Genomic DNA, 47,766 nt, shown 5'->3' with positions numbered 1-47,766 from the left:
TGAACGCAGAGCACCTCTTCAAGGCCGGTGTCCCGGTCGTCAAAGACCATGAGATCGCCTCGAACGGCAACAAGAGGACGCTCTGGGTGAACGCGAAGGTCGACGAGAACCCGCAGGTGATGCGTGACGTCAAGGAGAAGTTCCTCCGCTACTACACGGTCACCCTGAACAACTACGAGGTTACCGGGCGCTACCTCCCGAACCCGTACGTGATCGAGGTTGATGCCACAGAGTGAGGCGCGTTGCGACTACCATATGACTTCCATTCCATTCGCCGGAACGGCCGGATAATCTATAGTATAACCTGAGGTCCCCGAGACCACAGGGACATAAGGGTGCCGGCTATCGCCGGCGCCACTGCCTCTCAACACCCTCTTTTCCGGCCCGGCCAGCCGAGGTCATGACGCGGCTGTATGTTTGATCGGGGCGGAGGTGATCGATCTCGGGGCCCCGATCTGCTCTCCACCCGGTGCTCATCCGGCGCTCCGCAGATCAAGATCGAAAAAGGGATATAGGGAATGTTCCGACATAGATGTGTTCGTAATAATACGAACATTGTGAGGAACAACCATGATGCCTACGAAACTTGCCCCCGGCGTCCATTGGGTCGGGGCGATCGACTGGAACCTGAGGGAGTACCACGGCTACACCCTCCCGGGAACGACATACAACGCCTACCTCGTCCAGGGTGAGAAGACAGCGCTGATCGACGGCGCTTACACTGGATTCGAGGGTGAAGTCCTCGGCCGTATCGGATCCGTCTGCGACCCGGGCGCGATCGATTACATCGTCGTGAACCACATCGAGATGGACCATTCCGGCACGCTGCCCGCGTTCGTGCGGCGGATGCCCGGTGTCCCGATCTACTGCACGGAGCGGGCCCGCACCGGGCTTGCCCGCCACTACGACACCACGGGCTGGAACATCCGGGTTGTTAAATCCGGCGACACCCTCGACCTCGGCGGGAAGACGCTCGTCTTCCTCGAGGCGCCGATGCTCCACTGGCCCGACTCGATGTTCACCTACCTCGCCGAAGACGCCATCCTCTTCCCGAACGACGCCTTCGGGCAGCACGTCGCGAGCGCCGCCCGGTTCGACGACGAGATCGGGCACGACGCGGCGATGGCCCATGCGCAGAAGTTCTACGCAAACCTGATCGTGCCACTTGCGCCGAAGGTCTTGAAGAAACTCGACGAGGTCGGAGGTCTCGGGATCGACATCAGGATGATCGCGCCGAGCCACGGTGTCATCTGGCGATCGCACGCCGGCGATGTCCTCAGGGCATACACCGACTGGAGCCGGGGCGTTGCAAAGGATAAGGTCACGATCGTCTACGACACCATGCACGGCTCGACCACGATGCTGGCGAAGGCGGTTGCCGAAGGTGTCATGGCCGAAGGCGCCGACGTCCGGGTCTGCCTGCTCCGGGACGGTCGCTACGAAGGAACGCACAGGAGCGACATTGTCACGGAGGTGCTCGACTCGAAGGCGGTCCTCGTCGGGTCGCCGACGCTCCAGGACGAGGTCCTCCCCACGGTGGCCGGGTTCCTCAGTTACCTCCGCGGGCTTCGACCCGGCCGGTTGGGGGCGAAGAAGATCGGGTGCGCGTTCGGGTCGCACGGCGGCATGGGCGGCGCGGTCGCCCAGGCGGAGGATGCCTTGAAGGCGGCCGGGATTGAGGTGATCGACGGCGGGTTCCAGGTGAACTACCGGCCGGACGGCGACGAGATTGCCCGGGCGTATGAACTCGGGCGGAGGGTGGCGCGGGAGATCCGCGCCCGTTGATGGCGCCATTCTCCCCACTTTTTCCCACACCTCCCCGGCCGCGCCGGGCGGAAGATGTTATCGTGATGAGCGGCATCTACCTGCCGTGATGCCGAACGGGACAGGCGCTCCGTGGGGAGAGGTGCGAGCATGAGGCGCCGCCTCTGGATCGCGCTCTCGCTCCTCCTCAGCGGCGCGGCCCTCGCGGGGCTGCTCGCGGCGACCTTCACCCCGGCAACCCGGGCCTACCTCGGGGAGGTCGGCGTCGCCGCCCTCCTCCTCGCCTTCGCGCTCCGGGCCGGATCGATCCTCTGCCGGGTGGTGCGGATCGGGGTCATCTGCCGCGGCCTCGGTTACACCGTGCCGTTATCGAGCCTTGCGATCACCCAGAGCCTCTCGCTCTTCGCCGGCTCGCTCACCCCCGGCCAGGTGGGCGGCGAACCCGTCCGGATCCACCGTCTCTCGCGTGCCGGGCTCGCCGTCGGGGACGCCGTTGCCGTTGTCGTCGCGGAACGGGTGCTCGACCTCGTGGTCTTCGCCTCCCTCACCTTCGCAGCCCTTTTTGCCGTCCGGCACCTCTGGGGCTACCTCGCCGCGACCGTCTTCTACCCGGTGGCGGCCTTCCTCCTCCTCGTCCTCGCCCTTCTGCTCGCGCTCGTCATCCTGATCCGTCGCCCCTCCCTCGCGAACCGGGTTATCGGCGGCGCTGCCGTCCGGGTGCTCGGCCGGTGCGGCCGGAGCCGCCACTGGCTCCGGTTTTGTCCAGGCTCAGACGGCGCGGAGGGGCTCGCAGAGCGGATTTCCCGCGAGACAGAGACCTTTGCCGCGAGTGCTTCCCGGTTTGTGAGAGCCGATCCCCGGGCTCTCGGCGGCGCTATCCTGGTAAGCGTCCTCGACTGGGCCTTCCTCTTCTCCACGGCGTCGGCGCTGCTTGTCGCTCTCGATCTCCCGCCGTCTTTTCCCGAGTCGTTCCTCTTCCAGGGCATCCTCCAGATGATCGCGGCCGTTCCGCTCATCCCCGGCGCGGCAGGGATCGCGGAGCTCAGCGCCGCCACACTGTACAGCAGGATCGTGCCCACCTACCTTCTCGGCCTCTTCGTCGTTCTCTGGCGGCTGATCCTCTACTTCCTCAATATTCCCCTCGGCCTCCTCGCCGCAGCTCTTGCGGCGAGGGAGGGAGCGGACACCCGGGACACCGAAAACCTATAACCCTTATGAGACCAAAATCTATCCTTTAACGCGGATATGACGAAAAATGCCCTGTTTGTGAAACGATCGGAGGACGTTTCGATCTCCTGCCGGGGAGGGTCATGACCACCGATACCGAAATGTATGCCCTCTCGATCATCACCGAGAATCGGGCCGGCGTGCTGCGCGACGTGGCCACGGTGATGGCGGATTACCTGGCGAACATCCAGATGATCCAGCAGTCGATCATCGCCTCCGGCCCGAACACCGGGAAGGCCTACCTCTACTTTGAGTTTGAGGAGTGCGGGAATCATGGCGAACTCATCGCCGACCTGGCACGGGTACCGTCCGTTGTCGACGTCACCATCTACCCGCCGTTCTCCCGGATATTCGGGTCGAGGGTGATCATCATCGGCGGCGGCGCGCAGGTGGCGCAGGTGGCGATGGGCGCCGTAAACGAGGCGGACCGGCACAACATCCGTGGCGAGCGGATATCGGTGGACACGATCCCGCTCGTCGGGGAGCAGAACCTGGCACTCGCCGTTGACGCGGTGGCGCGGCTCCCCCGGGCATCGATCCTGGTGCTTGCCGGGTCGTTGATGGGCGGCGAGGTCTCGCGGGCGGTGGAACGGGTCAGGGCGGCGAACATCCCGGTGATAGTCCTCAAGATGGCCGGGAGTGTTCCTTCGCACGCCGACCTGATCGTGACCGATCCCATCCAGGCCGGGGTCTTTGCCGTGATGCACGTCAGCGGCAAGGCCGTCTTCGATATCAACCGCGTGCGGGGACGTGAGTTCTGATGGATACAATTGATATGGCTGTCCGGGTGCTTTCGCGCGACGGGCTTGTTGTCTACCCCACCGAGACGGTCTACGGCCTTGGGGCGGACGCCCTCTCGGAGGACGCGGTGATGCGGGTGTACGAGGCCAAGAACCGACCGGTGGGTAAACCGATATCGGTCGCGGTCTCGGATATGGAGATGCTTGCCGCTGTCGCGGTGGTGGACGATGCTGCCCGGGCGTTCATTGAACGGTTCCTGCCCGGCCCGGTGACGGTGCTCCTCCCGGTGAAGTCCTGCCTGCCGGCGGTGCTGACGGGCGGAACCGGTCTGATCGGCATACGGTGGCCCGACCACGAGATCGCTCTTGCCATCATCTCGCGGCTCGATGCGCCGATCACGTCCACCAGCGCAAACATCTCTGACGACATCCCGCCGACCCGTCCCGACGAGGTCTCCGTCCCCCACGACTACCTGGTCGACGGCGGAGAACTCCCGGGGACACCGAGCACGGTGGTGGATCTCCCCGGCCGGCGCATCTTGCGCAAGGGCGCGGAATGGGAGGCGGTTGAAGCGTTCCTGGAGACCCTGTAACCATGAACGCCATACGACTCCGTGACTTCATCGAAGACCGCGAGGGGTGCCTCTACGCGGTCTCGAACTACGACAACGCCGAGCGGATCGGGTGCATCCTCCGCTACGTCCCCGACACGGACGGAGAGCGAACGAACCTCGCCGGCCGCCGGTACCATAAATACGATTTTGCCGAGTCTTTCGACTGGGTTCGGGCGTACAGGCCGGAGTACCTGGACGGTGTTCACCGGGTGCCCTACTGTGACGTGGCCCGGGTCTACAAGCCCGAGGAGGGGATCGCCGGTGTGGCGGCCCGGAATGAGCGGGTGGCAAGGCTCCTCTCCCACCTCTCTCTCCCTGCGGGCTCGTTCGGGTGCACGGGCTCACTCCTCTGTGGCCTCGAGAACGAGGCATCGGATATCGACCTGGTGGTCTACGGCGAGACCTGGTTCCTCGCGCAACGCCGGCTCCGTGACCTCGTGGGGAGGGGGGTAATCCCCGCGATGAGCACCGCGATGTGGCAAAAAGTCTACGACAAACGGGTTCCGGAGATATCGTTCGACGCCTTCGTCCTGCACGAGCAGCGGAAGTGGAACCGGGGCGAGTTCGAGGGGACCTACTTTGACCTCCTCTATACCCGCGCCTACGAGAACCTGGACGCGGTCCCCGCCGGGAAAGGGAGGGTTCTCGGCCGGGCGACGATCGAGGCGACGGTGACCGATGCGTCGCTCTCCTTCGACAGCCCGGCGGTCTACGCGGTGGACCACGACGATATATCGCGGGTCCTCTCCTTCACCCACACCTACTCGGGCCAGGCGCTCGCGGGGGAGGTCATCGAGGCGAAGGGCGTCGTGGAGGAGCACGGCGACGAGCGGTGGCTGATCGTCGGGACGACCCGGGAGGCGAGGGGCGAGTACATCGTCTCTAAGACGCTGCTTGAGACCGTCTAGAAGAGGTCGGAGAGCCGCCGCGGCCCGGCGGTGCACCGCTCATGGTGCGGGCACCCCTCGCAGGGCGCCCTGAGGGGCCGGGGCGGGAGTTCGCCCGCGACCACCCGTTTTGCCGCCCGGATTGCCTTGATCATCTCCCTCCTGTCCCGGGGCTGGGGTTCGACGTAGCGGCAGGCGCCGCTTGCGACGTACTCGACGTAGCCGCCGGCGACGGGGCGCCCCAGGGTCTCGGTGAGGCAGGCGACGTAGCAGGCGATCCGGAGCCGGTCGGTGCCGTAGGCCCCGGCCTTTGGGGCGGTGCTCGACCGGGTGACGGCGAACGTGCCGTCCTCGAAGACCTTATCGACCCTTCCCCGGATGCCGAGGGTGTCGGACTCGACGCCGAGGTCGACCTGGACGGGCCGCTGCCAGGCGGTCTCACTGCATGCGGCGATGCATTCGTCGAAGAGTTCCCGGACGTCTTCCGTTGCTTCGGGGAGGACGCAGAGGACTTCCCGCCAGATCTCCTCCGCCTCGAGGAGTTCGCCGAGGTGCGTCGAGACCTGTTTGCAGACGGTGTAGCGCGGCGACTCCGGGTGCTCCTCCGAGCGCTCGAAGTAGTAGCGGCGGGGGCAGATGTGGCAGGCGACGACGCCGGATACCGGGATATAGTCGGTCATGGATAGCGAGTTCCCGTATGGTGGGAGGTATGTCCTCCCGCTATTTAGCGCAATACGCTCCGCACCGACGCTCGGTCGACCAAGACCAACCCTTATGCCGGAGCGAGTCACAGAAGATGGGTATGGCAAACCGCGAGATATCGGTCAACATCCCCGGCAATCTCGACCCGGTCTACTCCAACCGCATCCAGATCGCCTATAAGGAGGACGAGTTCACGTTCCTCTTCCTGCACGAGATCCCCGGCATGAACCAGGCGCGGGGGAAGGCAATCGTCTCGGTCAGCCCCCGGCACGCGAAGAACCTGGTCGAGGTGCTCGCGAAAAGCGTCGCCGACTACGAGCAGAAGTTCGGCAAGATAACCGCCCCGGAGGCCACAGCGCAGCAGGAGAGCAACGTCACCATCCGGGGGTACTCCTGAACGGGACCGGGTCGGCGGAACCCCGGCAGGTGATACCTTTTTAATTCCGGACGTACAATATTCTAAGGCAGTTGCCGCTGTGGCTTAGTGGTATAGCGGCTGATTCGTAATCAGCAGGCCGAGGGTTCGAATCCCTCCAGCGGCTTGGTTTTTGAGCGGTCATGGTTTCTGACCGAACTCTTTTTTTTTTTGCTGCTTTAGATTCCTATGCAGTCCAAAACGGATAACACAATCCCCCCGATCCAAAACCACGGCCAACGACTTCTGACCCCTCCTCGGCATCGCGTTCGTCCTGCACTTCTCGGCCGCACCCTACTACTTCATCGGCCCGGCGCCGAAGCGCTCCCGTTCCTCTTCGTCGAGTTGTGTGGCCTCCATGGCGTCGACGTTTCCGTCCGCATCCTTGTACACGAACCGGAGGTCGATCAGCCTGATGACACCCGCTTCCATCGCCGACCCGAACGCCTGCCGGATCTGGCCGTGGAAGTCCAGGTTCTCGAATCCGATGACCAGAAGCTGCATCGGCCCGTACATAATTTCAGCCATTTCCTGTTTCCCCCTGATCTGCATGGGTTGCCTGCCCGGACCCCGTGAGTCATGCCCGGGCTGCAATACGAGTACATCGGCAGAGTGCCTCTTTACGGGACCGTTTCTGTCTGATGCGTCTGCAAACCGGAGCCGGGTTCTGGCCCGGTGAGTTGCAAGGTATAAAAGTATAGTTGTCTAATGCCAGACGCCAGAACAAGCACCGATCTCAATGCCCTGCCTCCCCATCAGGCTGCCCGTGCCCGTCCGACACTTCCTTACACGCTGTCTGCGTTGAGGCGTCGATCCCTCCCTCCATAGTGGCCTAATCGTGCGACATCTGGTCGATCGCCGCCGTCACGGCGAGGATGAGCGCGTCGTCGTGTCCCGGCTCCACGTCCACGCCGTAGGTGTCCCGGACCCGGAACCACTTCTTCGAGACCTCGGCAACTCGCTCCCGCCGCCCGGCCTCGATATGATACTCGTGGTCGAGGATGTTGCCCTGCACGTCCCAGTCCTCCCCTCCCGGGATACTCACCGTCCACCGGTCCCGGAGCGGCGTGATCAGGGCCTTCTTGATCGTCGCCGCTGTCCCGCCGCCGCCCCGCTCGATCTCCATGGTATCCTTGATGCGGAGCATCCTCTCCTGGATCCTGTAGAGGTCCTGGCCCTCCCTGCTCTGGATGATCAGGGTGTTCCTGACACGGAGCGCTTTCCCGTCCACCTTGAACGCCCGCTCTCCCGCCGCGTCCTCGATCCAGTAGTCATCCCCGATGGAGACGAGTTTCTCGCGCATCCTGTACCGGTGTGCGCCGCCCGCCTCTTCGCGCCGCCGCAGACCGCCTTCTGCTCTTCTTCCCCTCATCTTCTCCACCTCACAGAAAGGCCCGTTACTCCCGGGCCATCATCGCGGCTGCCTCTTTCTCGAGGTGAGCGTACGGTTCCCCGGTGACGTCCACCATGATCTTATGGAGCGTCCCGGTGAACGCCCACGGCCGCTCGCCGGGATAGTCGTCGGTCACGGCATCTCCCAGGCTCTGTCCGACGGAAAGCCCTTTGCCCGCGAGATCGAAATACGCGGGCTGCGTCTTGATCCGTCCCTCGCCCACTTTCTGGTCGTTGATGTAGAGCGCGACCGTCCCGTGTGCGGTGCCCTCCGGCTCCTCGCTCTCCTTGGTGAACGCAACGGAGAGCGTGGCCCTGCCGGCAGGGACCTCGGCGTCCGGGGCGATCACCTGCTCGGCACCGACGAAGTTGTAGACATACCGGGGCCGGTTATCCTTGATATAGAAGGTATGGCCCCCGAACCTGCTCCCCATGGTGAAGAGGACTCCTTCTGCACCGCCATCCGGTATCTCGACGTCGGCGGCGATGGTATAGGACCGGTTGCGGATATTCACCGCCACGCCTTCGGGGACCGGGGCGGTGTTCGGGTAGTAGACGAAGAAGTTGCGTTGCGGCGCGGGCTGGGGCCGGGGTGAGGTCAGAACTTCCGGTGCAGTGCGGTCTTCGAGCGGCAGCCCCTGGTACTTCCCGGCCTCGTGCCACCAGAGCGCAATCATCTCGAGGAGTTTGCGCGGCTGCTGATCGGCCAGGTTGCGGGTCTCCGAGCGATCTTTCTCGATATGGTAGAGTTCCCAGGTATCCTCGGTGAAGTGGCCCCACCCGGCGATGGTCGGATGGGTGGTGACCGCCTTCCAGCCGTCGTGCCAGATGCCGCGGGAACCGAGCATTGAGTAGAACTGGGTATGCCGCTGTGTGGGAGCATCACCCTTCTCGAACGTATAGCGCATGCTGGTGCCCTCGACGGGCCACTGGGTGTACCCCTTCACGGTATCGGGCATCAGGATGCCGATGCATTCCATGATGGTAGGTGCGACGTCGATGGCATGGTGGTACTGGTGGCGTCTCTCCCCTTTTGCCCGAATGCCCTGCGGCCAGTGGAATATGCAGGCGTCGGCGATGCCGCCGGCGTAGCAGTAGCGCTTCCACATCTTGAACGGCGTGTTGAAGGCCATCGCCCAGCCCGAGCAGTAGTGGTTGTAGGTCTTTTCGCTCCCGAGGTCGTCGATCAGCTGCAGGTTCTCTTCGAGAGAATCCGGGATGCCGTTGAAGAACTTGTTCTCGTTGACCGAGCCGTTCGGCCCGCCCTCGGCGCTGGCGCCGTTGTCGGAGACGAGCACGATCAGGGTGTTGTCGAGTTCGCCGCTCTCCTCCAGGAAGTCGATGACCCGGCCGATCTGGGCGTCGGTGTGGGAGAGGAACCCGGCGTAAACCTCCGCCATCCGGGCAAAAAGTCTCTTCTCCGCATCGGAGAGTGAGTCCCAGGGCCTGACGCTGTCCAGTTCCGGGTACGGCTTCCCGTCGGGACCCGTTCTGGTCTCCGGCGTGCCGATCGGGTTGATCGGCGGCAGTTCCGTATCCTCCGGGACGATCCCCATCTGTTTCTGCCGTGCAAGCACCATCTCGCGGTAGCGCTCGTAGCCCATGTCGAACCTGCCCCGGTACTTCTCGATCCACTCCTTCGGAGCATGGTGCGGAGCGTGGGTGGCGCCGGGGCAGTAGTACATGAAGAAGGGTTTGTGCGGGTTGATCTGCTTCGCGTCCCGGATGAATGCGATCGCCGTATCGGTCAGGTCTTCGGTCAGGTGGTAGCCTTCTTCGGGCATCGCCGGCTGTTTGACCGAGTGATTGTCGTAGACCAGGGCAGGATAATATTGGTTCGTCTCGCCGCCCAGGAATCCGTAATACCTTTCCAATCCCCGGCCGCCCGGCCAGTTTCGCTTGTTCGAGGCCAGGTGCATCTCTTCCTGCGGGCAGAGGTGCCATTTGCCCAGCATGTAGGTGTTGTAGCCCTGCTCGACCAGCACCTCCGCGAGCGTGGCGCACTCGAACGGGATGTGGCCGTTCGAGTTCGGAAACCCGGTGGTCGCCTCGGCGATGCAGGCCATCCCGACGGTGGTATGGTTCCTGCCGGTCAGCAGGCATGCCCGGGTCGGCGAGCAGAGTGCTGTCGTGTGCCACTGGGTATATAAAAGGCCGTTTGCCGCCAGGCGGTCGATGTTCGGTGTTTCTACCAGTCCACCGTAACAGGACATGGCCGAGAACCCGACATCGTCGAGGACGATCATCAGGACATTCGGGGCACTTTCGGGCGCTTTCGGTTCTTCATACGGTGTCCAGTCGGCAACGGAGTCCCGGACATCGACATTGACGACACCCTTCCACTGTTCAGGCATACTTTCTCCCCCCTCATCTGAATCGGTGAGCAGGGTCCAGCAAGACATCTCGTCATTTATATAATTGCCCTTGAATATTTTGGCGGCGACCTGCCGCTATCGTGCATCGTTAACGGCTCATGCGCCCGCAGCATTTCTTATACTTCAAACCGCTCCCGCAGGGGCAGGGATCGTTCCGGCCGATCTTTACCGATCCCTTCTCTCGCGCTCTCGTTGCGGCGGCGAGCATCGGCATCACCTCATCGGCGTTCCGCCCCTGCCAGAGCAGGTCGGCCATCATCCGCATCGGGCGATCGGCGTGGGAGAAGAAGATACGGTAGCCCTCGCAGAGGTAGTTCAGGCCCTCCTCCCCGTCCGGTGTCCTGACGAACCGGTTCTTTGGACACTCCCCGTTGCAGATAGCGAGGAAGTCGCATTCCCGGCAGTACCGGGGAAGCGTATCGCGCTTGGCCATCCCGAACGCCCGCTGTTTTTCGGAGTTTACGAGCTCGATCAGTGGTGCCGCGAGGATGTTGCCAAGGAAATAGTCCGGTTCGACGAAGTGATCGCAGGAATAGAGGTCTCCGTTGTGTTCGAGCGCCACCCCGAGACCGCAGGTGGGCGCGAAGGTGCAGACCGTCCCCGCCATCCCGAGCCAGCCTGCGAGCGCCGCGTCGAAGTTCAGGACAAACATCCGGCCGACATCCCTTCTGATCCATTCATCGAAGATCGCGACCAGGAACCGCCCCCACTGATCCGGCCGGACGGATCGGCCGGTCACCGTATTCCCTTCCTGAAACCCCGTTTCGTTCTCCCGTTCCACGATGGGAATGAACTGGATATACGGCGCACCGAGCTCATCGCGGAAGAACCGGTACACCTCCAGCGGATGGTCGGCGTTCATCCTATTGACCGTGCAGAGGATGTTGAACTCGACGTGGTGCTTCTGGAGCAGGCGGGCGGCGTTGAGGACCCGGTCGAACGTGCCGCGATCCTGCCTGTCTCTCCGGTAGGCGTCATGGAGTTCCCCGGGGCCGTCCATGGAGAGACCGACCAGAAACTTGTTGTCGTGGAAGAACCGGCACCATTCGTCGTCCAGGAGGATGCCGTTTGTCTGAAACGTGTTCTCGATACGGGTTTTGGGGTTCGCATACTTCTCCTGCACCACCACAGAGCGCCGGAAGAAGTCCAGCCCCATCAGGGTCGGCTCCCCTCCCTGCCAGGCAATCGTCACATGGGGCACGCGATGCCCCTCGAGGGTCTGGCGGATGAACTGCTCCATCACCGCATCGGTCATCCGGAAGTTGCTGTCCGGGTACAGGTGCTCCTTCTTTAAGAAGAAGCAGTAGGCACAGTCAAGGTTGCACCGTGCGCCGGTTGGTTTCGCCATGACATGGAAGGCGAGGGGTGCCTCGCCGTCAGGCCAGTTCATCAAGCCACCCCATACTCATACCTCCCGGGCAGAAGGTCGCCCGGAGCCGGGTGCCGGGGAAGGCCATATTTAACTATCGTGCTGCTTAACGCCGGGCAGAAGGGCCGGCGTTCCGGGTCGTCGAGCACAGGCGCTCTCGTACCGCGGAAGCAACGTGCAAAACGCCCTTCTGCATGCGATAGGAGAAGGGGGAGGTAGTCCATCCGCACCCGCCCTTCTCCGCTCACCCCGGCATCCGGAGAGCAAGAACGATCGCCGCGACGCCCCCGACAACAGCAAGCACCGCAAGGAGCATCACGAAGGCCAGCGCCGCGATGAACGGGTGGGCCACCAGGATCAGCCCGAAGATGATGCTCAAGATACCGAGGACCGCCGTCCCCCAGCCCTCGCCGGAAAACCCCTGCATCAGGTAGATTGCCCCGATGACGAGGCCTTCTACCCCGATGATGATGGCGTAGATCGTCGGGACGAGGACGGCGCTGTAGAACGGGTAAATGAGCACGATGACCCCCCCGAGGATGCCGAGGATGCCGATCAGCATCTTCCAGCCCCACCCGGTTTTATCTCTGGAGAGGCTGAAGAGCACGACGACACCGTTCACCAGCCAGTAGATGCCGAGGATGGTGGCGAGGAGCGTCAGCGTCGGGATGGGGTAGACAAAGAAGAGAACGCCGAAGAGAAACGCGATGATCCCGAGGAGCAGCACGAACCAGCGTGCCGAGCCTGCAACAGCGCCCGTCTCCGGGAAGTCGGCGCCGGATTCAATACCGTTGACCATAAAGCACCGTGCGTCGTATCCCCCGGCAGTATATAAGCGTATACGCCTTGCCGGACTTTGCTCCTCCTCTGCGGCAAAGCGCGGTAGTCCGGACCGGTAGCCGGCTCCTCACCTCTTCAGGGCGTAGACCAGGTGCACCGCCCCCTGCTCCATCGGCACGGCTTTCCGGAGTTCGAGCGCCGTCCGCCCCCCGGCCCGGCCGAAGAGTTTTTTTCTCTCCCTCGCCGACGACGATCGAATGAACGATCAGGCTGATCGTATCCGCAATCCCCTCCCGGATCAGGACGTCGTTCAAGTCCGGGCCGGAGTCTGAGACCACCCGCGTGATGCCGAACCGCTCCCCGAGTTCCCGTATGGCGCCTTTAAGATCAACCCGGCTCCCGCCGCTCCTGATGAACGGGTACTCCCGCTCGCGGAGGTAGTCGAGGTAGTCCCCCGGCGTCGCCTCCGAGACGAGGATGACGACGTCTTTCGTGTGCTCCATGGTCCGGTAGAAGTGGAGCAGATCTTTTAGTATCCCCTGCTGTCGACGATGACGCAGAGGGGGCGGCGGTCGTCCGGCCGGACCTCGGGCCGGTGCCGGTCCGCCTCCGCTTCGGGCTCGTTGATGTCCATGAACATCTCGATCCCGGACTTTGCCGTGGCTGAACCCACGAGCACCGCCCCCGGCTCGAAGGCGAGGAGCGCGCCGTAGTGCAGCCCGAGATCGACGTCAAACCCCGTCACCGCGTGGTCCAGGCTCACGCTGTTGTGGATGATGACTTCAGGATACATGCGGGAAGGATACGTGCATCGGGGATATAGCCTGCGCGGGTCCGCGCCCCTCCGGCTGATACAGAAAGCCCTATCCCCTTCCCCGGCCGAGAACTCTCTACCGGAGGGTGACCCGACCGAACCCGGTCCGCCTTCCCGGAGGGCGCCCGATGGAGATCCCGCAGAGTATCTTTGACCGGATGGCCCGGAGCATGGCCGACCGCGAATCGCTCCTCTCGCCGCGGGCGACCAGGAACGACGCCTACCTCAGGCGATCCTGCCGCAAACCCGAGGACCCGGTCATCCGGCCGCCGTTCTTCCGGGACGCCGACCGGATCGTCCACTCGAAGGCCTACGCCCGCTACATCGACAAGACCCAGGTCTTCTACCTCGTTGAGAGCGACCACATCACCCACCGCGTCCTCCACGTCCAGCTGGTCTCGAAGATCGCAAGGACGATCGGGAGAGCCCTCGGCCTGAACGAGGACCTGATCGAGGCGATCGCCCTCGGCCACGACATCGGCCACGTTCCCTATGGTCACCTCGGGGAGAAGTTCCTCGACGAGCTCTGCACCGAACACAGGCTCAGGGGGTTCCGGCACAACGTCCAGAGCGTCCGGTTCCTCGACGTCGTCGAAGACTGCAACCTCACGCTGCAGGTGCTGGACGGGATCCTCTGCCACAACGGCGAAACCAACGACCGTATCCTCACGGTCGAGGGCGAGGCAGACTGGGACTCGTTTGCGGATAAGATGGAGAAGATCGAGAAGGAAGGGGATGCTTTCCCCCTCACGACAGAGGGGTGCGTCGTCCGGTGCGCCGACAGCATCTCCTATCTCGGCCGCGATCTGGCGGACGCCCTCGAGGTCGAGGTCATCGATGAACGGGATCTCGAGGACTTCCCGGAGAACTGCATGGACTTCTTCGGTATCGCCGGACATAAAAAGGAAGCATTCTCCGATATCAACCGAAAGGTGCTCGACGTCCTGATCCGCGACATCATTGCCGGGAGTTACGATGCCGACTGCATTGCCTTCTCCAAAGAGGCAGCCGAGTGCGTGGCGGCCTTCAAAACGTTCAATATGAACCATATCTACGGGAACCAAAAACTCCTGAGAAATGAAGAGAAGATCCGGTTCATGTTCGGATGCCTCTTCGAGCACATCCTTGAGGACATCGAGGAAGAACGCCAGGATACGCCAATCTACGAAGACTTCATCGATGCCCCGTGGGCATCCCGGACGTATATCGATGCTGCAGCGCCGGCGGAGCTCGCGAGGGACTTCATCGCCGGGATGACCGATCGCTACTTCGAGTGGGTCTTCCAACAGAGCATCTTCCCGGAGAGAGTCCGGTCGAGATACCGGGGGTGGTGAACCCCCGTGGCCGGCGGTTAAAGTGGGGTTTTCATCTCCCCATTATCGCTGTATTTGCCCGAAAACTCTGTTTAAAACCATGGATGTAACCCGATGGTTCCTACGTATTCTTATGTCGCCCTGAGCAACGTATACTATGAATAAGCGAATCCTTATCCTCGGTCTGGCTGCAGTGCTCGTCCTGTCAGCCGGTTGTATGGGACTTGGCGGCCCGAGCCCCAAGGTCGTGGAGGACTCCATGGTCACGGATATCAGCCTATCCAAAGGGCTCGGATATACCGTGAACGCGGTGATCCAGAACGACGGGGGCGACGGCGACGTCACCGTGACGATGAAACTGATCGATGAAGAGAAAGGTTTTGTCCGTGACGAGGCCTCGACAGTGGTCTCCATCCCCTCGGGGGAGACAAAGAAGGTCAGCCTCACGCTGGACGGGGACCTCGGCCGGGATTACGATTACAAGATTGAACTGAACTGATCCGACCCATCCGCCACGAGGGGCTCTCCCCTCCCGGCGGAAGTCTCGGAACAAACTCGTGAACAGTACCCTTTTTCGAGTTCGGCACCGCTCGCATGGTGCTGCCGGGTAGGCATCAACGGGCATGCGGCAGAGGAAGGCGCACGGCCCCTCAATACGTGCCTGCCGGCGCCGCCGAAACATACATCGCGGGCGGCGCCAGATCATGAATGAATGAACCACCGGTGCCCGGCCGTCCTGGTCCACGGCTGGCGGAGCCATCCCGGCATCTGGAACCGCCTCGCCCCCGTGCTCTCGGACACCGCGGTGCCCTTCTGGAGGTTCGACCATACGGCGATGCAGGGCGCCGGGACGGAGACGATCGCCCTCGCTCTCCGGGACTACATCCGCGCAAAAAGGGAAGAGACCGGCTACACCGGCCCGGTCGACATCGTCTGCCACTCCATGGGAACCTGCATCGCCCGGTACCTCCTCGAAGTCCTCGACGGCGACGCACGGGAGGAGCAGGTTCGGCAGCTCGTCGGGATCGGCCCCCCAAACAACGGCTCGGCCATGGCTGAACTCTTCAACGACCCCGAGCGGGGTCCCGAGGTGATCCGGCGACTTGTCGGGGTCTTCGTGCCGGAGGACTACGACCCGGGGGATGACACCATCGTCCAGGAGTTCCGCCCCCGGAGCAGGACAATTGCGGCGCTCCGCCGCGCCGGGACCCGCGACGACATCGCCTACCGGATCCTCCTCGGCGCGAACCTCACCGCGACCCCGGCGTTCTTCCCGGTGTTTAGCGGCAAAACCTGGGAGTTCGCCCCGGACGGCGGGTGGCGGACGACGTATGCCGGCGACGGCATCGTCCCCCACTCCGACTCACTCCTCCCGGGTGCACAGGTGGACGTTTTCCCCACGGATCCGGCGAACCTGGCCCGGAACCCGGAACTCTACTGCCACACCATACTGCCGAAAAACCCCGAGCTCGTCGCCCGCGTCAGGGATTACCTCACTCTTTCTGCAAGGCCCGCCGCGCGGACTCCGCCCAGGAGTTGATCGCCCGTTCAAGATCCTCTCCGGCCTTCCGTGCCGCCTGCTGGATATGTTCGTGTCCATCGGGCGTTCCAAGGAGGTGGTGGCCGGCGTTCATTACATCATTGACCGCTTTCCGGACCGAGTGGGATGCCTCCTGCATCCGTTCCTCGACGCTAGGGGCAGCCTGTGTCGGTTCCTCCCCCGGTGCCGGGGCGGGGTCGATGACCCACCGCCCCTTTTCAAAGTGACCTTCAGTCTCGCTCATATGCGGGTGTAGGTCTGCCGGGAATAAAAATCTGGCTTTTTGCATTACTGTACTTCCCGGTGAGGGATGCGCAGGTTCATCTACCCGGAGGACTACAGGGGTGCGGTATGACCAGGGTTGCCGCCGTCGAGGTATGCGGACGGGCTCTCTCACCGGGCACCTGCCGGTTCCGGATTGCACGAGCCGTTGCGTTCGTGCTTCTCTTCCTCCTGGCCATTCCGTTCATCATCGGATCCGCCTTCGGCGTCTCCCCCACGGCGGTTCTTGCCCTTATCGGATCGACCCTCCTCCTCCAGGCGGCCGCGGCCGTCGTCGGCCTCTCGCTCGGGCTGCACCCGGCGGCCGTCCTTCTCTTCCTGACGTCTGTGGCCGCTGCTGCCCTGATTGGCATCCTCGAGATCTGCGACCAATTCGCAGAACGCTCCCGAATGGTTCAGGGATTTTTATCGAAGATCGATGCAAGAACCGGGAGTATCGACTACCTGAAACGCTACGGTGCCCTGATGCTGATCCCGGTCATCTGGACTCCCGGGATCGCGCTCTACGGAACCCCCGTGGTCGCGTGGGTCTTCCAGTATCCGCGGGCGGTCTCCCTCCTCTGCATGCTCGCCGGGTGGATGATCGCGGTCCTCGTGGTCATAGCAGCGGCAACGGGGTTCGTCCGCCTGGCGTTCTGAGCCGGTTCCCGGGCCCGGGGGCAAGGGTTTTTAACGCCGGTATGCCGATGGGAGCGGGGTGCTTCGCCGCACAGGATGACGGGAATGTGAGCGGATGGGACGAATATATCGGGATATAACATGGACGATCGGCAACACTCCGGTCGTCAGGCTGAACCGGATCACGGAGGGCGCTCCGGCCACCGTGGTTGCCAAACTGGAATCGTTCAACCCGATGGGGAGTGTAAAAGACCGGATCGGCGTGGCGATGATCGAGGCCGCAGAGCGGGAAGGCAAAGTCCGGGAAGGGACGGTGATCGTCGAGCCCACCAGCGGGAACACCGGGATCGGCCTTGCGTTCGTCTGCGCCGCCCGGGGGTACTGGCTCAGGCTCGTGATGCCCGAGACGATGAGCGTCGAGCGCCAGAAGGTGCTCCGGGCCCTCGGGGCAGAACTGGTCCTGACACCGGGCACCGAGGGGATGGCCGGGGCGATCCGCCGGGCGGCAGAGATCGCGGCCGAAGAGCCGGACGTCTATTTCGTCCCCCAGCAGTTCGAGAATCCGGCCAACCCGGCCGTACACCGGCGGACGACCGCCGAGGAGATCTGGCGGGACACCGACGGGGAGGTGGACGTCCTGGTCGCGGGCGTCGGTACCGGGGGAACGATCACGGGGATTGCAGAGGCGCTGAAACCCCGGAAACCCGCCTTTAAGGCAATCGCCGTCGAGCCCGCCGAGTCCCCCGTCCTCTCCGGCGGGAATCCCGGCCCGCACCGGATCCAGGGGATCGGGGCCGGGTTCATGCCGCGGATCTACCGGGCGGACCTGGTCGACGAGGTCGTCCGGGTCACATCGGAGGAGGCGTTCGCCATGACACGCAGGCTTGCCCGTGAGGAAGGCATCCTCGCCGGGATATCGTCCGGTGCGGCGACACACGCTGCCTGCGAGGTCGCACGTCGGCCGGAGTTTGAGGGGAAACTGATCGTCGTGATCCTCCCGGATACCGGCGAGCGTTACCTCTCCACCGGCCTCTTCGACTGAACAGAGGTGTAAGGTTGGGGATCAGGGAGGATATCCAGACGGTCTTTGACAAAGACCCGGCGGCCCGGTCGACGATCGAGGTGATCTGCTGCTACCCCGGCATCCACGCGATCTGGGCGCACCGAATAGCGCATGCCTTCTACCGCCGTCGGCTCTACTTCCCGGCCCGTCTGGTCTCCCATATCGCCCGGGCGCTGACCGGGATCGAGATCCACCCCGGCGCGAAGGTCGGCCGCCGCGTCTTTATCGACCACGGATCGGGCGTCGTGATCGGCGAGACGGCGGAGGTCGGCGACGACGTCCTGATCTACATGGGCGTCGTGCTCGGCGGCACCGCGCTCGAGCAGACGAAACGGCACCCGACCATCAAGGACGGCGTCATCATCGGGTCGGGGGCGAGCGTTCTCGGCCCCATCATCGTCGGGCGCGGAGCGAAGATCGGGGCGGGTTCGGTCGTCGTCCACCCCGTCCCCGCCGGTGCGACGGTCGTGGGGGTTCCAGGGAGGCTCGCCGGCCCGAAGTGCCAGAAGGGCCAGGAGAGACTCGACCGCGGCGACCTCCCCGACCCGATGCTCCGAGTGGTCAGCCGCATGCTTGATAGACAGAATCGGATCGAAGACCGGCTCCGGGCGGTGGAACAGTCGGGCCTGGTTGGCGGTAAACGGCAGGAGGAGATCGCGCTCGAGGAGAGCATCCGGGCGGCGCTTAAAGAGGTGATCGACCCGGAAGTCGGGATCGACGTCGTCGACCTCGGCCTGATCAAGGGGATCACCGTTCAGGACTCCTCGGTGCTCGTGGAGATGGTCCTGACCACCGCGGCCTGCCCGCTCGTCGACTACCTTACCGACCGGGTCCGGAGCCAGGTGCTCGACGTGAGCGGCGTCCGGGACGTCGAGATCCGGGTGTTCGACGAGCCATGGGACTGGGATCGGTTCTTCGGTCAGAGGGATGTTCTCAGGTGATCCTGAAGTCCGGATACCCCTGCCGGGGAGGGACAAAATGACGGATCTGTTCGATGGTCTCCGGAGAGATCTCATGCTCCATGATACAGGCATCCCGGGAGGCGGCCACCTCCGGCACCCGGATGAGTGTGAGGAAGGCCCGGAGCGTCTCGTGCCGGTACTTGATGACTTCGGCAATGCTCCACCCTTCGGGTGCCACGACCGTACTGTTTTCAGGGGTGAACCTTTTTCCCGCCGCACGCAAGAGATCCGGTAACCATGAACGACGACCTGAAGGCAGCCGTCCTCGAGCGGTGCCGGCGAATGGAGATCCCGCTCGCCGGGGTCGCGAGCACGGATCGGTGGGAGCACCCGCCGTTCCAGCCCTGGATGCCCGAGGAGTTCTACCCGCAGTCGATCTTCCCCGAGGCGCGGTCGGTGATCGTCATCGGCCTTCCGGTTCACCTCCCGGTGCTCGAGACCTCCCCCTCGATCTACTACCACGAGCTCTATAAGACCGTCAACACCCTGCTCGACCAGTACACCTACCGGCTTGCCTCCTTCCTCAATGACGAGGGCTTCCCCTCGGTCTTCGTTCCCCGGGACGGCTACGGGAGCATCGAGGTGCTCCAGGAAAACCCCGTCGCCTTCTTCTCGCACCGTCACGCCGCGCTCCTCGCGGGGCTCGGGACCTTCGGCGTGAACAACACGCTCCTCACGCCGGAGTACGGCCCCCGGGTCAGGTTCGGCTCGGTCATCACCGCCGCGGACCTCCCGCCCGATCCGCTGCTCGCGGAAGACCTCTGCACCCGGTGCATGCTCTGCGTCCGCGCCTGTCCCGCGGCCGCGCTTGACGAGCGGGACTACCCTGAGGGCCTCACCGATAAGGCGGCCTGCGCCGAAAACAGCGCGGAACTCGCCCGGCGCCACATCTCGCCCTGCGGCATCTGCATAAAGGTCTGCCCGGTGGGGGAGGACCGGCGGCACTACGGCCGGGACGCTCCCGCCGCTGACCGGGATCCACGCTACCGCCGGGCCCGGGAGCATGTGCAGAAGTACGGCGGGTTGTAAGCCCGCCAAAAAAGGATTATTCTTTTCTCACTTTGCCTATCAACTGGTCCATGAGTTCCGGCGCCCGGTCGCGCATGCCGAGCCCGACGATGATGGCGATCGCCGCACCGATGCCGATCCCGACTCCCCATGCGATCGGGACGACGAAGACGTAGATGATGGAGAGGTCGAGCATGAGCTGCTGGAGTGCGAGGATGGCGACGACGAAGTAAAGGAACGCCCGTAGCAGCATCGTGATCAGTCCGAAACCCTGGATGCTCTGCACCTCCCCCATGTTCTGGAGGATGTCCAGCAGCCAGTCGATCAGGATGAATCCGGCGACCAGGATGATGAGGAATGCGACGACGTTCGGGATGTAAGCCACGATGGCCGCAACCGCCGTCGTCAGGGCAGGGATCTGCAGGACGCTGACTGCTGTGAGGATTGCGATGAGGTAGATGAACCAGCGGACGATGACGTCGAAAAGGCGGCTTATGTTCATCGTGGAACGTTCGATCTGCTGGCCGACCGATGTCTTCCGGAGCGCGTCGTCGACGCCGACCCGGTCGAGGACTTCGGAAACGACCCTCCCGAGGATACGCCCGAGGATCCAGCCGATGATGAGGATGACGATTGCTGCAATGAGGTTTGGCAGAAACAGAATAACATTACGAGCCAGTTCTTCAACCGGCTCAAACACCTGAGCCGAGAGATCTCCATTTGTCACGGTATATCACCGGGGGAAGGATATGGCCCGTACTATATAAACCTTGATGCCCCTGCCGCCTCCCGGGTCGTGGGGGTGACGGAGGGGTTTACTCCGGGACCCCGGCCGCCGCTACAGCGCGGGAGCGCCCGGTGTAGCGGTACATCAGCGCAAGAATCGCCGGCATGACGACGATTGCCCCCACGAGCGAGAACCCTACCGATATGACCGTCACAATCCCGAAGTTGCTGATGATGTTGAAGGTCGAGAAGGTAAGCGCCGAGAACCCGAAGACCGTCGTCAGCCCGGAGACCGTGATGGCCGTCCCGATCTTCTGGACGGCGGTCTGGACAGCGTCGAGGAACTCCATGCCCCGGCTGAGTTCCTCCTCGCACCGCTCCATGATCAGGATGGTGTACTCGGACGCGACGCCGATCGTCATCGACCCGAGGACGGCCGTCAGCGGCGTGTATTCGAGGCCGAGGAGGTACATGATCGCGCCGTTCCACCCCACGATGAAGACGATCGGGATGACCGGCGAGACGGCGCCGAACTTCCGGTAGACGAGGATCAGGAACCCGAGGATGAAGGCAAACCCGAGCACGGTCATATACACCCTTGAATCGCTGATGTCGTCCATGACGGCGGCGAACATCTCCATCTGGCCGGTGATCTTCACCGTCACGCCGGCCGGCGGGTTGTTCCACGCAACGTCGTCCTGTATCCTCCCGACGAGGTCACGTGCGGCACTCATCTCCATGTCGACCGTCGAGAACTCGAGCACCGCCTCCAGGTTCCCGTTGAGGTAACGGGAGAGGGTCTCCTCCGGGATCCGGGCAGTAACATTGTTGACCTCCCTCTCGGTCGAGGGGAGCGTCCCGCCGTTGTACTCCCGGATCAGGGTCGCGACACTCGTGACGCCCGTGATCTTGTCGTTATGCTCCTGCTCGTAGACCCCGAACTGATCTATCCAGGCAAGCGTCTCCGGGGAGAGGACGTCGTCCGCGAGCACGACGACCGGGATGGTGCTTGTCGATCCCATGACCCGGGTAAGTTTCTCGAGGGAGAGAAGGGCGGGCATATCGCCGGGGACGAAGGTCTTCTCGTCCGCACTGACGGGAACGCTCTGGTCGAGGTAGAACCCTCCTGCCGCGACCGTCGCAAAGATCAGGATGACCGGGATCGGGTATTTCGCGACGGTGTAGGCCAGCCGCCCGAGGAGACGGTCGTATCGCTCGATGAGAGATTCCCCGCCCGCCGGTTCGGATCCGACGGCTGCGGCCTCCTTCCTCGGCCGGTAGCGGGTGACGATCGCAAAGACCGGGACGATGATGAGCGCCGCGATGTAGCAGGAGACAACCCCGATGGTGCAGACCATCCCGAAGTCGGCCACCATCGGCACCGGCGCAAAGAACATCGCGATGAACCCGAGCGCCGTCGCCGACATCGCGATCAGGATCGACGGCCCCATCTGCGTAACGGTGGCCCAGACGGCCTGTGGGATCGTGCCGTGCCGGATCTCCTCGTCGAACCGTGCGTGGAGTTGAATTGCGTAGTCGATCCCGATCCCGATCAGGACCGGGAACGCTCCGACCACCACCATGCTGATGGGAATGCCGAAGAGGCCCATGAACCCGAAGGTCATGATCAGCCCGACGGCCACGATTCCGACCGGGAGAAGGCGGTAGCGGACGTGGGAGAAGAGGAACGTCACCGCGAGGACCATCAGGACCATGGCCACCAGGATCAGCATGCCCGTCTCGGATCCCATTGCCTCGCCCATCTCCTGAGCGAACGCCGGGTTTCCTGAGACGGTGACTGTGAGGCCGGGCGGGGGCTCCGATATGGCAATGACGGACCTGATGTTATTGAGAACCTGCTGCTGGGCGTCCATCGTGACGCCCGCTTCGAGGTTGATGACGCTGATCGTCATCAGATCCGAAGGTAGCATCCTCTCGACCATCTCCGGCGGAGCCTGGCCGATGATCGCGTCGATCTCCGCTGTGGACGACGGCAGGGTGCCGCCGTTGGCCTGTTTCAGGAGATCGACGACGCCGGAGACCTCGTCGACGTAACGCTCGTTCCTGAGGTCTTCCTGGAGATGGTCGATAAACCTGAGAATCTCGGTACTCCTGACGCTATCCGTCTCGTAGATGAGCATGATTGCGTCGGAGCCGTAGGTCTCCATATAGTGGTCGAGCATCGCGCCGCGGGGTGTGCTCTTGTCAAGGTAGGCATCGTCACCGGTCTCCATCGAGACCATCGAGAGCCCGAAGCATGCCAGGATGAATATGGCCGCGGCAACCCCGGCGACGGTCCAGGTGTGGTTGTTGATGGCGGCAGCGAGCCACTCATAGGGATTTTTCATGCGTGCTCCTCCACCGCCGTTTCCCCGTACTCGCCGATGATCGCCATGGTCACCGCGTGAGCAATCTCGCCATCGCTTCTTCCGGCGGGCTCAATCCCGTAGTCCTCTGCTGTGCGCCGGAGTTTTACGGGGTCGAGGATCCGGTAGCCGCTGCCCGTTTCGGCGGATTTAGCCGTCATCGTGAGAACGGACGAGAGCAGGGATGCCGTGCCCTCTTCGTCCATGGCGAGACGGTGGAGCAGGGCCACGGCTCGCCGGTAGTCTGCCGGGGGGAGGAATCCGGCTTCGATCCAGATCTGGCCGGTCTCTTCAAAGAAAAGTTCTTTGTAGAGTGCTTTGCGGTGGGCCGGTCTCCGGCACCGGGTTTCTTCGGAACCCCGGCGAGACCCGATGTTGCAGGTGGTTGCGCAGTTCACGTCTGTCCTCGTTATAAGTGGCTCATCTGATGAGGGTAGTATTTTCAAGGGACAGGATATGAACCTGCTGCAACCCGGGCGGGGACCTATATCGGATTCCGCTTCCCCGGTGTGATTCCCTGCAGCCGGTTCACGTGTGCTTCCCATACAGTACTCTGGAATACCCGGGGATTCAAGGTTCTCCCGTATATGTACGGGGATTATAGGGTGCGGCGTCCCACACGGTGTATGCGCAAGATGACCGTCGAGGTCTGCCTGAAGGATCCGTTGATGGGCATGCCCGCCGACGCAGAGGTTCTCAACCAGGCGGTGCAGCACTTCATGGATAGGGTCGAATCTGTCAGGCTCGTCGAGTTGCTCAAGATGAACTTTGAGCGGGGGGAGGAGACGGTGATTGCCGAGATCACGATGAAAGCGGGATACACCGCGAACGACCTTGAGCTCCCGGAAGTTCTCGGTTCTCTTGAGGTGCTCAAGGGCGACGGCCGGACGTATACCTGCTTTCTGCGATGTGTCATCCAGGACGAGTTCCTGCTGGAGAAGATGCGCGAGTTCGACCTGGATATTATCTGGACGTTGCCCATGTACAAGTCCCGCGACCTGTATGTCTACACCTGCATCGGCGACGCCGAGAACCTGAACAAAATTCTCCTTCTCATGTCCACCTACGGCGAGATCCAGAACGTCATCTTCGAGGAAGCAACCTTTTCCGGGAACAATCCCCTCTCACGGCTCACTCCCCGGCAGAGGGACCTGCTGATCGCGGCAAAACAGTATGGCTACTACGAGTACCCTCGTAAGATCAACAGCCAGCAGCTGGCGGAGAAGGTGGGCATCAGCAAAGCCACCGCGATAGAGCACCTGCGAAAGGCGGAGGTACGGCTCATTGCCACGCTCCTTGCCGGCTACTGACGGCAGGTGCCGCCTGTCCCGGCATACCGTAGAATAGAAGTGTCCCCGGGAGAGGTAGCGGTTCGAGCGGCGGGTCAGCCACACCCCGGGCCAGCCGCCGTCGCCGCCGGATACGTTCCAGGGCATGTTGATGACCTATCTCGGTCTTTTGAGGACATTCCTATCCGGGGTATCTGTTGGTTCAGGTGGTATCGCTCTTGCGTGCTGCTCTAATTCGTCCTCACCAGGACAGCCTTCTTCGATGGTGGGTATTCCCGGCCTGGCGATCCGACCCATTCTGCGTGGGGGTCGGTTCGGGGTGTATGCCTCTGCGGGCGGCTGCTATGGGGACGTTCTTGCGAGGAGACGGGTTCTCTCTCGCTGATCTATCCGTCTCTCCCGCAAACCATAAGTGTGTTGCAACCAAACAGAGGTGCAATGGTTGCCGAAATAGTTCCCGGGCTCCGGGCTCTCGGGATGAACGAATACGAGGCAAGCGTCTACTCCACGCTCGTCGGGCTGCAGAAGGCAACCGCACGAGACATCCACGAAGCAAGCGGGGTTCCCCGGGGACGGATCTACGAGATCTTAAACGACCTGGCCCAGCGGGGCTTCATCGCAGTTGAGGAAGGATCCCCTACCTCCTATTACGTGCTCGAGATCGACGTGGTCTTCGACCGACTCAAAGAAGATTACATCCAGACCCTCGACGAGACCCGCGAGGTGTTAAAGAGCCTCTCAGTCAAACCGCGTCTCCCTCCCGATTCGTTCTTCATCCTCAGGAGCGGCTGGGCGATCGAGAACCATCTCTCCTCGCTCTTCCGCCGGGTAAAGAAGAGCATGGTGATCCTCTGCTACGATCCGGCGTTTCTCCGGAAGCACTATGCGGCCATCAAACCGCTCAAGCGCAAGATCGACCTCTACGTGGTCGTACGGAAGAAGGAAGATTATGTCGACATCCGGCTTCCGATCTATGAGGCCAGGGGTGCCGTGCTCGAACTCCTCGAGACCCCGGCGGTGAACGAGTCCGCAATGGGCTTGAGGAAGGATGAGTGCTCCATACTGGTCGACGGCCGTGACTTCTTCGTCATCGCCACCGCGGGATCCGGGCGGCACGCGGTGATCGGCTCGGATATGCCGCTCATCGGTTACATGCAGAAGACGATCGTCGAGCGGCTTAATGAGGCGTGAGGGGGCGGCCGGTCGCCGCCGCCTCCTTACGCGCTCTCCGGGTTCGCGACCCGTCCTGCAAAGAGGATCGTGCCGGAATCCTCCTCGACGATGAGGAAGACGAACGGATGATCCGCCCGGAAGACGGGTGTCCGGTCTTCCATGGGTGCGCTCGCCAGATTCATGACGACGCCGGTCGCCGCCGCAGCCTCGGTACCCTCCTCGTTCACGTCGACGAAGGCCTTATGGACGACGTCGCTGATGAAGAGATCCTCTGTCCCGTCCATCCCCGAGAAGTCGGCTGCATCGGAAAAAGCCGTCGGCATCCCCATCGCTGCGAGCACCTGCGGGAGGCTGTACGTCGTCTCAAGCGTGAACTTCGGGAAGACGACCCTGACGCGCTGGTCGGCGAGCGTTTTCCGGAGGTCCACGAGCGTCTCCGCATCCAGCGCCTCCTCTGCCGCCGTCAGGTTGTCTTCCCGCGGAAGGAGGACGAGCATCGAGAGTTCCGTTCCGTCGGCGTGCGCATACGGCATCCTGAGCGCCTGGAGGGTCCCGGTCTCCGCGTACCCGTAGATTGCGTCCTCATCTGTCCGGTGCATCATCGGAACCCGCACCGTCTCCCCCGGAGCGACCCGGAACTCCTCCTCGGTCGTCTCGGCGGGGTCGAACTGCTTGACCCAGGTGCCCTTGAAGTAGATCGCGTTCGTGATCACGAGCCGGGTCATGGAGTCGATCGAACCGGCGGGGAGGAGGTCGCGGATCCGATCCTCGGTCTTCTCCTCCACCCAGCGGTTGATCGTCTGCCGCGATGCTTCGGAGTCGTTGACGAAGTCAAGGTTTGTTACGTTCGCCCCGTACCACCGGGCGGCCGTATCGATGTAACCCGGGAGGAACGGGCAGGTCTCCTCTGCCCAGAGAGCGTTTGCGGTTCGGAGGGAGTAATTCTCGTCCCCGCTGTTCAGGACGGCATCAAGCCCGGCAAACCCTGCACGCCGGAGAGTCTCGTTCTGTGGCAGGTGGAGCACCGACCCGATCTCGTCGGCGGTCGTGCCCCGGGCGCCCTCGTAAGTGATCGCGAGGGCCGAGGAGATGCTGTAGGGCGAGAAGAAGATGTTTTTGCCCGCGGATCCCGGGTCGCTTGCGAGGTGCCGGTAGAGGTCGGCCGCGAACCGGTTGTTCCCTGCCGAGACGTTGCCGGCGCCTTCTGCCGCCAGCCCGGGATCCGGGGTTTCCTGCCCGGCGGGAGGAGCCGGCTGCCCGGACGTCGTCGGCATATCGGTGCACCCGGCAGCGATGCAGCCGATCATGATGAAGCCTGCGAGGAGCAGCAGGCCGCTAACCCTTCTGTTCATGATGTGCGGTATGGTGTGCCGGATAATTATACCTGGCGTTAACGACGAAGTTTTTCGAAGTCTTGCCGGGCGGACAGTTCATTTCCTCAATGCAGCACCTCTCCGATGCGTCTCGTCTCGAGTTCCGCACGGTGCTCCGGCGTCCCAATGAGAGAGTGTCCCGGAATCGGTCTTCCTTCGGCGTATGCAAGGTAGAGGGCGCTGTTGACAAGGCCGATATGCGTGAATGCCTGGGGGAAGTTCCCGAGGAACTCTCCTGTCGCCGGATCAAACTGCTCGGGGTAGAGGCCCGCGTGGTTCGCGCGGTTTGCCATCCGCTCAAAAAGCGATCGTGCCTCCTCGATCCGGCCGGAGAGCGCGAGGCAGTCGATGAGCCAGAACGTGCAGAGCCCGAACGCTCCCTCCTCACCCGGGAGACCATCGTCCACCCGGTAACGGTAGACAAGATCGTTCTCCATCAGCCCCTCTATTGTCGCATCAATCGTCCCCTGGATCCGCTCGTCATCGAAGGGGAGGAACTCGAGCAGCGCGATACGGAGGTTGACAGCATCGAGGTCTTTTGACCCGTAGGACTGGACGAAAGCGCCTGCTTCCGCATCGTAACCCTGCTCAAGGATCTGCTGTCTGAGCGCCGCAGCACCCCGCACCCATCGATCCCGGTTCCCCCGGAGGCCGTACCGATCGGCAAGGTGGACCGCCCGGTCGAGCGCCACCCAGAGCATCACCTTCGAGTAGACATAGTGACGCTGCTCGCCCCGGATCTCCCAGATCCCGTGGTCGGGCTCTTTCCAGAGGGTGCATGCCTCATCTGCAACCCTGGAGAGGAACGCCATCTCCTTCTCCGGGAGTTTGTATCCCCGCCGGACGAGCTCGTACGCGGTGTTGAGGAGTTCGCCATAGATCTCGAGCTGGAGCTGGGTGGCGGCTTCGTTCCCGATCCTGACCGGGCGCGAGCCCCGGTATCCCTCGAGATGGGGGAGTTCCTCTTCATCGAGGTCGGTCCACCCGTGGATGCTGTACATGAGACGGAGCCCCGGCCCTTCCCCAGCATGCATCTCCGAGACCCGTTCCATCCAGGCGAGGAGTTCGATCGCCTCTTTTTCGTGCCCGAGAGCGATCAGCGCCTGCGCCGTCATGGCCGAGTCCCGGATCCAGGAGAACCGGTAGTCCCAGTTCCGCACGCCACCGATATCCTCGGGGAGCGATGTCGTCGGTGCGGCGGCGATCGCACCCGTCGCCGTGTTCGTCAGCAGTTTGAGAGCGAGCTCGGATCGGACGAGGAGCGGGAGCAGGCCACCCGCCCACTCCTCTGCGCGGGCGGCCCCGTTCCTGTGCGCCCACGTCCGCCAGACCTCCGTCGTTTCCTCTTCCACCGACTCCGCCCTGTCAGGGACGTAGGTCAGGTCTTCGGTTCCCCACCGGGCTATCAGGACGCACCGGTCGCCTTCCTGCATCGGGATCTCCGCCCGGAGGGTATGCCCTCCCTCTTCTTCCTCGATCTCCCCGGCACCTTCGAGGCCGAAGAGGGTCATGTCGTCTCTCCCGTCGGTCGCGAGCCAGCCGCGTGGGATCCGCGAGACCCCGGTCATCCCCCGGGCGTAGTCGAACCGGGGCGACCACTCGACCGCCGCCTCCACGCTTCCCCGGTTGCACTCGAGGATGCGGTAGAGTTCTGGCGGGGCGAACGAGCCTGCGCGCCCCTCGATATCCCCGGAGAGCGGCATCAGATCGGTCACCACGAGTGTCCCCGCGTCGCCGGAGAACTCCGTCTTGAGGATGTTGGTATTCTCGACATACCATTGCCGCCCGCGTTCTATCCCCGGGACCGAGACCCTGAACCTGCCGCCCCGCCGGGCATCGAGCAGGGCGGCGAAGACACTTGTCCTGTCGAGGTAGGGGAAACAGCACCAGTCGATCGAGCCGTCCGTCCCGACGAGTGCTGCTGTCCGGAGGTTCCCGATGACGGCATAGTCGCTGATAGGTTTGTAGCCGTTCTTCTGCATCGTATCACCTGCCGACCGCGGGGAGAACCTCGCGCCCGAAGTCCTCGATGAACGCGGTCTGGTCGTTCGTCACGTTATGGAGGTAGATCCGGTCTATCCCGAGATCAAGGAACTCCTGCAGCCGCTCGATGTGCCGGTCGAGGTCTGCCGAGATCAGGAACCTCTCCTGGAGGTCTTTGTCCCTGACAAACTCGCCTGCAGCGTCGAACTCCCGCGGCGTCCTGAGCTCGGTGATGAGCCCGCCGCCGACCATCATGTTCCGCCACTGGTCGTGCGCCCCCTGGAGCGCCTCCTCGTCGTCCCGCCCGTAGGCGATATCCAGTTTGAGGTACACTGGTTTTCCTTCTCCCCCGCCCCTGCGGAAGAGGTCGATGATCTCCGCGAGCCGGCAGAGCGGCTTCGCCAGGGTGATGAGGCCGTCCGCCCACCCACCGACCCATTCTGCGGTGCTGCAGGCGTTCGCCGCCGCCAGGAGGAGCGGGGGCTCCGGGGGTCGGGTGTAGAGCCGGGCTCTCTCGACCCTGACAGGGCCGTCGCGGGTCACGCTCTCCCCCGCCCAGAGGTCGCGCATCACGCCGGCGCACTGGAGCAGCCGGTCGTTGCGCTCTCCCCGCCCGGGCCAGCGTTCGCCGATAATCCCCTCGTTGAGCAGTTCGCCGCTCCCGATGCTTACCCAGAACCGGCCCGGGAACATCACGGCGAGCGTTGCGGCCGCATGAGCGACGACTGCCGGGTGGTAACGATAGCCCGGGGCAGTGATGACCCCGAACGGCATCTTCTTCGTGGCGTGCATTGCCGCACCGAGCCACGACCAGGCAAACCCGCTCTCCCCCTGCCTCTCGCTCCAGGGGTGGAAGTGCTCCGAGGAGAGCACCGAGTGGAACCCCGCGGACTCTGCCGCTTTCACGTGCTCGAGCAGCTCCCCCGGTCCGAACTGCTCGTGGGAAGCGTAGTAGCCGATTCTGTTCCTATCCATACCTGAACCTCCGGTTACACTCCTGACGTCCCGCCCGTCATGCAACCGGAAGAGGGGCCGGTCGGGTCAGGGCCGGCAGCACCTCCCTGCCGAAGTCCTCGATGAACGCCTCCTGTTCCCGGTTGACGTTATGGAGGTACAGCCGGGTGAACCCGAGCTCGATGTCGGTCTTCAGCCACTCGATGTGCTCGTCAAGATCCGCCGAGGTGCGCACCTCGGCGGAGACCTCTTCTGCGGTGATAAACTCCGCGGCCGCGTCGAGCTGCTCGGGCGTCCGGAGATTCTCCAGCACCGGCCCGGAGAGGATGTTTGCGCGCCATTGGTCGTGCGCTCCCTCTACGGCCTCTTCATGAGCCCGGGCGTAGGAGAGGTCGACTTTCAGGTAGAGCGGTTTCCCCTCCCCGCCGCCGCGGTGGAACGCCTCCACGACCTTGCGGAGTTGCTTCTCGGGTCTTGCGGTGGTGATGAGGCCGTCCACCCACCCCCCCAACCACTCGGCCGTTTCGGGGGATAAGGCGGCCCCTATCAGCGCTGGCGGTTCGGCAGGACGGGTGTAGAGGTGCGCCTCGACGGTGCGTATCAGGCCTGCGGTCGTCACGGTCTCGCCCGCCCAGAGCCTGCGCATGATCGTCGCGGCCTCGAGCAGCCGCTCGTTGCGCCCCTCTTTTGGGGGCCAGGGATCGCCCGTGATCCCCTCGTTGAGGAGCTGGCCGCTCCCGACGGCGACGAAGAACCTGCCGGGGAACATCTCCGCAAGGGTCGCTGCCGCCTGTGCGGCGATGGCGGGGTGGTAGCGCTGCACGGGCGCACAGACGACGCCTGCGGAGAGCGAGGTCGCCTGCATCGCCGCACCGAGCCACGACCACGAAAACCCGCTCTCCCCCTGGGCGGGGATCCAGGGGTTGAAGTGATCCGACGAGAGCATGCTCTGGAACCCGGCGTTCTCAGCGCGTTGTGCGAGGTGCAGCAACGAGCTAGGGGGAAACTGCTCGTGCGATGCGTGATACCCTATCGTCAGCCCTGGTTCTGCCATAATACCGCCTCGATGCCGGTTCTCCTCCTGTGAACCGCAGCCAGACAGGGTTCCCGGGTATTTAAAATATACCGGTGGGGCTGAGATCCGGCACCACACGCTCCAGATCGGTGACGCTACCGCTAAAGGGACTGTGACACCTGGCGGAGACAGGGGTCCGGGGTGCATGGAGGCACCCTGCTCCAACCGCGGGAGGCGTCGAAGCGGGCAGTTTCCCGGGACGCCTGGAGTCACGTTTTTTTTGCGAAATGGTTGTAGAGCAGCCCGAAGATGCCTGCAGCTGCGAACCCGTCGATGAACCCCCAGAATAGTCCGATGACGCTCCCTTTCGGGCTGACGCGGTATCCAGGGTATATCCGGCCGATGAGTTCTCCATACCGGTTGCCCCTTCCCCGTTTATCCCGCGTGAGAAGCAGCCACCAGGTCAGGAAAACTATGCCTAATCCCCAGAAGAGCCCTCCTGCGAGGGCAAACGCTTTCAGATCGAGCTTCATCCCATCGTCTCCCCCCCTTGCCGGGGCGCACCCCCCTCTTCCCGGGCGTAAAGAAGGTGCCGCACGCCGGGCGGGCATACTCTCCACGGCTCCCGGGAGGCCGGCACTGGTGAACGCCGTCCCCTTCATGCCAGCCCCAGAACCTCGATGTAGATGTAGTAGACCGAGAAGGCTGCAAAGAATACACCCACAGCGAAGGTCAGGATGGTGACAGAAAGGGATGGCCGGAACTCCCGCGGAAGTGTCTGCCTGTTCAGGTAGAGTGTCGCAAACGCGACCACCGGGATGTGGATCGCCTCGACGATCCCCGCCATGCCGAGGAAGGTCACGGGCTCCGGCCTGACGACGATGAGAATGAGCGGCAGGGCTCCCATCAGGCCGAAAAGATAGACGTAGCGGTAGAACCGCATCGAGACCCATCGTCCCGCCGCCTTCATCTGGCGGGCGATGAAGATCGATCCCTGGCCGAGCATCCTGGTCCAGCCGTCCAGATTCGCGACAATGGTGCTCCAGAAGGCAAAGAACGCAGCGAGGATCATCAGCCAGGCTCCCGGCGGCCCCCAGACGTCACCGAGGAGCACCGAGAGGACTGCGGTCACCTCCGGCCCCTGGGGGAGGAGGCCCTGCGGCCGGAGGAGTTCGGCGCCCAGGATGAGGAGCGCGATGAGCAGGATGAGGACGATACTCGAGGCGATGGTCGTGGAAACGGTCATGATCCGGATCCAGTCGCGTATCCGCCCGGTCTCGGTCGGAGAGAGGTGCCCGATATCCGGCAGATCCTCTTCCTCGATGACCGCCTCCTCCCCTCCCCGCCTGTGAACAGTGTAGTAGGCGGAACCGTAACCCCGGGCCGTGAGCCAGTAGGAGTACCAGATGAGGCCGGCGGCCCCCGACATCATGAACCCGATCCAGGGGAGGAGTTCGGCGAAGTCGACGTCGGGGGGGAGGGCCGGCACCAGGCCGGCGGCGAGCGGTTCGGCGCCGGGGAAGACGAAGGCTGCGGTGATCACCAGGGCGACGATGATGACGATGGCCATCACGATGGAGGCGTTCTCGACACCTTTGTACCTCCCGAAGAAGACCAGGACGAGCGAGATCAGCAGGAATATGATTGCCCATACCACAAACCCCCCGGGAAGGGCGAGGATGATCGCCGAACTCGCGGCCCCTGCCATGCCGGTGATAGTCGTGACCGCAACGAAGAATTGCGGGAGTATGATAATCCAGACCCCCCAGTTCTTCGGTCCGGGGAGGTTCTTGATCCCCTGAAGAAGCGATCCTCCCGTCACGACGGCGTATCGCCCGATCTCGCGGGCGAGAAGCGCCTTGAGGAATATCGCAAGGATGATGGTCCAGAGAACAGTGTAACCGTAGAGCGAGGCGATCCGCGGGGTAAAGAGGAGTTCCCCGGTCGCGATGGCCGAGATCATCCAGATGATCGCGGGCCCTATCCATTTGACGACCTCCCCCCCGCGGGGGGCCGGGGGGACAATGGTCTGGTCTTCGTCTGCCATGGGTGTCGCGCCTCCTCAGCCGGGGCGAGGTCGGCTCATGGGCGGGCCGGGTATACATAAGTCTTCGCTTGCTGATGACGGGGGTCCTGGTGGAGATGGCAGGCGCTCGGAATGTCTTTCTTATGGTTGAACCGGGAAAACGAGCGACGTGGCGGAGACGATCGAACGAAACAAAAGGAAGGCCAGGGCCGAGATTCGAACCCGGGTCGAGGGATCCACAGTCCCTTAGGATAACCGACTACCCCACCCTGGCAAGGTACTCATAACAATTGGCAGTCGGATTTGATTAAAGTATCTCTTCACCGAGCTCGCGTTACGTACCTCCGGGGGAATCAGGGGCGCATATCCGGCCGGGCTTGCCGGTGGTCACGCGATTTCTGGGGTGTCCGGCAGCCGTGCTGCCCGGCTCGGCCGCCACCGGCCATGGGGGAGACTCCCTCTCCGGAAGGGGGGATTCGGAGAGACCAAACGTCTTCGAACAACGACGCGTGCCCCACCTGGGGCAGGCGGAGTTTGAGAAAACGCGGAAGGGTTTCGAACAACGACGCGTGCCCCACCTGGGGCAGGCGGAGTTTGAGAAAACGCGGAAGGGTTTCGAACAACGACGCGTGCCCCACCCGGGGCAGGCGGAGTTTGAGAAAACGCGGAAGGGTTTCGAGAGCCCGAGTGTGAGAAGCCGCCAGGCTTCAAACCGTGAGGTGAATTATTAATAGACTCCATGTTCTATAACGTACCAGTGTTCCTGGCGCCGAGCGACGCCCCGGGGGTAGGGGAATCACTCTGGCTCTGGCGTGATTCGGAAAAAAGCGGTCAATATCTCCGGATTTTTCGGGTTTAGTTGTCCATACAGTATATACCGAAGGTGATTACCATGGCAAAGCAATCAACGATCAGGACCCCCATCGTCTGTGTGATGGGTCACGTAGATCACGGCAAGACATCGCTCCTGGACCGAATCCGGGGCTCGTCCGTGGTATCTACCGAAGAAGGCGAGATTACACAGCATATCGGTGCCACGCTTGTTCCCATCGACGCAGTCACCCGGATGGGGGGAGCCCTGAGCAAGGTCACCGTCAACGTCCCGGGCCTCCTCTTCATCGACACCCCCGGGCACCACGCCTTCACCACCCTTCGTGCGCGCGGCGGGGCGCTCGCCGACATGGCGATCGTCGTGGTGGACATCAACGAGGGCTTCCGTCCCCAGACGATCGAGGCGCTCCAGATCCTGCGCAACTACAAGACACCGTTCGTCATCGCGGCAAACAAGGTCGACCGCATCCACGGCTGGCGCGTCCAGGAGAACCAGCCGTTCCTGAAGACGTTTGCGCAGCAGAACGAGCGCGTCCAGGGTATGGTCGAGACGAAGGTGTATGAACTCGTCGGCAAACTCTCCGACCTCGGATTCAACTCCGAACGGTTCGACCGGGTCTCGGACTTCGCGCGGAACATATGCATCGTGCCGACGAGCGCCCTCACCGGGGAGGGGGTTCCCGACATCCTCATGGTGCTGATCGGGCTTGCCCAGCGTTACATGACCGAGAGCCTCAAGGTCAGCGCCGACGGCCCCGGCGCCGGCACCGTGCTCGAGGTGAAGGAGGAGCGGGGGCTCGGGATGACGCTCGACGTGATCCTCTACGACGGGAATCTCAAGGTCGGGGACGAGATCGTGGCCGCCGGAAACGACCAGATCATCGAGACGAAGGTGCGCTCCCTCTTAAAGCCCCGCCCGATGAGCGAGATCCTGACCGAGGAGCGGTTCGAACGGGTAAAATCCGTCACCGCGGCTGCGGGTATCAAGGTAGCCGCCCCGAAACTCGACGGGGTCATCGCGGGCTCCCCCCTCCGCGTCGTCCGCGGCGGCAACAAAGAAGAGGTGGTCGAGCAGGTCCGGCGTGAAGTCCAGGACGTCGAGGTAAACCTCTCTGATGTCGGCGTCATCATCCGGGCGGATACCATCGGTGCTCTCGAAGCCCTCTCGAAAGAACTCGAAGGCCACCAGATCCAGGTGATGCGGGCGACCGTGGGGCCGGTCACCCGCCACGACGTCATCGAGGCGGGGACGATCAAGGACCCCCTCTACAGCGCGATCATCGCCTTCAACACCCCCGTCCTGCCGGACGCGATCGACGCCCTCGCGGACACGTCGATGTCCCACGTCAACATATTCGAGGGCGGGGTCATCTACCAGCTCATTGATGACTACATCGAGTGGCGCGACGAGAAGAAGCAGGAACTCGAGCGGCAAAAGTTCGAGAAGTTGATCATGCCCGCCAAGATCCGGATCCTCCCCAACTGCGTCTTCCGGCAGAGCAACCCGGCGGTGGTCGGCGTCCGGGTCCTCGGGGGAAAACTCCAGAGCGGTGCCAACCTCGCCCTCCCGAGCGGCAAGAAGGTCGGCCGCATCAAGCAGATCCAGGCAAAAAACGAGTCGGTTCAGGAGGCAGAAGCGGGCAAGGAGGTGGCGATCTCGATCGAAGGGCCGACGGTCGGCCGCCAGATCAACGTCGACGACGACCTCTACGTGGATATCCCGGAGCGGCACGTTAAGGTGATTGAGCGGGAGATGATCGATAACTTGAGCCCGAGCCTGCGCGAGATCCTGGAGGAGTTCACCACCCTCAAGCGCCGGGAAGACCCCTTCTGGGGGAAGTGACGCGTTCGGGGGGCGTGCAGGCTTTTCCCGGCCACCGCTCCCTTCTAACCCTGCAGAGGTAGTCTTTTAATACCATATTCTCAAATTGTATAGGTACTTTCGAAGGAGTCGTCAACATGGCAGATTTCAAAATCATTCTATCAGACCCGGAGACCGGGCGTTCATATAAGATCGATGCGACCGGCCCCACCGCCGGAGCATTCATCGGCAAGCGCATCAGCGACGAGATCAACGGGGACGTCCTCGGCTTTGCGGGCTACACGATCAAGATCACCGGCGCCACGGACAAGACCGGCATTCCTGCACGCCGCGACCTGCCCGGCCCGTCAAGGAGGAGGCTTCTCCTCTCCAAGGGCGTCGGGTTCCACCCGGTCATGGACGGAGAGCGCCGCAGGAAATCGGTGCGGGGCAACGAGATCAGCGCCGATATTGTTCAGATCAACGCCGCCGTGAAACAGAGCGGTGCAAAACCCCTGGCAGAATACTTCAGCCAGCCTGAGGCGGCGGCTGAATAAATCAGCCCCAATCTTTTCTGAAGCAGTTTTTCCCGGGTTGATCCGCCCGCATCCTCATCGTTCTACCGACCGCGCCAGGGCTCCCTGAGCGTGGCCGGGCAGCGGTCGCGGAGAGGGCATGCCCCACAGTCGCGGGGATGGGTCGGGCACCCGCACGCCGCTGCGTACGCGGCGGTGAGCGCTGCAGCAGGCTCTCCTTCGTATGCATCGGTGAGCCCTGCCGCCCGGGCGGCGACCTCGTCCGGCACCGCTTCAGGGTAGTAGCCGCTCCAGGCCACGTCCTCGAGCCCGGCCTCACGGCAGACCGCACAGAGGCGCTCCATCTCCTCCCTCGACGGCCCCGGGTGGTAGTAGAGGACGTTGTTCGGTCGAAAGCCGATGAGCCGGTAGGGCACGCCCGGGTCGAGCGAGGCGATGAACGCCGCGATCCTGCCCACCTCATCATCAGTCATGCCGGGGATCACCACCGTCCGAAAGACCCTGATCCGGTCTCTCCCCTCGCGCACGAGGTATTCCGCGTTCCTGAGCACCGGGGCCACCGGCGCTCCCGTGAGGGCGCGGTGAACCGGATCCGACCACGCCTTGATCTCGAGGGTGATCGTCCAGCAGAGGCCGACGATCCGTTCCATCGCCGCCTCCGTCGCAAACCCTCCGGTCGATATCCCGATCCCGAGATCGAGGGCCTGCCGCTTCACCTCGCCCGCCACCTCTTCGATGTAGGGGAGGTGGATGATCGGGTCGCCGCCCGTAAACCCGATCGTCCGAATACGGGCTCCCCTGTAGGCAGCAATCCGGTCCCGGGCGTCGGCAACCAGCGCCGCCGCGGGCACATAACCGGCATACTGCCAGCCGGGGTCGGGGTACTGCGAGATCCGGTAGGCGTTGCAGTGGAGGCAGCGGTAACAGCACCCGAGCAGGGTGACAATATAACTTGCGAGAGAACCCGAACACATCGTCGCCGCCACCTCCGCCCGGCCGACGCGGCACACCCCCCGCTCGCCCCGGAGCCGGTCGACGCCGCACCTCCACTCGCAGAGGCGGCAGGACTCGAGGTCTTCCATACTACTCCCTGGCGCAGGCATGCACGATAGCCTTTGGGACGCCGGTCGATGTCATTTCCGGTACAACTATTCGCGAGGCGAAGCTCCGCAGGAACAGAGCTTGAGCACCGAAGGTGCGAACGGGTGCCAACGTATGGGCATGGACTTGACATCACCCGAACCCGGCGGCATGAGCCTGCGGCCCGTGGGGGTCGTCCGGAGCACCGTACAGGAACCCTTCCTCGTCTCCGGCAGAGACGGCATCTCGATGCGGGAAGGGCCGGAAACGAGCAGGGATCACGTCAGGAGCGTGAAGGAGGCCGCTTCGGAGATCGTCATTGACGAAAACCGTATCGCGCTGCTTGACGGTATCGAAGAATATTCCCATATCACGGTGCTCTACTGGGGGCACAAAGTGCCGGAAGAGAGCCGGTCCGTCGACCGCGTGCACCCGATGGGCAGAACAGATATTCCGAAGACCGGGATCTTCTCGACCTGCAGCCCCGCCCGTCCCAACCCCGTGCTCGCAACCGTTGTCGGGCTGCACGCACGGCGGGGGAACGTTCTCGAGGTTACCGGGCTCGACGCCGTCGACGGCAGTCCCGTCATCGATATCAAACCCTACGTCCCGGCCCAGTACCCGAACGGCGACGTGCGGGTTCCTGCGTGGATGGAAGGACTCATGAACGAAGTGGACAAGCGGTGTGCGTGAATCCTGCACAGGTAGGAAAAAAGAGATATGTTATCGCGACTTCGCGATCGATTTTTCCAGGGCGGGCAGTTTGTCGTCGAACGCCACCCCGTATTTCTTCGCGAGGATGACCACCGCCGCCTCCACCCGGATGTTACCGTCGAAGTTGTCGGTGACGATCCGGTGGAGTTCGGCGACGACCTCCTGGGGCGGCTTCTCCGTCGCGGCGGCGATCCGCCCGATCAGTTCCTCGTAGGGGCTTTCCGCCGTTGCGAGGACGTCGGAAGTGGGCTTGAACCCGAGCGGTATCGAGACATCGGCAACGTCGAAGAGCGGGCGAATGGCTCCCCCGTCCACCTCGATGAGCCCTTCCGACTTCGCCCGCTCCAGGAGCTGGCTTGCCTGCTCCTTGTTCATCCACTTCCGGTCGATGGCGATGTAGAAGACGAACTCGCTCCTCTGCAGCCGCTCTTTACGCATGTGCTTGAACGGCGCGGCAACCGCAATCTTGACGCTCACTCGCAGGCACCCTTGAGCATCGTTCGCAGGTCCATCGCGTCCAGGTCTCCGAGCCGTCCCTCTTTCGCGATGTAGCACTCCGTCACCGCACCTTTGTCGACGATCCGGAGGAAGAAGACGTTCTCCTTGACCGGCAGTTTCTTTTCAGGGGTTAGTAGTGTCCTCTGCAGGTCGATCCTGAAGTCCGCCGCTTCGGCGACATTCTCGGTGAGCGGCGCGAGGTCGTTCAGGTCGAGGAACTGTGTCCGCCCGTCCGCGATCTGGATGAGCATCCGCTCCTTGACGAGCCCGTCGGCACCCCGTGTGGTAGTATGGGTGTCGTGCATCCGTGCGATGCAGGCAAGGACTTCCAGGAACGGCCTGTTGAGTTCGAAGTCGAGGTCGATGGATTGAGGGAAACGATGGTATATCCGGCGCATCACTAGAATTGAGGTCTGCGGAACGTAAAAAGGATGTGATCCCACCGGAGGCGCAAACGTTTTCTGCACGCCTTCCCCTTCCTGCACCCATGACCGACCACCTCACGCTCCTGCAGATGAACGACTCGCACGGGTATCTGGAGCCGCACCAGGAACTCTTCTATACCAGCGGGCCGCCGGTGTACCGGACGGCAGGCGGGTATGCCCGGATTGCCGCGCTCCTCGAAGATGTCCGTGACGAGCGACCGGACCGGGTGCTCGCGTTCGACTGCGGCGACACCATCCACGGAACCTACCCTGCCGTCCGGTCGGAGGGCGAAGCGCTTGTCCCGGTTCTGAACACTCTCGCCTTCGACGCCATGACCGCCCACTGGGAGTTCGCCTACGGCCCAGAGCAGTTCCAGAAGGTTGCCGGGAGGCTTGATTACCCGGTCCTCGCCGACAACTGCTACGACGATGCGACCGGCGACCCGGTCTTTCCCCCATACACGGTCTGCGAGACCGAAGACCTGCAGGTGGGTGTCATCGGCATCGCCGCTACGATCGTCGACAAGGTGATGCCGGACTCATTCTCGAAGGGGATCCATTTCTCTCTCGGCAACGCCGAACTCCCGGGGCACATCGCCCATCTCCGCGACGAGGAGGGGGTGGATCTCGTCGTGGTGATATCCCACCTCGGGTTTCCCCAGGAGGTGAAACTCGCCCGTGAGACGGACGGGATCGACGTCCTCCTCTCGGGGCATACCCACAACCGCCTCTTCGAGCCGACAGTCGTCAACAACACCGTCATCATCCAGTCGGGCTGTCACGCCTCCTTCCTCGGGCGGCTCGACCTTACGGTCGAGAACCGGCGGGTGAAGAAGTTCGACCACGAACTCATCGTCGTCGGTGAGGAGATCCCGCCTCACCCGGAGGTCGAGGAGATGGTCGAGGGGATCGTGGAACCCCACCGCGAGTACCTCTCCCGGGTCGTCGGGGAGACCCAGACAGGTCTTAACCGGAACACGGTTCTCGAAGCCACGATGGACAACCTGCTCCTGCAGGCGCTCATCGACGTCACGGGTGCGGAGATGGCGTTCTCGAACGGCTGGCGGTACGGCGCCCCGGTGCCGCCCGGCCCGGTCACCCAAAACGATCTCTGGGACATCATCCCGGTGAACCCCCCGGTCTCGACGACCGAGATCACCGGCCGGGAACTCAAGGCGATGATGGAGGAGAACCTGGAACGGACCTTTTCGCGCGACCCCTACCAGCAGATGGGCGGCTACGTGAAGCGGTGCATGGGGGTCAACCTCTACTGCAAGATAGAGAATCCGGCCGGCCTGCGGATCCAGGAGTTCTTCGCGGCCGGCAAAAGGCTCGACCCGGACGCCGTCTACCACGCGGCGTTCGTCACCGGGCAGGGCGTGCCGCCGAAGTACGGGAAGAACCGGGAAAACCTCGATCTTCGGGCGATTGAGGCGCTCGAACGCTACCTCTCGAAAGGCCCCGTCAGCGCCGAACTTCGCGGGAGCGTGACGGCGATATGACCCCCTCCCCTCGGGTCGTCATCCACCTGGACGAGCGCGAGAAAGCGGCTCTTGCGCTGCGGAATACAAAGAACCTCGTCGAGGGTCTTGCAGGTGCCGAGGTGGAGGTGGTCGCCCATGCCGACGGGGTGGAAGGACTCCGTTCCGACGGTGCGAATGTCGCCCTCATGGATCCGCTCGCAGGTCGCGGAGTGCTGTTTGTCGTCTGCGAAAACACTCTTCGTTCCCGGAACCTGTCGGAGAAAGACTTCCCCGGTTACGTTGGGACCGTCCCGTCCGGCATCGTGGAACTGGTAATCCGACAGGCCGAAGGGTGGCACTATCTTAGGCCGTGAAAAAAAGGGGAGGGGATCTTATACGAGCAGGACGGCGTTGACGACACCGTCCTGGCTCGGTCTGCTGACGATCCGCGCGCGCCCCATCTCGGTCTTGATGACGGCGCCCTTCGTCAGGAGTTTCCGCCGGACGTAGTTCGGGTTGGCGCTGTTCGCCTCGACCGCCTCGATCTTCGCCTTCTTGGTCTCGCCGGTTGTGGGGTTCGAGACCGTTGCGTAGTCTACCCGGAGTGCCCGAACCTTCTGGTTGCCACCATAGGTACGGATAATTCTCCTGCGCTCTTCACCGACATGTGTCTCTGCCGGAGCTCTTCCGATCTCCGTTCTCTTCTTGCCCTGGGAGGTGTGGTAGCGTCCGCCCGACGGCTTCCGTACTGATCTTCCTTGCCACTGCATGTGACCACCGATATACTCTGCTGAGGACGCAATACCCTTCAGGGGTAGCAATCTCTCGTTAAAGTGCTATAACTATTCGGGACCTGGATATTTAACTCTGCTGATCACGCGAGGATCGCGTCCAGCAACTCGTCCAGCCCTTCCCCGGTCTTCATGTTCGTCCTGAAGATCTTCATCTCCGGGTTGTAGCGGCGCATATCCGCCTCCATCCGGTCGAGGTCGGCGCCGACGAACGGGGCAAGGTCGACCTTGTTGATGACGCCGATGTTGCTGCTCCGAAACATCATCGGGTGCTTGTTCACCACGTCGTCTCCTTCTGTTGAACTGACAACGACGATCCTCTTCTCGGCACCCAACCGGAAGTCGGTCGGGCAGACCATGTTGCCGACGTTCTCGATAAAGAGGACGTCGATCTCATCGAGCGGGAGGTGCTCGATGGCGTGCTCCACCAGGTGAGCGTCGAGGTGGCACTCCTTCCCGGTGTTCGCATTGTAAGCCGGGACCCCGAGGCCGACGATCCGCTTGAAGTCGTCATCGCCGTAGACGTCCCCGGCGATCGCACCGGCACGGAGGCCCCGGTCGCGGATAAGCGGCACGAGGCGCTCGATCGTGGCGGTCTTCCCCGACCCGATGGCGCCGAGAAGGTCGAACGCCCGGATGTCGTGGTCCTTGAGGTGGGCCGCGTTGGCATCTGCCAGGCGGTTGTTGACATCGTAGATGTCCTTCTCCACGTGGACGTCGATATGATGCATGGTATGTACTGTGATCATGATCTGTTTATAGATTAACCACCCAGATCATACAACAATGAGCGCTGAACGCATCCTGTACCCCTGTTACTTCGACACCACGCTCGAGCGGCGGGAGGGACGTCGCGTTGCTAAAAACCTCGGCGTGAAGTCCCCGGAGCTCCCGGCCATCGAGGCCGTCCTGCGCAAGATGAAGGTTCCGCACCGGGTGGAGGAGCACCACCACCCAGCCCGGTGGGCGGAGCACGAAGGCCGGATCGTGGCGGAATGGGAGGGAAGCAAGGAAGACCTGATCCGGAAGGTTGCGAGCGGTCTTGCCGGCCGGAAGTGACCGCGATGTATGACCTGCACACCCATACCATCCTCTCCGACGGCGAACTCCTCCCAACCGAGCTGATCCGCCGAGCCGCCGTGCTCGGCTACGAGACGCTCGCGATCACCGATCACGCGGACGCCTCGAACCTCCGGCACCTGGTGGAGGCAACTGGCAGCGTCCGGGAGTCGGCGCGGTGTTACGGCGTGAACCTGCTCGTCGGGGTGGAACTCACCCACGTCCCGCCGTCCCTGATAGCGGCGTTTGCACGTGATGCGAAAAGGTTCGGTGCCGATATCGTTGTGGTTCACGGCGAGACGGTGGTGGAGCCGGTCGCCCCGGGAACCAACCGCGCCGCCTGTGCGTGCGAGTACGTGGACGTGCTCGGCCATCCCGGGCTCATAACGGTCGAGGATGCGCGCGTAGCCGCGGAACACGGGGTGGCGCTCGAGATAACCTCAAGGGGAGGGCATAACCGCACCAACGGTCACGTTGCGCGGGTGGCGCGGGAGGCCGGGTGCCGGCTCGTGGTCGATTCCGATACGCATGGCCCGTCCGATCTAATGTCAAAGGAGGCACGCCGGGCGGTCGCGCTCGGCGCCGGGCTGACGGAGGCGGAATCCCGGGAGGCTCTCTCACAGGATATAAATCAGCTTCTTCAGAAGTGAGACGTGGTATTTATAATTTAGCAAAATGTTTTTATAACAATACAGTCAATATATATACGTTACTAAATACGCCCGGATATAGTATCCCCTAGAGGTTGCAGTTTGCGGTTAATCGGTCGTTCTATAAGTGTTTGCGGCAATCGCTTGTTAATCTTGCGATGTGATGCTGCACAGTTGCCCCGCCTCTACAGCGAGGCTGTGGATCGCCGGTTAAAACCCGTAGGGAAGGTTGTTGACATATTTGGGAATATATCATCGCCTTATGCCGTAGTCCTCTGCTACAACGGCTGTTCCGTACAGGTTGGCGAGAAAATCTTTGCAAGATAGGTGTATAATCGATGGCTGAAGTAGAAAAATTGAAACAGCTGCAGTTGCAGCGTGAGGCCCTGAAGAAGAGAGGGGAGCAAAAGATCAAGGAGACGGAGAAGAAGCGCACCGAAGAGAGCGTTCAGTCCGTCTGCCCCGAGTGCGGCAGTCGCCAGCTCGTCCACGACTACGAGCGTGCCGAACTCGTATGCCAGAACTGCGGTCTCGTCCTTGACGAGGAGTTCATCGACCGCGGTCCCGAGTGGCGTGCATTCGACCACGACCAGCGCATGAAGCGCTCCCGTGTCGGCGCACCGATGACGTTCACGATCCACGACAAGGGTCTCTCGACGATGATCGACTGGCGGAACCGTGACTCCTACGGACGCGCGATCTCGAGCAAGAACCGCGCCCAGCTCTATCGTCTCCGGAAGTGGCAGCGGCGTATCCGGGTCTCGAACGCGACCGAGCGGAACCTGGCGTTCGCGCTCTCGGAACTGGACCGGATGGCCTCCGCGCTCGGCCTGCCCCGGAACGTGCGCGAGACCGCGGCGGTCGTCTACCGCGACGCGGTGGACAAGAACCTGATCCGCGGCCGGAGTATCGAGGGCGTCGCGGCGGCCGCACTCTATGCGGCATGCCGGCAGTGCAGCGTCCCCCGGACGCTCGACGAGATTGCCGAGGTATCCCGTGTGTCCCGTAAGGAGATCGGCCGCACCTACCGGTTCATCTCCCGCGAGCTCGGGTTAAAGCTCCTGCCGACGTCCCCGATCGATTACGTACCGCGCTTCTGCTCGGGCCTGAACCTGAAGGGTGAGGTCCAGAGCCGGGCAGTCGAGATCCTCAGGCAGGCAGGCGAACGCGAACTTACGAGCGGCAGAGGCCCAACAGGTGTCGCTGCAGCCGCAATTTACATCTCGTCGATCCTCGGCGGAGAGCGGCGCACCCAGCGCGAAGTCGCCGAAGTTGCAGGCGTGACCGAGGTCACGATCAGGAACAGATATAAGGAGCTGGCAGAAAAATTAGATATCGAGATCATACTCTGATCTCATATCATCTCACACCCTTGGGCTCGTAGATCAGGGGTAGATCGCTACGTTCGCAACGTAGAGGCCGCGGGTTCAAATCCCGCCGGGTCCATTCTTCTGTTTTGTGATGTTCCTTTTTGTGAGTATTGCTTAGGTTCCTGGGCGACCGTGGGTCGCCGGGGGTTTCGAAAGGGGCGCAGCCCCTTCGGTTGGGACAGAGAGGCCGCGGGTTCAAATCCCGCCGGGTCCATTCTTCTGTTTTGTGATGTTCCTTTTTGTGAGTATTGCTTAGGTTCTCAGGCGACCGTGGGTCGCCGGGGGTTTCGAAAGGGGCGCAGCCCCTTCGGTTGAGAGACGACGTAGCCCCCTTCGCGGCTTCGCGCTCTTCGCGTGAGACCTTGTCGCTGCCCCCTACACTTCACCTCACGCGAAGCCGCGAAGAACGCGAAGTTTTGTTGGGGGTAACTCTCTTTCGCGGCGCTCCTCGCCTACCCCCAGGTGAAGTTCCTCTCCGGCTCCTCCTGATCCGGCAGCACCACCTCGAACCACGTCGTTCCCCGCAGCGAGACGTCTGCAGACACTTTGTTCGAATACGGGTTGACGTAGGTGTCGAGCGTCGTCCGGTTCCCGACTCCGTCCTCGAGAACCATCTCCAGGTCCCACTGCGAATACTCATCGTCTCTCACCGCCGCGTCGCTGATAAACCAGTTTTCTACCGGGAAACAGCACGACTCGACGTCGTTACGGTAGTAGAGCGTCAGTTCGCCACTGACATCGGCGTCGCCGGCATCGAACTCCCAGCGCCGGTCGATGCCGGGATTCTCGGCCGTCTCGTTCACCGCAACAGTGATCGTGCCCGGCTCCGTCACCTCCGAGATCTCGAAGGTCGCAATCACCCATCCGCCGGGGTCGGTGAAATAAACGGCGCTCTCCTCAGGCTCCGCCGGTATCTCGACGGAGGCGGTATAGGGTTCCCCGGAGCCGGACGAGATCGCTCTCTCGATGAACTGGTACCGGAGCCGTACGAAGTCCAGCATCGTTTCGGTATGGTACGCCAGGTAGCCAAGATCGCCGTGATGGTTCTGTGGGTGCAGCGCGAACACCTCCTCTCCCGGCGTGATGTCCAGCCTGTCTCCGATCGTCTCTGTGTGAAGAACGAGCTGCCCGGCATAGTAGTCTTCGGTGAAGACCTCGTTCATCAGGAACGTCATGCGGGTATTGAGCCGTTCACGGAGCGCGGGAGTATCGAGGAACTTCGTCACCAGGTCGTTGTCCCAGCCGCTTGCTATCGCCGATTCGTACCCGAAATAGTCGTTGACCGTAGCGTCTCTCCGGGTATGCGAACCGAACGTCAGATCCTTGTCCCAGGGAATGACCATCCACCCCGCATCCGGGTCATCGGTGTCCAGGTAGAGCCAGTAGTCATCGCCGAACGAGTCGACGTCACCGATGAGGTAGTGGATTGCCAGCCAGTCGATGAAGTTCTCCTCGTCGAATCGCTCGATGAACCCCTCTTCGAACTCCGGACCGGCAGGAGTCCGGTAGACCCAGGCGACGAGGTCATGGAGCGCTCCCCAGTCCGGTTCGCCCCGGCTGTCCATGGTCTCTGCGAGAAACGCTTCAGGATCGTCCTGCTCGTCGATGGGATACCCGAAGACCGAGAGGCGGTTGACCTCCGGCACGAGATAGTAATGGCCCCGAAAGTCGTCGGCGACCAGTGTCCCCGCAGGGTTCAGGCCGTTGCTTGCGAGCAGATCCGCGTCGACCCGCTCTACGTGAACGTACAGGCCTTCGTAGATGTCGTTGATGTACAGGTCGAAATACCTCGTTCTCGGTGCCGGCTGCCCGAGATCGTGGAAGAGGTCCATGGACAGCCTCTCCCGCATCATCGTCGGATCGGTGTAGGTGGCCTTCAGGTTCATATCGGTGCTGCCGAAGAGGAACTCCTGAGATTCGTTAAACCGAATGTTGAACGACTTCTTCGGCAACTCCCGCGAAGAGGTGCCCCGGAAGCGCACCCCCTCCTGTTCGATATCCTCGCCATCAGGAGAGAGCCGCACGTAACCGTCCAGCCGCTCATCGGATGCATCTCCACGGGTATACAGATCGACGAGATCCTTCCAGTCCATGAAGAGGTACAGGTTCTGCACACCGGAACCCGGATCGCTCACGTTCTCCTGTCCCGCAGCCATAGGTATGGCGAAGGCTGTTAGAGACAACACGATGAGTATGCCGGCCACAGAATCCATCGTCATGGGTCGCAGTCATACCGTCAGACGACATTAAGGTTCCCGGGCAGGGAGAGCGAGCGAAGCAGCACCGGGTACACGATCACCCGTGCCGCCAGTCAGGGCGACGGGGCTGTAACGCTGTTTCTCAATGCCGCTGGTTGCGGGGTGAACGTCTATAAAAAAAAACTGCAGGGATAACGGGAAATTCCCCCGTTCTCCCGGGTCACCGGCGCAGGAGACGGCCCGCGACCGTAACGGCGAGGAGCCCGATGAGCGCACCCGCCCCGGCGGCCTGAGTCGGGGTTGTCGCGGGGGTTGCGTCTTCCCACCTGACTTCCGTCACCGCCGGCACCGGCACATCAGCCGTCCGGAAGATGAAGGCCTGCTCGCCCGCACCCGCCGCAAGGTAGTCACCGTTATCCGAGAGGGCGACGGCCGCAACGGGAGCACCGGCGTCGAACGACCAGCGTGCGTCGCCGTTGCCGTTCCAGAGGCACATGGTTCCACCTGCATTCCCGGCCGCGACAACCTCACCCCTCCGGGAGACATCCACGGCGGGGACATTGCTTCCCGTCCGGTTCGTCCAGAGGAGGGCGTCGTTCGGCCGGTAGCACTCCACATCACCGCTTTCCTTGCCGATGACCACGAACCGCCCGTCACCAGAGAGGGCGAGCGCGAGGATCGGCGCTCCGGTGGGAAGCGCCCAGGGGAGGGCCCCCGCCCGGCCGTAAACCTGGAGGACGCGATCCCGGCCCCCGGCGGCGACGACCGATCCGTCACGGGAGGCGTCAACCGCGGTGACGGCGCCCCGGGCAAGCCCCTCCCAGATCAGGTTCCCCTCCCTGTTCATGAAGAGGATGACACCGTTGTTGCTCCCGGCAACGATGTAGTTGCCGTCGCGGTTGAACGCGACGGACGTCACGTGCGGCGGGGTCTCTCCGGAGCGGGTGCCCGGCTGCACGGCACGGTTCCACTCCTCATTCCCGAGGTTGGTGAAGAGGACGATGCGATCGCCCGCCACCGCGAGCGATCGGCCGTCACCCGCGAAATCAAGGTCGCGAACGGGGCCCGTGACGCTCTTCGTCCAGTAGCGGCCACCGTTGCCGTCGAAGAGGAGCACGTCGCCCCCCATGGTTCCGGCGGCGACGTAGTCCCCGGAACCGGCGACGGCAACCGCGGTCACCGCAGCTGGAGCGCTCGCGTTCCAGGGAACGGTGCCGTCCCGGTGCAGGCAGACTATCCCCCCGCTGCTCGTCCCCGCGACCATATACCTCCCGTCAATGGTTATCGCAACGTCGTTGACGATGCTTCCCGTCGATACGCCGTGGTAGGAGGCCTCCGCCCCGGCCGCCGCCGGAACCATGGCGACGATCAGGGCGATGATCAGTGCAATTCTTTTCATGGTTTGCCCCTGCCCGGGAAAGGATTCCCGGAATACGTCTACTTTCTCGGGCGGGCTCTTAAACCATTCCGGCATCGGGTTCTGCTGCGGAAGGTTGACGACCCACGGTGCGTAATCTCCGGATCACATGGGCATCAGGGCGGACGAGGCGGTCTCCCACTTCATGCAGGGCTAAAACTGT

The 47,766-nt window shown here is 62.9% G+C and carries 49 protein-coding genes, 3 tRNA genes and 1 pseudogene; 26 read left to right on the top strand and 27 right to left on the bottom strand.

Features of this window, described 5'->3' with window-relative positions:
• The 6 genes and pseudogenes from FGW20_RS03800 to FGW20_RS03775 all read left to right on the top strand — a co-directional run.
• A pseudogene (locus FGW20_RS03800) lies at nucleotides 1–236 on the top strand (formylmethanofuran dehydrogenase subunit A); the annotation flags it as partial.
• A 334-nt stretch (nucleotides 237–570) separates the two neighbouring features.
• A complete protein-coding gene (locus FGW20_RS03795; protein WP_048114811.1) occupies nucleotides 571–1,785 on the top strand; it encodes an FprA family A-type flavoprotein in 1,215 nt (404 codons plus the stop codon).
• A 129-nt stretch (nucleotides 1,786–1,914) separates the two neighbouring features.
• A complete protein-coding gene (locus FGW20_RS03790) occupies nucleotides 1,915–2,973 on the top strand; it encodes a lysylphosphatidylglycerol synthase transmembrane domain-containing protein (RefSeq protein ID WP_301676761.1) in 1,059 nt (352 codons plus the stop codon).
• Between the two features lie 101 nt (nucleotides 2,974–3,074).
• Nucleotides 3,075–3,752 (top strand): DUF5612 domain-containing protein, encoded by a 678-nt coding sequence (locus FGW20_RS03785; protein ID WP_301676760.1) that lies wholly within the window; start codon nucleotides 3,075–3,077, stop codon nucleotides 3,750–3,752.
• Nucleotides 3,752–4,324, top strand: coding sequence for an L-threonylcarbamoyladenylate synthase (locus FGW20_RS03780; protein WP_301676759.1), 573 nt, complete (start codon nucleotides 3,752–3,754; stop codon nucleotides 4,322–4,324). The genes FGW20_RS03785 and FGW20_RS03780 overlap by 1 nt, the downstream gene beginning before the upstream one ends.
• A 2-nt stretch (nucleotides 4,325–4,326) precedes the next feature.
• Nucleotides 4,327–5,253 (top strand): DNA polymerase subunit beta, encoded by a 927-nt coding sequence (locus tag FGW20_RS03775; protein WP_301676758.1) that lies wholly within the window; start codon nucleotides 4,327–4,329, stop codon nucleotides 5,251–5,253.
• On the opposite strand, the gene FGW20_RS03770 is transcribed toward FGW20_RS03775, so the two are convergent.
• The gene (locus tag FGW20_RS03770; protein ID WP_301676757.1) at nucleotides 5,250–5,912 is read right to left on the bottom strand and encodes a CRISPR-associated protein Cas4; all 663 of its coding nucleotides are present in this window, start codon (nucleotides 5,910–5,912) and stop codon (nucleotides 5,250–5,252) included. The two genes, FGW20_RS03775 and FGW20_RS03770, sit on opposite strands and share 4 nt — an antisense overlap.
• Before the next feature lie 122 nt (nucleotides 5,913–6,034).
• Here FGW20_RS03770 and FGW20_RS03765 point away from each other — a divergent pair, with 122 nt between their 5' ends.
• A complete protein-coding gene (locus tag FGW20_RS03765; protein WP_301676755.1) occupies nucleotides 6,035–6,331 on the top strand; it encodes a DUF3467 domain-containing protein in 297 nt (98 codons plus the stop codon).
• 73 nt (nucleotides 6,332–6,404) lie between these two features.
• A tRNA-Thr gene (locus tag FGW20_RS03760) sits at nucleotides 6,405–6,476 on the top strand.
• A 170-nt stretch (nucleotides 6,477–6,646) separates the two neighbouring features.
• Here the strand turns inward: FGW20_RS03760 and FGW20_RS03755 are convergent.
• The 7 genes from FGW20_RS03755 to FGW20_RS03725 all read right to left on the bottom strand — a co-directional run bounded on the left by FGW20_RS03755 (nucleotide 6,647) and on the right by FGW20_RS03725 (nucleotide 13,058).
• Nucleotides 6,647–6,877, bottom strand: coding sequence for a hypothetical protein (locus tag FGW20_RS03755; RefSeq protein WP_301676753.1), 231 nt, complete (start codon nucleotides 6,875–6,877; stop codon nucleotides 6,647–6,649).
• A 304-nt stretch (nucleotides 6,878–7,181) separates the two neighbouring features.
• Nucleotides 7,182–7,721 carry an LURP-one-related/scramblase family protein gene (locus tag FGW20_RS03750; protein WP_301676751.1) on the bottom strand — a complete coding sequence of 180 codons (540 nt, stop codon included), beginning with the start codon at nucleotides 7,719–7,721 and terminating at the stop codon, nucleotides 7,182–7,184.
• A 25-nt stretch (nucleotides 7,722–7,746) separates the two neighbouring features.
• Nucleotides 7,747–10,095, bottom strand: coding sequence for an arylsulfatase (locus FGW20_RS03745; RefSeq protein ID WP_301676750.1), 2,349 nt, complete (start codon nucleotides 10,093–10,095; stop codon nucleotides 7,747–7,749).
• Between the two features lie 109 nt (nucleotides 10,096–10,204).
• Entirely contained in the window at nucleotides 10,205–11,506 is a 1,302-nt protein-coding gene (locus tag FGW20_RS03740; protein ID WP_301676749.1) for an anaerobic sulfatase maturase, read from the bottom strand.
• A gap of 223 nt (nucleotides 11,507–11,729) precedes the next feature.
• The gene (locus FGW20_RS03735; RefSeq protein ID WP_301676748.1) at nucleotides 11,730–12,284 is read right to left on the bottom strand and encodes an HdeD family acid-resistance protein; all 555 of its coding nucleotides are present in this window, start codon (nucleotides 12,282–12,284) and stop codon (nucleotides 11,730–11,732) included.
• On the bottom strand, nucleotides 12,268–12,768 hold the full coding sequence (locus tag FGW20_RS03730; protein WP_301676747.1) for a dihydrofolate reductase family protein: 501 nt from the start codon (nucleotides 12,766–12,768) through the stop codon (nucleotides 12,268–12,270). Before FGW20_RS03730 ends, FGW20_RS03735 begins: the two co-directional genes overlap by 17 nt.
• A 26-nt stretch (nucleotides 12,769–12,794) precedes the next feature.
• On the bottom strand, nucleotides 12,795–13,058 hold the full coding sequence (locus tag FGW20_RS03725; RefSeq protein ID WP_301676746.1) for a hypothetical protein: 264 nt from the start codon (nucleotides 13,056–13,058) through the stop codon (nucleotides 12,795–12,797).
• A gap of 149 nt (nucleotides 13,059–13,207) precedes the next feature.
• Between FGW20_RS03725 and FGW20_RS03720 the strand changes: the two genes are divergently transcribed.
• The 3 genes from FGW20_RS03720 (at nucleotide 13,208) to FGW20_RS03710 (ending at nucleotide 15,932) form a co-directional block, all read left to right on the top strand.
• Nucleotides 13,208–14,413 carry a deoxyguanosinetriphosphate triphosphohydrolase family protein gene (locus FGW20_RS03720; protein ID WP_301676744.1) on the top strand — a complete coding sequence of 402 codons (1,206 nt, stop codon included), beginning with the start codon at nucleotides 13,208–13,210 and terminating at the stop codon, nucleotides 14,411–14,413.
• A 136-nt stretch (nucleotides 14,414–14,549) separates the two neighbouring features.
• Nucleotides 14,550–14,891 carry a hypothetical protein gene (locus FGW20_RS03715; protein ID WP_301676743.1) on the top strand — a complete coding sequence of 114 codons (342 nt, stop codon included), beginning with the start codon at nucleotides 14,550–14,552 and terminating at the stop codon, nucleotides 14,889–14,891.
• 213 nt (nucleotides 14,892–15,104) lie between these two features.
• Complete coding sequence (locus tag FGW20_RS03710; protein ID WP_301676742.1) at nucleotides 15,105–15,932, top strand: lipase family alpha/beta hydrolase; 828 nt, start codon at nucleotides 15,105–15,107, stop codon at nucleotides 15,930–15,932.
• Here the strand turns inward: FGW20_RS03710 and FGW20_RS03705 are convergent.
• Complete coding sequence (locus FGW20_RS03705; RefSeq protein WP_301676741.1) at nucleotides 15,886–16,176, bottom strand: hypothetical protein; 291 nt, start codon at nucleotides 16,174–16,176, stop codon at nucleotides 15,886–15,888. The two genes, FGW20_RS03710 and FGW20_RS03705, sit on opposite strands and share 47 nt — an antisense overlap.
• Before the next feature lie 107 nt (nucleotides 16,177–16,283).
• Between FGW20_RS03705 and FGW20_RS03700 the strand changes: the two genes are divergently transcribed.
• The 3 genes from FGW20_RS03700 to cysE all read left to right on the top strand — a co-directional run bounded on the left by FGW20_RS03700 (nucleotide 16,284) and on the right by cysE (nucleotide 18,836).
• Nucleotides 16,284–16,853: a hypothetical protein gene (locus tag FGW20_RS03700; RefSeq protein WP_301676740.1), complete on the top strand. Its 570-nt coding sequence runs from the start codon at nucleotides 16,284–16,286 to the stop codon at nucleotides 16,851–16,853.
• A 94-nt stretch (nucleotides 16,854–16,947) separates the two neighbouring features.
• Nucleotides 16,948–17,874: a cysteine synthase A gene (cysK, locus tag FGW20_RS03695; protein WP_301676739.1), complete on the top strand. Its 927-nt coding sequence runs from the start codon at nucleotides 16,948–16,950 to the stop codon at nucleotides 17,872–17,874.
• Nucleotides 17,875–17,888: 14 nt separating this feature from the next.
• Nucleotides 17,889–18,836, top strand: coding sequence for a serine O-acetyltransferase (cysE, locus tag FGW20_RS03690; protein WP_301676738.1), 948 nt, complete (start codon nucleotides 17,889–17,891; stop codon nucleotides 18,834–18,836).
• Here the strand turns inward: cysE and FGW20_RS03685 are convergent.
• Nucleotides 18,829–19,035, bottom strand: a complete 207-nt coding sequence (locus FGW20_RS03685) for an iron dependent repressor, metal binding and dimerization domain protein (protein ID WP_301676737.1) — start codon at nucleotides 19,033–19,035, stop codon at nucleotides 18,829–18,831. The two genes, cysE and FGW20_RS03685, sit on opposite strands and share 8 nt — an antisense overlap.
• 59 nt (nucleotides 19,036–19,094) lie before the next feature.
• Between FGW20_RS03685 and FGW20_RS03680 the strand changes: the two genes are divergently transcribed.
• Complete coding sequence (locus FGW20_RS03680) at nucleotides 19,095–19,886, top strand: 4Fe-4S binding protein (protein WP_301676736.1); 792 nt, start codon at nucleotides 19,095–19,097, stop codon at nucleotides 19,884–19,886.
• Nucleotides 19,887–19,902: 16 nt separating this feature from the next.
• On the opposite strand, the gene FGW20_RS03675 is transcribed toward FGW20_RS03680, so the two are convergent.
• From FGW20_RS03675 to FGW20_RS03665, 3 genes are all read right to left on the bottom strand, one after another.
• On the bottom strand, nucleotides 19,903–20,592 hold the full coding sequence (locus tag FGW20_RS03675) for a mechanosensitive ion channel family protein (RefSeq protein ID WP_301676735.1): 690 nt from the start codon (nucleotides 20,590–20,592) through the stop codon (nucleotides 19,903–19,905).
• Nucleotides 20,593–20,680: 88 nt separating this feature from the next.
• Complete coding sequence (locus FGW20_RS03670) at nucleotides 20,681–22,939, bottom strand: efflux RND transporter permease subunit (protein ID WP_301676734.1); 2,259 nt, start codon at nucleotides 22,937–22,939, stop codon at nucleotides 20,681–20,683.
• On the bottom strand, nucleotides 22,936–23,355 hold the full coding sequence (locus FGW20_RS03665; protein ID WP_301676733.1) for a hypothetical protein: 420 nt from the start codon (nucleotides 23,353–23,355) through the stop codon (nucleotides 22,936–22,938). Before FGW20_RS03665 ends, FGW20_RS03670 begins: the two co-directional genes overlap by 4 nt.
• Before the next feature lie 228 nt (nucleotides 23,356–23,583).
• On the opposite strand from FGW20_RS03665, the gene FGW20_RS03660 reads away from it, so the two are divergent.
• Entirely contained in the window at nucleotides 23,584–24,267 is a 684-nt protein-coding gene (locus tag FGW20_RS03660) for a helix-turn-helix domain-containing protein (protein WP_301676732.1), read from the top strand.
• Nucleotides 24,268–24,684: 417 nt separating this feature from the next.
• Nucleotides 24,685–25,437 (top strand): TrmB family transcriptional regulator, encoded by a 753-nt coding sequence (locus tag FGW20_RS03655; RefSeq protein ID WP_301676731.1) that lies wholly within the window; start codon nucleotides 24,685–24,687, stop codon nucleotides 25,435–25,437.
• A gap of 26 nt (nucleotides 25,438–25,463) precedes the next feature.
• Here FGW20_RS03655 and FGW20_RS03650 read toward each other — a convergent pair whose 3' ends face one another.
• The 7 genes from FGW20_RS03650 to FGW20_RS03620 all read right to left on the bottom strand — a co-directional run bounded on the left by FGW20_RS03650 (nucleotide 25,464) and on the right by FGW20_RS03620 (nucleotide 33,044).
• The gene (locus FGW20_RS03650; protein WP_301676730.1) at nucleotides 25,464–26,771 is read right to left on the bottom strand and encodes a serpin family protein; all 1,308 of its coding nucleotides are present in this window, start codon (nucleotides 26,769–26,771) and stop codon (nucleotides 25,464–25,466) included.
• A gap of 86 nt (nucleotides 26,772–26,857) precedes the next feature.
• The gene (locus FGW20_RS03645; RefSeq protein WP_301676729.1) at nucleotides 26,858–28,774 is read right to left on the bottom strand and encodes a glycoside hydrolase family 15 protein; all 1,917 of its coding nucleotides are present in this window, start codon (nucleotides 28,772–28,774) and stop codon (nucleotides 26,858–26,860) included.
• 4 nt (nucleotides 28,775–28,778) lie between these two features.
• A complete protein-coding gene (locus tag FGW20_RS03640) occupies nucleotides 28,779–29,750 on the bottom strand; it encodes a TIGR03885 family FMN-dependent LLM class oxidoreductase (protein WP_301676728.1) in 972 nt (323 codons plus the stop codon).
• Nucleotides 29,751–29,787: 37 nt separating this feature from the next.
• Nucleotides 29,788–30,783: a TIGR03885 family FMN-dependent LLM class oxidoreductase gene (locus tag FGW20_RS03635; protein WP_301676727.1), complete on the bottom strand. Its 996-nt coding sequence runs from the start codon at nucleotides 30,781–30,783 to the stop codon at nucleotides 29,788–29,790.
• A 230-nt stretch (nucleotides 30,784–31,013) separates the two neighbouring features.
• Nucleotides 31,014–31,277, bottom strand: a complete 264-nt coding sequence (locus FGW20_RS03630; RefSeq protein ID WP_301676726.1) for a bacteriophage holin — start codon at nucleotides 31,275–31,277, stop codon at nucleotides 31,014–31,016.
• A 125-nt stretch (nucleotides 31,278–31,402) separates the two neighbouring features.
• Nucleotides 31,403–32,791 (bottom strand): Nramp family divalent metal transporter, encoded by a 1,389-nt coding sequence (locus tag FGW20_RS03625; protein WP_301676725.1) that lies wholly within the window; start codon nucleotides 32,789–32,791, stop codon nucleotides 31,403–31,405.
• Nucleotides 32,792–32,971: 180 nt separating this feature from the next.
• A tRNA-His gene (locus tag FGW20_RS03620) sits at nucleotides 32,972–33,044 on the bottom strand.
• Between the two features lie 618 nt (nucleotides 33,045–33,662).
• On the opposite strand from FGW20_RS03620, the gene infB reads away from it, so the two are divergent.
• Both infB and FGW20_RS03610 read left to right on the top strand, forming a co-directional pair.
• The gene (infB, locus tag FGW20_RS03615) at nucleotides 33,663–35,444 is read left to right on the top strand and encodes a translation initiation factor IF-2 (RefSeq protein WP_301676724.1); all 1,782 of its coding nucleotides are present in this window, start codon (nucleotides 33,663–33,665) and stop codon (nucleotides 35,442–35,444) included.
• A gap of 116 nt (nucleotides 35,445–35,560) precedes the next feature.
• Nucleotides 35,561–35,959 (top strand): 30S ribosomal protein S6e, encoded by a 399-nt coding sequence (locus FGW20_RS03610; protein ID WP_301676723.1) that lies wholly within the window; start codon nucleotides 35,561–35,563, stop codon nucleotides 35,957–35,959.
• A 62-nt stretch (nucleotides 35,960–36,021) separates the two neighbouring features.
• On the opposite strand, the gene FGW20_RS03605 is transcribed toward FGW20_RS03610, so the two are convergent.
• Nucleotides 36,022–37,020 carry a radical SAM protein gene (locus FGW20_RS03605; RefSeq protein ID WP_301676721.1) on the bottom strand — a complete coding sequence of 333 codons (999 nt, stop codon included), beginning with the start codon at nucleotides 37,018–37,020 and terminating at the stop codon, nucleotides 36,022–36,024.
• A 139-nt stretch (nucleotides 37,021–37,159) separates the two neighbouring features.
• On the opposite strand from FGW20_RS03605, the gene tsaA reads away from it, so the two are divergent.
• On the top strand, nucleotides 37,160–37,711 hold the full coding sequence (tsaA, locus tag FGW20_RS03600; RefSeq protein ID WP_301676720.1) for a tRNA (N6-threonylcarbamoyladenosine(37)-N6)-methyltransferase TrmO: 552 nt from the start codon (nucleotides 37,160–37,162) through the stop codon (nucleotides 37,709–37,711).
• Nucleotides 37,712–37,741: 30 nt separating this feature from the next.
• Here the strand turns inward: tsaA and FGW20_RS03595 are convergent, their stop codons facing one another.
• Entirely contained in the window at nucleotides 37,742–38,209 is a 468-nt protein-coding gene (locus FGW20_RS03595; protein ID WP_301676719.1) for a DUF2240 family protein, read from the bottom strand.
• Complete coding sequence (locus tag FGW20_RS03590; protein ID WP_301676718.1) at nucleotides 38,206–38,628, bottom strand: hypothetical protein; 423 nt, start codon at nucleotides 38,626–38,628, stop codon at nucleotides 38,206–38,208. Before FGW20_RS03590 ends, FGW20_RS03595 begins: the two co-directional genes overlap by 4 nt.
• A gap of 89 nt (nucleotides 38,629–38,717) precedes the next feature.
• Here FGW20_RS03590 and FGW20_RS03585 point away from each other — a divergent pair, with 89 nt between their 5' ends.
• Together FGW20_RS03585 and FGW20_RS03580 are read left to right on the top strand one after the other, a co-directional pair.
• Complete coding sequence (locus FGW20_RS03585) at nucleotides 38,718–40,157, top strand: bifunctional metallophosphatase/5'-nucleotidase (RefSeq protein WP_301676717.1); 1,440 nt, start codon at nucleotides 38,718–38,720, stop codon at nucleotides 40,155–40,157.
• On the top strand, nucleotides 40,154–40,492 hold the full coding sequence (locus tag FGW20_RS03580; protein WP_301676716.1) for a DsrE family protein: 339 nt from the start codon (nucleotides 40,154–40,156) through the stop codon (nucleotides 40,490–40,492). Before FGW20_RS03585 ends, FGW20_RS03580 begins: the two co-directional genes overlap by 4 nt.
• 18 nt (nucleotides 40,493–40,510) lie before the next feature.
• Here the strand turns inward: FGW20_RS03580 and FGW20_RS03575 are convergent, their stop codons facing one another.
• Together FGW20_RS03575 and hypB are read right to left on the bottom strand one after the other, a co-directional pair.
• Nucleotides 40,511–40,888, bottom strand: coding sequence for a 30S ribosomal protein S8e (locus tag FGW20_RS03575; RefSeq protein WP_301676715.1), 378 nt, complete (start codon nucleotides 40,886–40,888; stop codon nucleotides 40,511–40,513).
• Nucleotides 40,889–40,992: 104 nt separating this feature from the next.
• Complete coding sequence (gene hypB / locus FGW20_RS03570) at nucleotides 40,993–41,640, bottom strand: hydrogenase nickel incorporation protein HypB (RefSeq protein ID WP_301676714.1); 648 nt, start codon at nucleotides 41,638–41,640, stop codon at nucleotides 40,993–40,995.
• A 55-nt stretch (nucleotides 41,641–41,695) separates the two neighbouring features.
• Here hypB and FGW20_RS03565 point away from each other — a divergent pair, with 55 nt between their 5' ends.
• From FGW20_RS03565 to FGW20_RS03550, 4 genes are all read left to right on the top strand, one after another.
• The gene (locus FGW20_RS03565; protein WP_301676713.1) at nucleotides 41,696–41,968 is read left to right on the top strand and encodes a signal recognition particle subunit SRP19/SEC65 family protein; all 273 of its coding nucleotides are present in this window, start codon (nucleotides 41,696–41,698) and stop codon (nucleotides 41,966–41,968) included.
• Between the two features lie 5 nt (nucleotides 41,969–41,973).
• Nucleotides 41,974–42,618, top strand: coding sequence for a histidinol phosphate phosphatase domain-containing protein (locus tag FGW20_RS03560; protein ID WP_301676712.1), 645 nt, complete (start codon nucleotides 41,974–41,976; stop codon nucleotides 42,616–42,618).
• A gap of 338 nt (nucleotides 42,619–42,956) precedes the next feature.
• The gene (locus FGW20_RS03555) at nucleotides 42,957–43,970 is read left to right on the top strand and encodes a transcription initiation factor IIB (protein ID WP_301676711.1); all 1,014 of its coding nucleotides are present in this window, start codon (nucleotides 42,957–42,959) and stop codon (nucleotides 43,968–43,970) included.
• 22 nt (nucleotides 43,971–43,992) lie between these two features.
• Nucleotides 43,993–44,064: transfer RNA gene (locus tag FGW20_RS03550), tRNA-Ala, on the top strand.
• A 376-nt stretch (nucleotides 44,065–44,440) separates the two neighbouring features.
• On the opposite strand, the gene FGW20_RS03545 is transcribed toward FGW20_RS03550, so the two are convergent.
• Together FGW20_RS03545 and FGW20_RS03540 are read right to left on the bottom strand one after the other, a co-directional pair.
• Nucleotides 44,441–46,207 (bottom strand): CotH kinase family protein, encoded by a 1,767-nt coding sequence (locus FGW20_RS03545; RefSeq protein ID WP_301676710.1) that lies wholly within the window; start codon nucleotides 46,205–46,207, stop codon nucleotides 44,441–44,443.
• A 199-nt stretch (nucleotides 46,208–46,406) separates the two neighbouring features.
• Nucleotides 46,407–47,585, bottom strand: coding sequence for a WD40 repeat domain-containing protein (locus tag FGW20_RS03540; RefSeq protein ID WP_301676709.1), 1,179 nt, complete (start codon nucleotides 47,583–47,585; stop codon nucleotides 46,407–46,409).
• Between the last annotated feature and the right edge of the window lie 181 nt (nucleotides 47,586–47,766).

Origin of the sequence: Methanoculleus methanifontis, assembly GCF_030464365.1 — an archaeon.
Lineage (GTDB): Archaea > Halobacteriota > Methanomicrobia > Methanomicrobiales > Methanoculleaceae > Methanoculleus > Methanoculleus methanifontis.
The sequence above is the reverse complement of the archived record's forward strand: the minus strand, read 5'-3'. Positions and strand labels throughout refer to the sequence as shown.

Coding starts and splice junctions, on each gene's coding strand:
- FGW20_RS03660 (WP_301676732.1), top strand. CDS start 23,584: ATGCGCAAGATGACCGTCGAGGTCTGCCTGAAGGATCCGTTGATGGGC.
- FGW20_RS03720 (WP_301676744.1), top strand. CDS start 13,208: ATGGAGATCCCGCAGAGTATCTTTGACCGGATGGCCCGGAGCATGGCC.
- FGW20_RS03655 (WP_301676731.1), top strand. CDS start 24,685: ATGGTTGCCGAAATAGTTCCCGGGCTCCGGGCTCTCGGGATGAACGAA.
- FGW20_RS03640 (WP_301676728.1), bottom strand. CDS start 29,750: ATGGATAGGAACAGAATCGGCTACTACGCTTCCCACGAGCAGTTCGGA.
- hypB (WP_301676714.1), bottom strand. CDS start 41,640: ATGCATCATATCGACGTCCACGTGGAGAAGGACATCTACGATGTCAAC.
- FGW20_RS03575 (WP_301676715.1), bottom strand. CDS start 40,888: ATGCAGTGGCAAGGAAGATCAGTACGGAAGCCGTCGGGCGGACGCTAC.
- FGW20_RS03715 (WP_301676743.1), top strand. CDS start 14,550: ATGAATAAGCGAATCCTTATCCTCGGTCTGGCTGCAGTGCTCGTCCTG.
- FGW20_RS03790 (WP_301676761.1), top strand. CDS start 1,915: ATGAGGCGCCGCCTCTGGATCGCGCTCTCGCTCCTCCTCAGCGGCGCG.
- FGW20_RS03740 (WP_301676749.1), bottom strand. CDS start 11,506: ATGAACTGGCCTGACGGCGAGGCACCCCTCGCCTTCCATGTCATGGCG.
- FGW20_RS03540 (WP_301676709.1), bottom strand. CDS start 47,585: ATGAAAAGAATTGCACTGATCATCGCCCTGATCGTCGCCATGGTTCCG.
- FGW20_RS03650 (WP_301676730.1), bottom strand. CDS start 26,771: ATGAACAGAAGGGTTAGCGGCCTGCTGCTCCTCGCAGGCTTCATCATG.
- FGW20_RS03635 (WP_301676727.1), bottom strand. CDS start 30,783: ATGGCAGAACCAGGGCTGACGATAGGGTATCACGCATCGCACGAGCAG.
- FGW20_RS03630 (WP_301676726.1), bottom strand. CDS start 31,277: ATGAAGCTCGATCTGAAAGCGTTTGCCCTCGCAGGAGGGCTCTTCTGG.
- FGW20_RS03590 (WP_301676718.1), bottom strand. CDS start 38,628: ATGCGCCGGATATACCATCGTTTCCCTCAATCCATCGACCTCGACTTC.
- FGW20_RS03775 (WP_301676758.1), top strand. CDS start 4,327: ATGAACGCCATACGACTCCGTGACTTCATCGAAGACCGCGAGGGGTGC.
- FGW20_RS03735 (WP_301676748.1), bottom strand. CDS start 12,284: ATGGTCAACGGTATTGAATCCGGCGCCGACTTCCCGGAGACGGGCGCT.
- FGW20_RS03705 (WP_301676741.1), bottom strand. CDS start 16,176: ATGAGCGAGACTGAAGGTCACTTTGAAAAGGGGCGGTGGGTCATCGAC.
- FGW20_RS03770 (WP_301676757.1), bottom strand. CDS start 5,912: ATGACCGACTATATCCCGGTATCCGGCGTCGTCGCCTGCCACATCTGC.
- FGW20_RS03765 (WP_301676755.1), top strand. CDS start 6,035: ATGGCAAACCGCGAGATATCGGTCAACATCCCCGGCAATCTCGACCCG.
- cysK (WP_301676739.1), top strand. CDS start 16,948: ATGGGACGAATATATCGGGATATAACATGGACGATCGGCAACACTCCG.
- FGW20_RS03625 (WP_301676725.1), bottom strand. CDS start 32,791: ATGGCAGACGAAGACCAGACCATTGTCCCCCCGGCCCCCCGCGGGGGG.
- tsaA (WP_301676720.1), top strand. CDS start 37,160: ATGGACTTGACATCACCCGAACCCGGCGGCATGAGCCTGCGGCCCGTG.
- FGW20_RS03545 (WP_301676710.1), bottom strand. CDS start 46,207: ATGACGATGGATTCTGTGGCCGGCATACTCATCGTGTTGTCTCTAACA.
- FGW20_RS03670 (WP_301676734.1), bottom strand. CDS start 22,939: ATGAAAAATCCCTATGAGTGGCTCGCTGCCGCCATCAACAACCACACC.
- FGW20_RS03795 (WP_048114811.1), top strand. CDS start 571: ATGATGCCTACGAAACTTGCCCCCGGCGTCCATTGGGTCGGGGCGATC.
- FGW20_RS03580 (WP_301676716.1), top strand. CDS start 40,154: ATGACCCCCTCCCCTCGGGTCGTCATCCACCTGGACGAGCGCGAGAAA.
- FGW20_RS03565 (WP_301676713.1), top strand. CDS start 41,696: ATGAGCGCTGAACGCATCCTGTACCCCTGTTACTTCGACACCACGCTC.
- FGW20_RS03610 (WP_301676723.1), top strand. CDS start 35,561: ATGGCAGATTTCAAAATCATTCTATCAGACCCGGAGACCGGGCGTTCA.
- FGW20_RS03585 (WP_301676717.1), top strand. CDS start 38,718: ATGACCGACCACCTCACGCTCCTGCAGATGAACGACTCGCACGGGTAT.
- FGW20_RS03750 (WP_301676751.1), bottom strand. CDS start 7,721: ATGAGGGGAAGAAGAGCAGAAGGCGGTCTGCGGCGGCGCGAAGAGGCG.
- FGW20_RS03605 (WP_301676721.1), bottom strand. CDS start 37,020: ATGGAAGACCTCGAGTCCTGCCGCCTCTGCGAGTGGAGGTGCGGCGTC.
- FGW20_RS03755 (WP_301676753.1), bottom strand. CDS start 6,877: ATGGCTGAAATTATGTACGGGCCGATGCAGCTTCTGGTCATCGGATTC.
- FGW20_RS03730 (WP_301676747.1), bottom strand. CDS start 12,768: ATGGAGCACACGAAAGACGTCGTCATCCTCGTCTCGGAGGCGACGCCG.
- FGW20_RS03560 (WP_301676712.1), top strand. CDS start 41,974: ATGTATGACCTGCACACCCATACCATCCTCTCCGACGGCGAACTCCTC.
- FGW20_RS03780 (WP_301676759.1), top strand. CDS start 3,752: ATGGATACAATTGATATGGCTGTCCGGGTGCTTTCGCGCGACGGGCTT.
- infB (WP_301676724.1), top strand. CDS start 33,663: ATGGCAAAGCAATCAACGATCAGGACCCCCATCGTCTGTGTGATGGGT.
- FGW20_RS03700 (WP_301676740.1), top strand. CDS start 16,284: ATGACCAGGGTTGCCGCCGTCGAGGTATGCGGACGGGCTCTCTCACCG.
- FGW20_RS03725 (WP_301676746.1), bottom strand. CDS start 13,058: ATGTATCCTGAAGTCATCATCCACAACAGCGTGAGCCTGGACCACGCG.
- FGW20_RS03645 (WP_301676729.1), bottom strand. CDS start 28,774: ATGCAGAAGAACGGCTACAAACCTATCAGCGACTATGCCGTCATCGGG.
- FGW20_RS03555 (WP_301676711.1), top strand. CDS start 42,957: ATGGCTGAAGTAGAAAAATTGAAACAGCTGCAGTTGCAGCGTGAGGCC.
- FGW20_RS03745 (WP_301676750.1), bottom strand. CDS start 10,095: ATGCCTGAACAGTGGAAGGGTGTCGTCAATGTCGATGTCCGGGACTCC.
- FGW20_RS03785 (WP_301676760.1), top strand. CDS start 3,075: ATGACCACCGATACCGAAATGTATGCCCTCTCGATCATCACCGAGAAT.
- FGW20_RS03680 (WP_301676736.1), top strand. CDS start 19,095: ATGAACGACGACCTGAAGGCAGCCGTCCTCGAGCGGTGCCGGCGAATG.
- FGW20_RS03710 (WP_301676742.1), top strand. CDS start 15,105: ATGAACCACCGGTGCCCGGCCGTCCTGGTCCACGGCTGGCGGAGCCAT.